Here is a 56,411-nt window from a genome sequence, read left to right as displayed (position 1 = left end):
AGGACTCCTTGCTTAACTCATTGACGTTTTTGGCACAATGGCAGGTTAAACCCTATGAAATAACGGATTATGCAGCGTTTCCTGAGTTAAGTGAAAAGGCCGTTTACCTGGTCAATGATCCGGATGCAGCACAATCCATTGTTTCTGTCATCAAGCCGTTTTTACCTTATGACGCCACCGGCGAGCACTTCAAAGCGAACCTGATGAATTTTCCTCTGGGCGGCATGTTTAACAGCCGTATCAATCTGAATCTCAGGGAAGATAAGGGTTTTACCTATGGTGCCCGCAGCGGTTTTATGGGCGGTAAAACCCTGGGACAATTCAAGGCTGGCGGTGCCATAAATAAAGCACATACAGTGGCCGCATTACAGGAACTGTTTGCTGAAATTGATGCATTCCAGCAAGATGGTATGACCCCGGAAGAGTTAACCTTTTTGCGCAAAGCCTACACCCAGGGCGATGCCCTCAAGTATGAAACACCCGGAAGCAAGGCGCGTTTTTTACGGCATCTGTCGGTTTATGAACTCGATAAATCTTTCCCAGAGCAGCAAAATAATATCATTGCAAAGATATCCCGTCAGGAACTCAATGAACTGGCTCGTGAGCATCTCAACAGCGGTAGTATGCAGGTAGTTATAGTGGCTGATGTGGCTGAACTGGGGGAAGAAATCGCGCAATGGGCCAAATCCAGGAACAGAAAAATCATTAATCTGGAAATTTAATTTCGGTTAATCATATCTAAGTGCTGGACTGGCAAGCCCTTGAAATAACCGATATGCTCCGCATATCAGGCTTGCCTTAGTAATTCCGTGATATACGCGGTGGTAATATAGGAACTGGTTTTGCAGAACACAGATAAAGCATTTTATAAAAGGTTAACCATCTTACAGCAGCCTCATGTTGCGGCGACTTTAAGGGATATTCAACACGGAATTGAGCGTGAGAGCTTGCGTATCAATAACGATGGTAGTTTGGCGGTTACAGATCATCCCAAAAAGCTAGGTTCAGCACTAACCCACCACTTTATCACCACAGATTTTTCAGAATCTTTAATGGAATTTATTACGCCACCAGAGCGTGATAGCTATAAAACACTGGAGCAACTGCAAGACATCCACAAGTTTGTGGTGCAAAACATTGGCGATGAAATGCTGTGGCCAATGAGCATGCCCTGTTTTATTAAGCATGAAGACGAGATACGTCTGGCTTATTACGGTGAGTCCAATGTCGCAAAGATGAAAACCCTGTACCGACAGGGGCTTAAAAATCGTTACGGCAGCATGATGCAGGCCATTGCTGGCGTGCACTTTAATTTCTCAATGCCATGTCATTTCTGGACTCCTTATCTGGCTGAGGCACTGGGACAAAAAGGTACTCAAGAGAATATTTCTGCGGCGTATTTAGGTTTGGTTCGCAACTATCGCCGCATTTGCTGGTTGATCCCTTATCTGTATGGCTCCTCACCGGCCTTGTGCGGTTCATTTTTGGCCGACAAAAATACCACTTTACCCTTTGAAAATATTGGCAAAGGTACCGTGTACCTCAAAGGTGCAACGTCATTGCGCATGAGTGATTTGGGTTATACCAACAATGCCCAGTCGGGATTGCAAATTTGTTATAACGAACTGGATGCTTATGTGGCCTCATTGCGCAAAGCCATTCAAACGCCATCAGCCCGATTTGAAAAGTTCAGCGGTAAGCTGAATGGTAAGTTTCAGCAACTTAACAGTAATGTATTGCAGATTGAAAATGAGTTGTACTCGCCAATCAGGCCAAAGCAACCCACACGAAGTCTGGAAAAACCCACTGATGCGCTGCATGATCGCGGTATCAGTTATATCGAAGTCAGAGCGTTGGATGTTAATCCATTCTCACCTATTGGTGTAGAGGCGCAACAATTACACTTTTTAGATGTGTTCTTGCTGCATTGTTTGCTCAGACCGAGTGCGCCTTTTGGTGACGGCGATTTTGAAGAGTCCGAAGCTAATATTAAGGTCACGGTAGAAACCGGACGCTGTCCAGAGGCTACTTTAAGCCGTGATGGCCAGTCTGTATTGTTAAGAGATTGGGCCAAGCAGTTGATTGCCGAGATGCAACCCATTGCTGAACTGCTTGATAACGTGAATCGTTGTAAAGATTACACTCAGGCGCTGGCAAGTGAGATGGAAAAAATACTGGAACCAGACCTGACATTGTCCGGGCGTATTCTGAAGTTGCTCAGAGAAGATAAGATGGATAATGGCGACTTAGCAATTCATCTTGCTCAGCAGCATAAACAAACTTTGCTAGACACGCCTTACAAAGTGCACAGTGATGAGTTTTTCCAACAACAGGCGCAGTTGTCGGATCAGGCGCGGGCGAAAATTGAAGCCAATGACAAAGTCGATTTTGATACCTTTATGCAACAACAGTTTGGTGTATAGCAAAGGTGCGGACGCAACACCGGGAATGAACACCGGGAATGAACAAAAAAAAACGCCTGACACGAGGTCAGGCGTAAGTTACTTCCAGGGAAAACACAATAACTAGAACACACATGAATTAGGACGTCGTAAGTGAGCAAAAAGTTCCTGAAAGATTCAAAAAAAATTAAAAAAAATTTTATTGTGTTCCTGGTTACACTTTTATGTGTGGCTTGTAGTACAACTCCCCCTAAAAACAAAAACGATTTGTGTAAGATCTTTGAAGAAAAAGACGACTGGTATGACGCCGCTGTGGATATGCGCGATAAGTGGGGAGTGCCAATCCATGTGCCTATGGCCATGATGTATCAGGAAAGTTCTTTTCGCGATGATGCCAGACCGCCCCGAGATTATATCTTTTTTGGTTTAATTCCATGGGGACGAGTGAGTTCGGCTTACGGTTACTCTCAGGCCAAAACACCCACCTGGGCAGATTACGTCCGTGAGACCGGCAATTCCGGTGCAGATCGGGATGATTTCGAGGATGCCCTGGATTTTATGGGGTGGTTTATCAGCAAAACCTACAAAATTAATGGCATATCAAAATGGGATGCCTACGCGCAGTACCTGAATTACCACGAGGGGTGGGGCGGATATAAGCGCAAAACTTACCTGAAAAAACCTTGGTTGATTGAAGTGTCTAAAAAAGTAAAAGCCCGTTCTTTGCGTTACGCTAAGCAACTTAAAAGTTGTGAAGATGAACTAAGCAGCGGTTGGTTTTTTGGTATTTTTTAATCGTTAAGGCGGGACTTTTATTTACTTATCTGGCCCGCCACTCACCGGACTCCTGATCCTGCACGTCCAGTAAAATCAACAATGCCCCTTTGCCACCCCACTCCAAAGGTGCCTCATGAAACCCTAAGACATCGGGGTGCTGTACTAACCAGTTAGGAATTTGCTGTTTTAAAACCCGACTGCCAATGCCGTGCACAATGCAAACGCAATAATGGTGATACTTCTTTGCTGTGTGAATAAATTCTGCAATTTCCCATTTTGCGTCTTCTTTATTGTAGCCGTGCAGATCCAGTGTTAAATCTGGTGGATATTCACCACGGCGCAACCGTTTGACTTCACCTGACAGGGTTTTGGAACGAGAGAATTTAACCGGTTGTGCTGGGTCAAACCAGGCTTCGTAGCCGTCTGAAAACTGAAAACTGGCACGTACCCGACGTTGCTCCTGATTACTGCGCTGCTGAGCTGCCTTGGTATTCTTGCGCTGCTTGGGTTTAGCCGGATGCACCACTTTATCCTGAGACAAAGGCACAATGCCCTGTACAGCTTGCTGGAATAATTGCCAGTCTTGGTCATCAGTTTTTTTGCCGGATTCGTGCATGGCTTTCTGTTTTATGGAGTCTCGTCACTAAAAGTGCCAGTAGTTTACCAAAATCCGTCGGATTTTTGCGGCTGCGGCTGTAAATAACTTCGGTATATTCCTTAAACTGCGGTAAACTTTGGGTTTTTCGAATACTGACGGGGAGTGAAAGTGGCAGGCGAATATCAATTAACAGAGCAGCACATTAATGAGGTGCAACAGGATCTGCAAACGGTTTTGGATTTTGCCCGCTGGACCATGACCCAATTCAACCTGGCCAATATTTATTTTGGGCATGGCACTGATAACGCCTGGGATGAATCCCTGAGTCTGATTGCCCAGGTGTTGCAACTACCACAGCCTATGCATCCGGATTTCTTTAGCGCCCGTTTGACTGCAACTGAAAAGTTACAGCTTGTAGAGTTGATGAAACTGCGTATCGAGCAGCGTATTCCACTGGCTTATTTAACTAATCAGGCTTGGTTTGCCGGATTGCCGTTTTATGTGGATGAGCGGGTGTTAGTTCCGCGCTCTCCGTTTGCTGAATTGCTGGCTGACGGCTTTAGCTCCTGGTTTGAAACCCCACCACAGAATATTCTGGATATGTGTACCGGCAGTGCCTGTATTGCTATCGCGGCGGCTTATACTTTCCCGGAAGCGTCAGTAGACGCGGTGGATATCAGTGAAGATGCACTGGAAGTGGCAGAGATTAATATTCAGGAACACCAGTTAAGCGACCGGGTATTTCCGATTCAATCTGATCTGTTCAGTAACTTGCAGGGCCAGCAATACGATTTGATTATCTGTAACCCGCCCTACGTGGATGCAGAGGATATGTCTGATTTACCCGATGAGTTTCAGCACGAGCCGGAGTTGGGCCTTGCTGCCGGTAATTTTGGATTGGATCTGGTGGACACCATACTTAAAACTGCTCCACAACACCTAAGTCATAACGGTTGGTTATTTGTCGAAGTGGGTAATTCTCTGGTACATATTCCCGCAGTCTATCCTGAACTGCCACTGCACTGGGTGAATCTGGAGCAGGGCGGTGATGGGATTTTTGCCATCAACAAAGCAAGTTTAGAAGCCTGGAACAACGGAGAAAAGAGCGAATAATGTCGGGAAATACCTTTGGAAAATTATTTACAGTTAGTACTTTTGGCGAAAGTCACGGCATTGCCATTGGCGGTGTGGTGGATGGCTGTCCTCCGGGCCTTGAGCTGAGCGAAGCCGACTTACAACCCGATCTGGATCGCCGCAAACCTGGCACATCTCGTTACACCACGGCGCGCCGTGAAGAAGACGAAGTGCAGATCCTGTCTGGTGTATTCGAAGGTAAAACCACAGGGACTTCCATTGGATTACTGATAAAAAATACCGATCAGCGCTCTAAAGATTATTCCAAAATTAAAGATATCTTCCGTCCCGGTCATGCTGATTACACTTATCAACACAAATACGGTGCCCGAGATTATCGCGGCGGTGGCCGTTCCTCAGCCCGAGAAACGGCAGTCAGAGTCGCGGCTGGTGGTATTGCTAAAAAATACCTTAAGCAGGTGCACAATATCGAAATTTATGGCTACCTGTCGCAACTAGGACCGGTGAAAATTGATTCTGTGGATAAAAGCATTATCAATGACAACCCCTTTTTCTGTCCCGATGCCAGTAAGCTGGAAGCGCTGGATAGCTATATGCGGGACTTGAAAAAAGAAGGGGACTCTATTGGTGCCAAGGTTTCAGTGGTGGCCAGCAATGTACCTGTGGGATTGGGTGAGCCGGTTTTCGATCGCATTGACGCTGAAATTGCTCATGCCTTAATGGGTATCAATGCCGTTAAAGGTGTGGAAATTGGCGATGGCTTTGACGTGGTAACACAAAAGGGCAGTGAACATCGCGATACTTTAACACCCAAAGGTTTTACCTCTAATCGCTCAGGCGGTGTACTTGGGGGAATTTCTACCGGACAGGATATCGTCGCTCACATGGCCCTTAAGCCTACTTCCAGCATTAGTGTACCGGGTGAGACTATTGATGTACGGGGCGATTCAGCAGAGATCATCACCAAAGGGCGCCATGATCCCTGTGTGGGCATTAGAGCCGTGCCCATTGCCGAAGCTATGTTGGCACTGGTCTTGATGGATCACTTATTGCGTCATCGCGCACAAAACGCCCACGTTCAGTGCGCCACACCGGCAATCCCAGGACAAGCATCTGAATAATCCTCTTTCTGCAAATTCTGCTTCCGGAGCCACAGGTCAAAGCTTGATCCTGTTGGCTCTGACCTATTTTTGTTATTTCGGTTATTTTGGCGTCACTGTGCCTTTCCTCGGGGTATTTCTCGATGGCCGGAATTTTAGTTCGCAACAAATTGGCGAATTGATTGCCGTTATTACCTTTGTGCGTATTCTGGGGCCAAACCTTTGGGCTATCATTGCGGATAAATCCGGTAAAACCTTGCGGGTGATGCAGGCCGGTTGCTTGATCACATTGCTCAGTTATTTATTGCTGTTTCAAGTGCATGACTTTTGGGGGATCAGCTTAGCCTTTGGTCTGGTGATGATGTTCTGGACAGCCATCGCACCGCAAATGGAAACCATTACCCTTAATGCCGTAGAAGGAGATGCAAAGCGCTACAGTAATATTCGCTTGTGGGGCAGTGTCGGCTTTATTGTGGCCTCAATTGTTGCCGGTATCTGGGTAGATGCCCAGGGCTCTGAAAGTATCTTGTTGCTTAACACCCTGATCCTGACGGGGTTGTTTGTTATGAGTCTGCTCATCAGGGATGTTAAATCCGCTGCATCAATGGAACAGGCTACGCGCTCTATCTGGCAGGCGGCGCTCCATCCAGCTTTTGTTGTTTTTATGCTGGCATCGATTTTACTGCAGTTGAGCTTTGCCCCCTATTATGGTTTTTTTGCCTTGTATATGCGGGACATGGGCTATGACGCGCAACAGATTGGCTGGCTGGTTTCTCTTGGCGTAGCCGCTGAAGTCATCATATTTTTGTTGGCCGGGAAACTGATCAATCGCATGGGGGTGAAATACACCCTGATATTTTGTTTACTGGTGACGGGCCTGCGCTGGGCGATATTAGCTGAATTTGCTCATCAGCCGTTGATATTACTGCTAAGCCAATGTATTCACGCATTTAGTTTTGGGCTGGCTCATGCTGCAGCCATGCAGTTTATTCATCATCATTTTGGCGAGAATCAAAAGAGCCGTGGGCAGGCCATTTATGTCAGTGTGTCTTTCGGGCTGGGAGGTTCACTGGGCAGCTATCTTACCGGACATCTCTGGCAACAGGGCGCTGGTGCTGAGTTGACTTTTTTGATCGCTGCAGGCGCGTCGGTAATGGGTGCAGTATTGCTGGCGTTGGTGAAATCTGCGGATATGCGCAAACTGTCGGTTTAAACAAAAAGCTGACTATCAGGAGCGGGAAAATAAGTGCAGACTATTTTCGTCCTGATCAATTAAAAAGCGAAACGAGCGCAAAAAGTTCATGCCAAGCAGTCCATCGGCTGGTAACTCTTCCAGTGGCAATACCACCATCGCAATATTGCTGACCCGATTGCCTTCGATGCTCAGGCTTTTAAAGCGATAAACCGGCGCTCGCACCCGGCCACTGGCGGTGTTGATTGTGTACCTGCCGAGGTATTCGGTATCCAGGCTGTGATTAATGGACCGAAACAGTTCGCGACTTATTACCGTTGTGGAGGCGCCGGTGTCTATCATTAACACCGCTTCGAAACGATCCTGAATAAGCGTGCGCACCAGGTAATGTTCGCCAATTTTATCCAGGGCAATACCTTGGTCTGTAGTGCTGGCCACTTCCTCTTTGGCCAGTTGCTTATCTCTGAATTGACGCAGTCGGGCAATTTCAGCATCTTCCTGTGGCAGGTATGACAGCACATTTTCCATTAAGCCAAACTGACCGGACTGGGCGTAGGCATAGGCAAGATTAACCAGAATCTCCCGATTGTTTTGATCATAGGCCATCAGCGTTTCTAATGATGTGGCCAGGATATCCCAGGCGCCAATCTCCGCAAGCTGAGTCATCATAGCATTGAGATCTTGTTTTATTTTACCGGCAATCAAACCCTGCAGATCCTCACTAATATCTCCCTGCAGCAGCGTATACAGGCTCACCAGCAAATCGGTGGGATCTTCATTGTGCTGATTATTCAAAATCTCCAGATATAAAAACTCACTGTCGTAGGGGTAAAGCTTCAAATAGTCCTGAATAAAAAGGCTGTAAGGGTGTGTAGACTGGCTGGACTGCGCTTGTCTGATAGCTGAGTGAATACGCTCAAACCATTGCTGTTTTACCTGTACTGCTTCCTCAGGGGAATCCTGAAGCAGGCTTTCGTATAAGCTCAAAACAGAGTCAAAATCGAATTCACTAAAGGCTATTTCCAAAGGGGAAGGGGCGTTTATGGTTTGCGGTACGCTGCGGGGCGTGGACAGATCCGCGCGTTGTGTTTTATGTTCACTCTGCTCCTGACTAAAATCGCCCAGCGTGAGTTGCGCAAAGAAATAGACGTTTAACGCAATGGACAAGGCCAGTAGTCCACTTAGCAGAACAACAACAAGTCTCACGATTGGGGCATTAATTTAGTCAATGATAGGCTAATGTTAGCGCTATTCTTGTCAGAATAACAATGACTTAAGCTGTTATTTTTGCCGTTGTTGTCCGGTCTGTCATTGAGACGCGAAGCAATCAAAGGAATTTAATCATGTTGAAATGCGATTTACACGACTATCTGGAAATTATCTGTATGTTTCATTATGAGGTTAAAGTTACATCTAAAAATGACGAAAACACACGGGGAGTCGCTGAAGACGTTTTGCTGTCGGATAATCGAATAGAGGTGTTGCGGCTCAGAACGGCTGAGCGGAATATAACAGAGATAGGCACCGAAGATATTAAGGAGATTCAGGTTGTCACTCCGAACGCCAGGTTTCAGACAATCCGGTTTTGAAATTAAGCCGCATCCTTGCGTTAAGCGCTCCTTCGCTTTCCTTCTTGGAATTCCTGAGAAGTTGATAAACAGTTTAGCGGAGTAGGGCTAACTCACAACCAGCAAAAATGATAGCTGGTTCACAAAATGACAAATTGCAGGTCCTGAACCAAAGTGATGCCAGCTTTGAAGGGCCGGCAAAAACTAAATACCGCTCCATTAAACTTTAAAGGAGACCGATATCAATAACTGTAACGCTTGTTTGCTTCAAAGGCTTCAACTTCTAACGGGGCATTCTCATAACCGTACTCGGCCATATCAGAGATGTGTTGGGTAATGACGTCGGTTAAATTAGACCGCTCAATCTGTGAGACATGCACTAGTTCGTGGGCCATTCTAGGTCTGTCTAATTCGTAGCCATGGCGCACGTAAATTGAGTCACCAAATACCTGAGCATTGTTGACAATGCCTTCACCGATAACACCAATAGCCTCGCCTAGCAGTTTTAATGCCAGATTCTCATAGGGATAGGGCACTAAATCTGTATAAATAACACGCACTTTTTCAGGGGATTTAATACCTATTTCTGCGGCTAAAGCCAGATTTTCGGCATTGAGGGGCTCGCCATTTTTCAGACCTTCGGCTTCAATTTGATGGGCCCAATCATGTATTGTGGCAGCAACACGCCGGAAATTATCTGTTTGTGTAGCAAAGCCAGCAGCACTACAAGAGAAATGGTTGTTAAGAGAAGGATTTTTATTATTTTCATTTTTGTCCTGAGTTTGTAGAAATAAAGCGCCGATACTTAACCTGTCTGAGCGCGGAAGTGAATTTTTAAAAAGCTAGCTCGACTGGCTTAGTTTCCAGTCATCGGTGAGCATACCTGCGTAGCCCCAATCCTGCTCTTCGATTTCCTGAATGACCACATGGGTATATTCGGGCTTTTTACCTAATACACGGTTGAGGGAGTCAGTGATATCTTTGACCAACTCTGCCTTTTGCGCCCTGGTGGCACCTTTGGTGATTTGTACGTTTACGTATGGCATAGCTTTGTGTCCTTGTTTTTAGGGTAACGGTCTGATTACCGTTATTTTGGTGGTTTTCCTGATGGCATATTGCCCGGTTTGGGCGCACCGTACTCTGCCTCGAAATCGCGAAATGCTTTTTGCAATTTAACCGGATCGGCGATGTCTTCTAGTGCTTCCAATAAAATTGTTAACAGATAGTTGTTGCCGTAACCGTATTCCGTATTGAGAGAGCGCAGTTTTGCATAGGCTGACTCTGAAAGAGCAGCGTTAAATCGTTTCGGTAGAGGGTAACGTTTTGCTCTCATCTGTCCTCCAAAAGGGCTAATTCTTTAAAGCTACCCATAAACCGCTTCCGACTAACAATGAACCTGAACCTAATCGCAAAATGGGTTTATCACCCGCTGAGCTAAGAGACGATTGTGCTTTATGGGTGGCGTAAACATAACAAAGCATAACGCCACCCACAGCAACGGTGGCGATTAAAAACAGGAAGGCTGTTTCCGCAATCGTGATATTTGCCAAATCCACAAATGCCGGGAAAAAGCTCAGATAAAACAGAATGGCCTTGGGATTGCCCAATGTAGTAAATAGACCAGCAGCGAAACTTAGCAAATACCCCGGTGATTTTACGGGCGCTACTTTTGTTGCGCAGGGCTTAGCGAAAATAAGGTTCAGCCCAAGCCAGAGAAGGTAGGCCGCTCCGAGGTATTTTACGAACACAAAAAAGCTGCCCATCACTTCTGATAAAGCCGCCAGTCCCATCAGAGCCAATAAGATAAATACAAAATCGCCAACCACTATACCGATGGAGGCGACGGCACCATGTCGATATCCTGAGGCGATCGTGCGTGCGATAACGGCAAAAACGCCCGGACCAGGTATTACCGCTAATAAGGCCAAGGCGCCAAATAGTGCCAGAGCGGAAATGAGTGTCATTTGATTTTCCTCGACGTAATGTTGGGCTGCTTATAGCGGTTGAACAAGATAATGAGCCGAACAATTACTCTTTGCAAGAGCAGGCAGTTGCGCCACTGGATTGTTGCCATTGCTCATATTTATCTGCTGGGCATTGATTCTTTATTTGTGCGCAGTGGGCGGCGTTATAACTGATTTCGCTGTCACTTAAATTTTCCAACGTTTGTTTAGCAATATAGTTGGACAAGCTTTGGTTGTTAGAAGAACAGGCTGATAGCAACAGCGTGATAATAATAATCCCGTATTTCATAGGTATTCCTTACATGACATGCTAAAAACTCGTCGAACCTTCATTTCAATTTTAAAGTTCGAATGGGTAGATTCTATCTCTAAAACTAAACATGACACCCATCATAACTGTACTTCAGTACAGTTTCCAAATCATCGAGATTGTGCAAAATAAGAAACCCAATGAGCAAACTCAGGAGGAGTTAACATGCCAAAAGCCAGGAAGGCACAAATCTGCCTTGAAGATACACCCTATTATCACTGTGTTTCCCGTTGTGTACGCCGAGCCTATTTATGCGGGAAAGACAAACAAACCGGGGTTAGCTATGAACACCGTCGTCAATGGGTTGAAGACCGTATTCACTTTCTGTCTCAAATTTTTGCTATTGATGTCTGTGCTTATGCGGTAATGAGCAACCACACTCACCTTGTATTGCATATTCATAAAGATTTATCTGACGGTTGGGATACCGAAGAAGTAATTCGCCGCTGGCACAGGCTTAGTAATGGCACCTTGCTTTCTCACCAGTATTTGAATTCAGAGCAACGAAAACAGATGCATGAGTCTCAGCTGTTCACCATTGAGGAAACCGCCGATATCTGGCGTCAGCGGTTGACGGATATCAGCTGGTTTATGCGCTATTTAAATGAATACATAGCCAGAGAGGCCAACAGGGAAGATAAGTGTACCGGCAGATTCTGGGAAGGCAGATTCAAATCGCAGGCTTTGTTAGATGAAGCCGCGCTTACAGCCTGTATGGCCTATGTGGACTTAAACCCCATCAGAGCCAAAATGGCTGAAACACCGGAAGAATCTAACCACACCAGCATTCAGTACCGCATTAATGCTGCCAAAGCAGGAAAAACACCTAAATACCTGACACCTTTTGCTGGTAATATCAAAGAGGATATGCCTCATGGGTTACCCTTTCACTTATCCGATTACCTGGAGCTGGTTGATATCACGGGCAGAGCTATCTTACCCAATAAACGTGGCTCCATTGAAGAATCAACACCTGCGATATTGGAACGCCTCAACCTCAAACCCGAGCAATGGCAGGAACTCACCACTCAATTTGAAAGCTGTTTTCATCACGCTGCTGGCAGTGAATCTTATCTTGAAGCATACAAACACCGGCACAAGTTACAACGACTAAGAGATAAAAACGCCGCGATTCGATTATTTGGCTGACAACCACTATCTTAACGCCAACTAAAAGCATAACTGCCGCAAGGTAAGGCAGGCGCTCGCCCATATCCTTTTAAAAGAGTATTTATCCAACAGGAAAACACCATTAAAACGGCTAAGTTCGCTCTCTAAAGCTTTCTTCCTAAAGATTTAAATAAAATCCAATGGCGATCACTTAGATTTGAGAAAAAATAACTCAATGAAATTAAAAGTGGATGTCTTTTTATTTTAGTTATACCGCCGATCTCGATTGCTTGATTAAATTTAAAAATAACGCTAGGAAAACGGAAAATATGTAAATTGAATAGGGCAACATAAAAACTGCTAGATTATCATTACCGCTAGAGATAGAGGTTATTGCTATCTGGATAACCACCAATGGTGCGGTAAAAGACAGGAGAGTAAAAGCCAGAAATAGCCACTTGTTGCGGGCACTAAACCATGAAATTGCATACAATCCCCCAATCACATACACAATAAAATGAAGATTTTCGTTGCCTCTATATCCTCCTGTGGCAAGAAACAAAGTAAACAAAACACCTCCACCAAACATTATCCAGCTGCCTACAAATTCAAGTGGCCGGGCACCAGTATCGTTACCAGGGAGCTTAACTTTATATCGACTAAGATTCATAAGGCGGTATAACTTCGTAAATAATTGGCAAATGCTTGCTGGCTATAATACCCGAAGAATGAGGGGTAGCCAGCGAGTATTTGTCCATGTTTGATTTGCCTTGTTATACGCACTAACACCCCAAAACTTCGATATTAGAATTTACTTTCTTTAATTCCTCAATCAGCTTGTGTAAGCCAGTAATTTGATTTGGCATCTCTATTTCAAGTGATCCAAATGAAAAAGTTAGTACAGTATTTTCAGACTCAATTTTATTCAGTTCAGCCACCTTGTGCACAGTTGATCTTAAACGATTGGCAAAGTGGATTTCGCCTTTTAACTGATCAAATTCGATAATGTTAGGTTGCTTCAGTATTTTGGAAACTACAAAGCTCCCTCCGATTGTCCAAACTCCCAAAAAAATGGTGCTGGCTATATCTGTTTCATTCACTACTTTATAGAGCGCAAATAAAACACCCAGCGCAAACCCTATACCGATGTAGTTGTTAAGTTTCTGGGCTTTTTTGTCTACTACAAATGTAATCATTGCTAGTGCGTATAACGCTTAAGCTAAGCGGCGCCGCTTGCGGCGTCCTTGCTTGAGCTTTTTGTTAAACGTATTTTGGCACGCTGCCACATGGATTTATTGAAATACAGTAATGAGTTTAAACCAAATGTAAATACACCCCAAAAGAAAACACCTAAAACAACAGTGTTAGCGCGATTTTGGTTTTCCGTTAGCTCCGATATAGCCATTGAATAAACACCGAATGAAAACGGAATAATACTAAACGTAAATACTAACAGCGATGCCAATTTTAAATTCGGAATGTCTTTACCAGTCTTTATCATATACCTGCGAACTCTATCAGTAGGAATACATAGAGCTAAAAAAAGAGGGAGAGCCACTAAAATAGAATCAAATAGCTTTAGTATATAAAAAATACCCACAAAGCCCGCAAACCATGCAAAGTATCGTGCTGATAGTTTTAAATACTCTTCAATCATTGCATTTACGTTTAACGGCCCGGTTAAACGAGCATAAAAACGTTGGCTAAACTTTGTGAGGTACGAACACAGCCAACGTTTTTGTGTCCGTTTTGAACCGATTTGTTAAGAGCCGCCTTTTAGGTTGCATTTTACGATACCAATTACTTCAGGAAAATCCACACTGACAGGGAAATATGAAACACCAGAATAAATGTTGTAGCTCTTTTCACCATCAAAGGAAAAATCATGTTTATATGGTTTGCCTTGACATAATTCACTTGCTCTTTGGTGCCAAACTTTTCGAACACCATCTACCGTGGCAAAGCCATTTCCAGCATAGTAAAGTTCGAACTCCCCATCTGATATTTCCTTTTCTTTATAGCCACCACCAAAACCAAACTCTTGATATGGAGGCACTGAACTACATCCAGTTAGCATTACTAAAGCACAAAATACACTTATTAACTTTTTCATTCTTTACTAATTTCTCAAGGCTTTTAACTATTATTAGACGAACAAAGTTCGTGTTAAAACACGAACTTAATTCGTCTAACCTGCAAAGTCAATTTCCGTCACTTCTCTGAAAGTCTTTTACTAGGCCAGTTGAATGACGAACTTGGTCATCGTGTGATGGTGAATTACGAACTTTTGTCGTCTAACAAGCAGGGTAACAGCTACATATACTTTGCGACTATAGAACGTTGATTTTTTCCTATCAAAAACTGTACTTTTTATTGGTTTATTTGAATTTTGGGAGGCCTTAAAATGAGCCAAAAGGAGGTGTGACATGGAAAAGTCATCGCTATTAAGGCAAGTGGCTGGCCAAATGTGGCAAAAGCGATATGCCAAACGAACAATTGAAGCTTACCTGTATTGGATAACAGCATATATCCGATTTCACCGCTATGCCCATCCATCTGAAATGGGCGATGAGCAAGTCGAAACGTTTTTGAACGATTTGGTATGTCACCGTAAAGTGTCAGCGTCCACTCAGGCTTTGGCATTAAATGCGTTATCTTATTTATATAAGAACATTATAGAAAAACCACTAAGTCAGGATTTACGTTTTCAGCAAAGTAGTAAACAAAGGAAGTTGCCAACAGTACTAACGCAAAGTGAAATGACCCGCTTGTTGAGTGCAGTATCAGCAAGAATGCACCTGCCTGTCTCTATGTTGTATGGAAGTGGATTAAGATTAATGGAGTGTGTGCGACTAAGAGTAGGGGATATTGATTTTGATTATAAAAGTGTTCGTATATGGAACGGCAAAGGAGGTAAAAACCGTATTGTTACATTAGCTGAAAAACTCAATGTAGCACTAAGACGGCAAATCATAGAGGTTGAAAAAATTCATGCTATCGATCTTGCTAACCCAAATTATTCAGGGGTTTGGCTGCCTGATTCGTTAGCAAGGAAATATCCCAAAGCACAAAAAGAGCTAAGTTGGCAATATTTATTTCCTTCAGGGAATCTATCAACTGATCCGCAATCTGGCCTCATCAGGCGTCATCATATTGATGAGCGAGGTGTCCAAAGAGCCGTTAAAAAAGCGGCACTTGAAGCTAACATATCCAAGCTGGTTTCTCCCCACACTCTGCGTCATTCGTTTGCTACTCACTTGTTACAAAGTGGGGCCGATATCCGCACTGTACAGGCACAATTAGGCCACAGTGATATTCGCACCACTCAAATCTACACCCATGTTATTCAACAGGGCGGAAATGGGGTGGTGAGTCCTTTAAGCCATTTGGATATTTAATGCCCGAGGCTCGTCGTGTTATTCCGTTGGACACCTTTCCAGTACATAAGGCACGTTGTCGTCTTCGTCTACTTCCAGAATGACCGGAAATCCCCATAAACGATGCAGATGTTTGAGTACCTCTTTACTGGATTTTGCCAGCGGAATATTGTTTTGCGGTATGTAGCGCAATGTCAGCGAACGGTCACCGCGAATATCCGCGTTGTACACCTGAATATTGGGTTCTAAGTTGCTCAGGTTGTATTGAGCTGAAAGCTTCTCCCGGATGTCCCGGTAACCAGATTCATTGTGAATAGCCGAAACAGTCAGGAAGTTCTCTCGTTCGTCGTCTTCAATGGCAAAAAACTTAAATTCCCGCATCATGCGTGGCGATAAAAACTGGCTGATAAAGCTTTCGTCTTTGAAGTTCTTCATGGCGAAATGCACCGTTTCCAGCCAGTCGCTGCCGGCGAATTCGGGAAACCATTCTCTGTCCTCATCCGTCGGGTCGGTGCAAATCCGCTTGATATCCATGAACATGTTAAAACCCAGGGCATAGGGGTTGATGCCGTTGTAATAAGGGCTGTTATAGTCGGGCTGCATTACAACGCTGGTATGACTGGTGAGAAATTCCATTATAAAACGGTCGGTGACTTTGCCTTCGTCGTACAGGTGGTTAAGAATGTGGTAATGCCAAAAGCAGGCCCAGCCTTCATTCATCACCTGGGTTTGTTTTTGTGGATAAAAATACTGAGAAACTTTGCGCACAATGCGCACCAGTTCTCGTTGCCATGGCTCCAGCAGTGGGGCGCTTTTTTCAATAAAATACAGGATGTTTTCCTGCGGCTCCTGCGGGAAGCGTCTTTCCTGAGGCAGCTTGTCCTGTTCCCCCTTGGGCACAGTACGCCAAAGCTCGTTAACCTGCGATTGCAGATAGTCAGCGCGCTCTTTTTGTCGTTCTTTTTCTTCCTGGATGGAAATCTTTTGCGGGCGTTTGTAGCGATCGACACCAAAGTTCATCAGCGCGTGGCAGGAATCCAAAATGTTTTCCACTTCAGTGATGCCGTAGCGCTGCTCGCATTTGGCCACATAGTTTTTGGCAAACACCAGGTAATCAATGATGGAGCTGGCGTCTGTCCAGGTCTGAAACAGGTAGTTGCCCTTAAAAAAGGAATTGTGTCCATAGCAGGCGTGAGCCATTACCAGTGCCTGCATAGTGATAGTGTTTTCTTCCATTAAATAAGAGATGCAGGGATCGGAATTGATAACAATCTCATAGGCCAGTCCCATCTGACCGCGACGATAATGTTGTTCAGTGGAAATAAACTTTTTGCCGTAGGACCAGTGGCTGTAATTGATGGGCATACCGACACTGGCATAAGCATCCATCATTTGCTCGGCGGTGATAATTTCTATCTGATTGGGGTAAATGTCCAGGCCATAGTGTTTAGCGACGCGATCGATTTCGTCTTCGTATTGTTCAAGTAACTCAAAGTTCCAGTCGGGGCCATCGCTAATCGCTTTTACCCCTCTTTTGCGTTTGGGTGGAGATACTGCCACTAAGCAACTCCTTGTGGTTTGGCCACATTTTTACGGAATAACTCTCGGAATACCGGATAAATATCTTCGACTGTTTGAATGTGTTTGATGGCGAAGTGATCTTGCAATTCGGCAATTTTTTGGTATTCCCGCCACAGACTTTGGTGCTGACGTTCGGTAATTTCGATATAGGCGTAATAGCGCACCGCGGGTAATAATCGTTGTAATAAAATCTCGGAGCACAGGGGCGAGTCATCGGCCCAGTTGTCGCCGTCGGAAGCTTGCGCGGCGTATATGTTCCACTCACTAGAGTCGTAGCGGTCGCGGACAATTTCGTCCATTAATTTAAGGGCACTGGAAACTATGGTGCCGCCGGTTTCTTGTGAGTAGAAAAACTCCTGTTCGTCCACTTCTTTGGCTTGGGTGTGATGGCGAATATAAACTACTTCGACGTTTTTATAAGTGCGGGTCAAAAACAGGTACAACAAAATATAAAAGCGTTTGGCGATATCTTTGGTGGCCTGATCCATAGAGCCAGAGACATCCATTAAGCAAAACATGACCGCTTTACTGGTGGGCTTAGGACGTTTTTCGTAATTGCGAAAACGCAAATCAAAGGTGTCGATAAAGGGCACCCGCGCAATTGCTTTTTTCAGTTCGGCAATTTCATTTTCCAGTTCGATAATGCGCAACTGATGATCGTGCTTATCGGCTTTTAGTTCCGCCAGCTCTTCTTCCAGGGCTTTCAAGCGTTTTTTCTTGCCGGAGGTCAGCGCAATACGTCTGGCTACAGAGCCTTTCAAACTGCGCACAATATCCAGGTTGGCGGGAACGCCGTCGGTTTGATATCCGGCGCGATAGGTTTCATATTGCACCAGTTTGTCTAGCTGGTTTTTTTGCAGATTGGGCAGTTCCAGCTCTTCGAATAATAAGTCCAGATATTCGTCTTTGGAAATCTCAAAAACAAACTCGTCCTGACCTTCGCCTTCGTTACTGGCATCTCCTTCACCCGCTCCGCCTTTACCGCCGCCTCCGGGAGGACGTTTAATGCGATCGCCGGTAGTAAACTGGTCGTTGCCGGGATGCACCTGTTCTCTTCGGCCGCCTTTGCCAGTGTGGAATACCGGCTCGGTGATATCACGAGTAGGGATACTGACTTCTTCGCCTGAATCGATATCGGTGACGCTGCGTTTGCTGATTGCGTCAGACACCGCCTCTTTAATTTGTTGTTTATAGCGCCGGATAAAGCGCTGTCGATTGACAGTGCTTTTACCTTTGCTGTTCAGACGTCGATCTATAAAATGCGCCATAACCGCTCCTGTAATGCTGGAAGGGGCGTTAAGAGGATTTTCTGACTCTCAAATACCACTCGCACAGTAGACGCACTTGTTTTTGCGTATAACCTTTCTCTTGCATTCGCTTGACAAAATCGTCGTGTTTTTTCTGATCTTCCGCTGAGCTTTTGGTGTTAAAAGAAATCACCGGCAACAGATCTTCTGTGTTAGAGAACATCTTTTTCTCAATTACAGTGCGCAGTTTTTCGTAGCTGGTCCAGGACGGATTTTTACCATTTTTACTGGCCTTGGCCCGCAGCACAAAGTTAACGATCTCGTTGCGGAAATCTTTTGGATTACTGATGCCCGCTGGTTTTTCTATTTTTTCCAGCTCGGCATTGAGTGCTTCGCGATCAAACAGCTGGCCGGTTTCTGGATCCCGGTATTCCTGGTCCTGAATCCAGAAGTCAGCGTAGATCACATAGCGGTCAAACAGGTTTTGACCATATTCGGAATAGGATTCCAGATAAGCGGTCTGAATTTCTTTGCCGATAAACTCAACGTATTTGGGAATCAGATATCCTTTTAAGAACTCTTTGTAGCGCTCTTCCTGGTCGGAGGGAAACTGTTCTCGCTCTATCTGACGCTCCAGCACATAGAATAAGTGTACCGGGTTAGCGGCCACTTCCTGATGATCAAAGTTAAACACCCGGGATAAAATTTTAAAGGCAAAGCGTGTAGACAGGCCCTGCATACCTTCATCGACACCGGCATAATCCCGATATTCCTGGTAGGATTTGGCTTTTGGGTCGGTGTCTTTCAGGCTTTCACCATCGTAAACCCGCATTTTGGAGTAAATGTTGGAATTTTCTGGTTCTTTCAATCGCGATAGCACACTAAACTGAGCCAATGTCTGCAAAGTACCCGGGGCACAAGGTGCTTTGGTCAGTTCGCTGCTTTGCAGCAACTTCTCGTAAATTTTTATCTCTTCAGAAACCCTCAGGCAATAGGGCACTTTGACGATATACACCCTGTCCAGAAAGGCTTCGTTGTTTTTGTTATTGCGAAAACTCTGCCATTCCGACTCATTGGAGTGAGCCAGAATCAGACCGTCAAAGGGTAGGGCAGAGAAACCTTCAGTGGGGTTGTAGTTGCCTTCCTGAGTGGCGGTCAGTAACGGGTGCAGCACCTTAATTGGAGCCTTAAACATCTCCACGAATTCCATCAATCCCTGATTAGCTTTACACAACGACCCTGAGTAGCTGTAGGCATCCGGGTCATTTTGCGCAAATTCTTCCAGGCGGCGGATGTCTACCTTGCCCACCAATGATGAGATATCCTGGTTGTTTTCATCACCCGGTTCTGTTTTGGCTATGCCCATCTGATCCAGGATGGATGGAAAAACTTTAACCACTTTAAACTTGCTGATATCGCCATTGAACTCATGCAGACGTTTACGCGCCCAGGGTGACATAATGGGTTTTAAATAACGTTGCGGAATGCCGTATTCGCGCTGTAATAACTCGCCGTCTTCATTGGAGTCGAACAAACACAAGGGACTGTCGTTAACCGGGCTGCCTTTAATGGCGTAAATAGGGACTCTTTGCATTAATTCTTTGAGTTTTTCTGCCAATGAGGATTTACCGCCGCCTACCGGACCTAACAAATACAGAATTTGTTTTTTCTCTTCCAGGCCTTGTGCGGCGTGGCGTAGATAGGAGACTATCTGCTCGATCGCTTCTTCCATACCATAGAAATCGGCAAACGCCGGGTAACGGGAAATAACCCGGTTGGAAAATATCCGACTTAAGGCCGGGTTTTGCGATGTGTCAACTAATTCGGCTTCACCAATTGCTTGCAAAAGACGCTCTGCGGCATTGGCATAGGCCGTTTTATCGGTTTTACAAAGCTCAAGGTATTCTTGAATGCTGAATTCTTCTTCTTTGTGAGCTTCGTATCTTTGTTGATAATGTTCGAAAATTCCCATGAAAAAACCCCCAACATGGCAAGCCTGGAAAGGCTAAATTTAGACAGCGCTTTGTAGAGTGCGGTGATCTTTGTGGTACAAATTTCGTTCCCCAAAGGTCAACACGCTCTCTAATCTTAGACCCTAAAAATCGTTAATGTGTTGCACCTTTAGATTAAATTTAGCTAAGAAAAGCCGTAACAAATTGTTTTAGGATATCAATATGTTGTGGCGTTCCAGTTCAATTTAAAAAAAATAATCGGGACACTTTCAGCATAGTATCAATTACTGAGATTGCCATGTTTTCAGCAAGGATTTATTCCCCTGGTAATCGGGCTGAAATGGAGGGAGGTTAAAAAATTTTACAATTTGAACAGTAACAATATGGACGCACCTGCTTGGCTGGAAGAGCGGGTGCTGTTATCTTTTGAGCCCACCGTAATGCATTATTATTAAAGGGAATTTAAGTGAAAAACTATCTTATTTCCGGATTGTTGCTCGCGCTTCTTAGCGCCAGTAACACTGCGCAATCAGCCATACCCGAAAATTCAATCACCACAGAGTCTGCCAGTATTTTGCCTTTGCAAGTGACGTTGGAGCCAGAGGGATATCGTACTGATGCGATTACTCTGGTAGATAGGGCTGTGCCTTTTGCCAATTTTGAAGAGTGGCTGGCAGATGTAAAAAAGAATGCTCGAAACGAGAAAATGGTCAGTGGTTTTCAGAGAAACATGGGCAACAGTGACACCGACAGGCTGCTTGCTAATACCGAGAGTCACTGGATTGCTTATCAGTCAGATGGCCTGAAAATCTCCGGAGTTATGGCATATCCCAAAAACTGGCAGGGCGGGAAGTTACCGGTAGTTATTTTTAATCGCGGCGGTAATTTCAAGCACAACGTAAGCCGTATTTTATTGGTGAAGAGGTTGTTACCCATAGCAGAGCAGGGTTACCTGGTGTTGGCCAGTAATTATCGGGGCTCCCGATACAGTGAGGATATACCAATCAGTAATAATATGTGATCGCTCAGCGTTAGTCTCATAGCCATGAGGTCGCGACGCGCGAGTGAAGGAATACTGGTGGTCTTTCGAGTCTCGCGCAAAGCTCAACGCATCCTGCTCTCGCCCCTTACCAACATCCTTGTTGGCAACAAAGAGATCATGGCTATGAGCAACGTCGAAGATGGGTTTGAAACGCATTTATGCTGTGTTAGATGTTTTTGATTTAGACCCACTAGACCCGCAAACATCTGCCTTGCCTAAATGCGTTTCAATTCCCACTGAGTAGATCACATATTATTACTGATTGGTATTAGGGATGAGTTCGGTGGGGAAGACGTTAATGATGTATTGCGCCTGATTGAAATCGCTAAAACTATTCCCAATGCAGATGCCAGTAAAATCGCTTTATTTGGTTGGAGTCGCGGGGCCATGATGACCTGGCAAGCACTGCGTCAAAATACCCAGGATATCAGCGCCGCCATTGTGGGAGCTGGGGTTGTAGACATGGCTCCGGAGTTGCAGCGCAGACCAGAAATGGAAAAACTGTTAACCCATATGGTACCTGACTTTAAAGAAAATCGTGAGAGCCTGTTGCAACAGCGTTCTGCGATAAACTGGATGCAGGGACTGAATGCCGAGGTACCAGTGTTATTATTGCATGGTGATAAAGACTGGCGCGTGGATGTGACGCAGTCGCAAATGGCTGCGCAGCGTTTAGAAGAGTTGCAGCATCCTCATGAATTAGTGGTTTATCCGGGAGGGGAGCACAGCCTTTCAAAACATCAGGACGACGTGCAGCGCCGGGTTTTGGGATTTTTAGAAGCGCATTTACGCTAAACGGATAATAAAAAGCCCGCTAAATCAGCGGGCTTTATATTCGGGTCTTTTACTTAGCAATTATGCAAAGTTGTTTGCTGCGAATTCCCAGTTAACCAAAGCCCAGAATGCTTCCATGTACTTAGGACGCAGGTTGCGGTAGTCGATGTAATAAGCGTGTTCCCACAAATCAACTGTCATCAGCGGAGTTACGCCTTCTTCAGTTAGCGGGGTTGCCGCGTTGCTGGTGTTTACGATGTCTAGACCACCGTCTGCAGTTTTAACTAACCAGGTCCAGCTGGAGCCGAAGTTGTTTACCGCTTTGTCGTTAAATGCCGCTTTGAACTCGTCGAAAGAGCCCCACTTAGCATTGATGGCATCTGCCAGAGCGCCTGTAGGTTCGCCACCGCCATTCGGGCTTAAGCTGTTCCAGTAGAAAGTGTGGTTCCAGATCTGAGCAGCATTGTTGAACACACCGCCAGAAGAGGTTTTAACGATCTCTTCTAAAGATTTGCCTGCCATATCTGTGCCTTCAACTAAACCGTTCAGCTTAGTGACGTAAGTGGCATGGTGCTTACCGTAGTGAAAGTCCAGGGTTTCTGCAGAGATGTGTGGTTCAAGAGCATTTTTCTCATAAGGTAATGCGGGTAATTCAAACGCCATAATGATCTCCAAGTAATCGGCTGATGAGTTTGTGAAGCACAATCCTAGTCCTTAAATCGCAGGATGAAAAGACACTGTGCCTGTTTTCTTAAAAAGAATAATTTTATCTATTTCTGTACCGCTATATAGGTACGCATTAAATTATTTAAACCGATCAGCACAAAATTCGTTATTAAAAGCCGCTTGCTTCGCGGATCAGAACTTGAAAAAATACAAATAATCGCAATTATGATTGCATCAGAAACGCAATTTACAGGACCTGAAGATGGAAACCCTAGATAAAATCAAACAGCAAATCGCTGAAAACCCAATCCTTTTGTACATGAAAGGTTCGCCAAAGTTACCTAGCTGTGGTTTTTCCTCGCAGGCAGCACAAATTATGATGAGCTGCGGTGAGCAGTTCGCTTATGTGGATATTTTGCAGAACCCTGACATTCGCGCAGAACTACCCAAATACGCTGAATGGCCAACGTTTCCGCAACTGTGGATTGAAGGTGAGTTAATTGGCGGAAGCGATATTTTGCTGGAAATGTATCAGCAGGGTGAGTTGCAGCCTATGATTAAAGCTGCTGCTGAGCGCGCTAATGCTGACGGCGACAAGGCTTAATACGGCAACTGTAAAATGGAAAAGCTGCTGATTTCTGGCAGCTTTTTTTTATACCTAAAATTTCAAGGGGTCAGAGTTCTTGAAACGTTAATCGAACTTCAAGAACTCTGACCCCTTGAATTTTTTTTGCTTAGCAAACTTCTTTGAAAAGTGATTCGTCGATGATGGTGCTGTCGATGATTTGCTGCGTTAATTGCGTACATTTACCGCATTGGTTGGCGATGGCCATGTGGGCGCGAAGATCACGGATGTTGCCAACACCTTGCTCGGTGACAGCTTGTTTTATATCTTTGTCTGTAATGGCGTTACAAAGACACACGTACATCAATGGCTTCCTGTGGTTAAATGTGAATTAATTTTAATCTTTAGGTAAGTTTGGAGTTGAAAATCATTCTCACTTACCGTTACAAATGATAATAATTGTTATTTAAAATATTGCAAGCTTTTGTTTGCGTTATTTTTCTGTTCGCCACGATAAAAATATCTGTAAACCGGGCAATTTTTCAGCGAGCGATTAGAATATTTGAATCATTCGATTGAATTTATAGATTGGTTTTTACTGAACTGTCCTTATATCCTTGCCGTATTCGAATTTTATTCTCTACTGACTCTGGTCGGTAGGGAGATTAAGTTAACTATCATTGGAGAATATAATGAGTGTACTAGTAGGTCGTCCCGCTCCTGATTTCACTGCTGCAGCAGTACTGGGTAATGGTGAAATTGTTGACGAATTCAATCTTGCTGACGCTATCAAAGGCAAAGCAGCAGTTGTTTTCTTCTATCCATTAGACTTTACCTTTGTATGTCCTTCTGAGCTGATCGCTTTCGATCACCGTTACGAAGAGTTCCAAAAGCGTGGTGTTGAAGTGATCGGTGTTTCTATCGATTCACAATTCACTCACAACGCATGGCGTAACACTGCCGAGAAAGACGGCGGTATCGGTCCGGTTAAATACACCCTGGTAGCAGACGTTAAGCACGAAATTTGTCAGGCATACGACGTTGAGCACCCAGAAGCTGGTGTGGCTTTCCGTGGTTCTTTCCTGATTGACAAAGAAGGTGTGGTTCGTCACCAGGTTGTCAACGATCTGCCTCTGGGTCGTAACATCGACGAAATGCTGCGCATGGTTGATGCATTGAACTTCCACGAAGAGCACGGCGAAGTTTGCCCTGCTGGTTGGTCTGAAGGTAAAAAAGGTATGGACGCAAGCCCAGCTGGTGTTGCTGCTTACTTGTCTGAGAACGCTGAAGGTCTATAAGGCTCCGTTTTCCCGAATAGCGAAAACCCGGCATCTGCCGGGTTTTTTAATGATTGTTTAAAAGACTATAAGGGCCAGCCCCCCAGGTGCTTAACCCGGTTTACCAGTTTGCAAAACAATTGTGCGGTTTTCTCTGCATCGTATAAAGCGGAGTGAGCCTCGTCTTGATCAAAGGCAACCCCGGCTTGTTCACACGCTTTCACTAATACGGTTTGCCCGTAAATGAGTGCTGATAAGCTGGTGGTATCAAAAGAAACAAAGGGGTGGAACGGACTGCGTTTGATATTTTGTCGTTCTGTGGCGGCGTTTAAAAAGCTCATATCAAAAGCGGCATTGTGTGCCACCATCACGCAGCGCTGACAATCCGCCTCTTTTTGATGTTTGCGGATCTCTTTAAACATTTCTTTCAGCGCGAATTCTTCGGATACCGCACCGCGCAACGCACAGTGGGGGTCAATGCCGTTAAAATCCAGTGCAGACTTTTCCAGATTGGCGCCTTCGAATGGCTCAACGTGAAAGTGAATGGTTTTATCAATCGATAAGAACCCTTCATAATTCATTTTAAGCGTGACGGCAGCTATTTCTAAAAGTGCATCGGTTCGTGCGTTAAAACCCGCCGTTTCGATATCTACAACAACTGGAAAATAACCTCTAAAACGCTCGTTAATGGCGTGTCCATCATCCTGCATATAAATCCTAACTGAAACCTCAGGCTCAAAAACGCAGATTATTGCAGGCTTGGCATGACTTATCCATGATTAATCGAAGAGCGGCTTTTATTAGCTAACTTTTTGTGCAATCCATGCCATGCACTGATAAACTGAAAAGGCTTGCTGTTGAATTTCGGATTATGGCTGGCGTTAGCAGCATAAATGTTCAACCTTTTTTAATAATGGTCGATACAGGCATTGGAGAGGGCAGAAATTAACGATTTCTGTGTATGACTGTAATAAAAAGAAGACGAAGAAAGCGTAGAGGCAATAATGAAAAAGTTATTGGCACTGTTATTAATTACGCCATTACTGGCACAGGCCAGTTTACGGCAATATAAGGCTGATGTGGAAGAGTCTGTTTGGTTCAATAGCGAACCGAATCGTCTGCATTGTACCCTCAACCATCAAATCCCCGGTTACGGTACTGCGTCCTTTACCAGCTCAGCCAGCAAAATTCTGAATATGGAATTCAATCTGGACATGTTGCGACTGCCTAAGAATTATGGTGTAGCAGCGGTGTATTCTGTGCCGCCAAAGTGGATGCCCGGACTGATGCATAAAAATATTGCGGATATGACCATCAGAAAGCAATTCGATGGTGATTTACCGGAGCAGGCTGCCTGGACTATGTTGTCGGAACTGGAAAAGGGTTTTTGGCCAACCTTGTACTATCAGGATTGGTATAGTCAATATGATAAAGTCGCTGTCGCGCTGAATGCCAGCAACTTCCACGAACCCTATGAGCAATTCGTCAATTGCGTTTCCAATCTGTTGCCCTATAGCTTTGATGATATTAAATACACGGTACTGACCTACAAGTTTGGCGGTTCGGATTTAACCAAAGCCTCTAAACGCAAACTGGACATGATTGGCGCCTATCTACAGGAAGATCCCGATTTGGAATTGGTGTTGTTGAATGGTTACACCGATAGTTACGGTGGTAAATCCAAAAACAAAGAAGTGTCTGAAATGCGGGCCAATGCCATTAAGAGCTACTTTGTTAGTATGGGAGTCGATGGTGAACGAATTGATGTTACCGGTCATGGTGAACGACGCCATGCAGCCCCAAACACCACGTCTAATGCCAGAGCTAAAAACCGCCGAGTCGTGATACGGATGCAAAAAGCGTAAACATATCTTAAGTATGAGAAAGCCGCTGAACATAGCGGCTTTTTCATTTCCAGAGCATGGTAGTTCAAGGGGTCAGAGTTCTTGAAAGTCCAATTTACTCCTATGCAGAATCCTAAGCATCTGAATATATTGATAAAAGTGGTTTCAAGAACTCTGACCCCTTGAATTAGAATAGGGTAAACAGCAGTACTGCCAGCATTAAACCTACCATGGGGATTACCACTGTTAAGGCGGCCACTGGCCAGTAGGCTTGCTGGTGAGTTTCGTGACAGATGGCGCGAATAGTGGTTACGATATAGCCGTTATGGGGCAGGGTATCGATGGCACCTGAGGAGATGGATACTATGCGATGTAGTTGTTCCGGGTTAACGCCTTGCTCCAGATAATGTGGCCCTAAAAGGGGCATGGCGATGGCCTGACCGCCGGAGGCCGAACCGGTTAAACCGGCAATTACACTGACGGCAACTGCCGCACCTAACAATTCGTTGCCGGGTAAACTGGTCATCACCGCAACGGCGGATTCAAATGCCGGTGTAACTTTAGCGACAGAGCCAAATCCCACCACCGCGGCGGTATTACCGATGGCCAGTAATGCGCCTATGGTGCCCTGGTTCACAGCCGAAGAGATATCCTTAAAGCGTTTAAAGTTCAACAGCAAAATGGTTAACACACCGCCGCCTAAAGCGACTATCAGGGCCAGTTGTTGTAATGATTCATGAAAGGTGAAAGATAACCCCAGTACCACAAACAGCGGCAATAAGCTCAACCAGAAGTTGGGCAAGTCTTGCTGTTGTGACAAGTCCGGGTCGATATCACGGGCCTCAAAATGTTCACCATTGGCCACCGCTTTGGCAATCATGCGGTTTATCCACCAAAAGCCCCATACCGCCATAAACAAGGACACCACCAGGCTCACTTCCCAGGCGGCAAAGGGCGATGTGCCCAGATATTTAATGGGGATCCAGTTTTGAATTTCCGGAGAACCGGCGCTGGTCATGGTAAAAGTGACCGAACCAAACGCCAGTGCGGCGGGAATAAAACGTCTGGGCAAATTGGCATCTTTAAACAAGCTAAGCGCCATAGGATAAACAGAAAAGGCAACGACAAAAACACTGACACCGCCGTAAGTTAACACAGCGCAGGCCAGCACCACTGCGGCTACGGCATGCTTCTTACCCAATTTGCCAATGATGGTATGGGCGATGGCATCCGCGGCTCCGGTATCTTCCATAAATTTGCCAAACAAAGCACCTAATAAAAACATGAAAAACCAGGCGGCAACAAATCCAGAAAAGCCATTCATATAACTGCTGACAAAATTATTGTCACCCAGAAACACCGGTAAGCCCGAACACAGGGCCACTAATAAGGCACACAAAGGTGCGGCAATAAATAAGTTGAAACCGCGGATGGTCAGGAATATTAACAGCGCAAGCCCACCAAACAGGCCAATAAAACTCAGCATAGGGAATATCTATTGTTTTTCTTTTAGTGTGCGAAATTCAGCGGGGCTTGTCAGCCTCTGAGGTGGATTATTTTTACAATAAATTAACAGAGTAAAGTCTGGGGAAGTTTACAGCATGCAGACTTCCCCGATTTTTATGTGGTTTTACTGAGCTGTCATCAATTCTTCGACATAACTCTTTAAGGATGTCAGCCCGGCGTCTTCCCCTATTTTGATGGCTTCTTCTACTGACTTCCCTTCATTCCAGTAAGCATCCAAAGCAAACAGGGCACCGACGCGATTACCGCTGCCGCAATGTAAAAACACATTGCCCTGATGTTCGGTTAAGGCTGCTTTGAAGCGCTCTACATTCTCTCTGGTCAGGGCGCTTTTAGAATCAATTGGGATATGCAAATAATCCATGCCCAACTGCTCTACATAATCGGCCTCGTCAAAATCTGTAAATTCCCCGTCACCGCGAAAATTAATAACAGTGGTAATGCCTTGTAGGCTGAGATTATTCAGGTTTGTCTTATCAGGTTGCCCTCCGGTAAGTACATTATCGGGCAGCGTTTTCAGATTTTTTATCTCTGCCAGTGACGTTTCAGGGGTGGCTAAGACAGTAACATTGAGCAGCAATAAAACCAGTAGTGTCGACAACTTGGTGGAAAACTTCATGATATTGACCTTTCAACATGGATACCAGTCATGAGTGTAGACGAGCATTGAACGGCTTAACAACCGAAATTTTGCTCAAGTAATTTTGTGTTTCTGCCGATAGTTAAATCAAAGCAAGAACAATTCAAATCGGTTGAGAGGCAACAATGAATATCAGTAAGAAAAGTGCGCAAGGTCCATTAGACGTTTTTCGTAAGTTTATCTTTGTAGGTTGCAATTCTATTGGCTTTGGCGCGGCTGCCTATCTTATCTTCTTGGCATTTTTGACCATGCAAACCGGCGCTACTATTTGAAGGCCAGGGCTTGAGCCCTGACTACTATTTAACAATAAATCAGATAAACAATGCGCCAGTCAGGATATAAAAACTGACTAAAAGCAAAATGGGTACGCGCATGGTCTTTAATAACCAGAAACCCAATAACACTAAAATCATATCTACCGCGCCACTAACAGCACTGATAAACACCGGCTGATACAGAGCGCTGAGCAACAGCCCGGTAACACAGGCATTCACGCCTGAAACGGCACTTTGCAAACGAGAATTGGCTGCGAGGGATTGCCAGCTGTCTAACAGGGCAATTACCAAAAGAAATCCCGGTAGAAAAATCATTAAAGTGGCAATTAGTGCCGATAATATGGGCGCTGCTGGCAACCAGTGGTAACCCAGCCAGGTTGCCAGGGTAAACATGGGGCCGGGTACCGCTTGTGCCGCCGCATATCCGGATAAAAACACATCGTTACTGATGCTGTCGGCCAACATGTTTTGCAACATCGGCAGTACAACGTGTCCCCCACCAAATACCAAACTACCTGCGCTATAAAAATAGTTAGCCAGAGCCAACTCTGGCGCCAATTTAGCTAAAAAGGGGAGCGAGACTAGTAAAGCAAAAAACACCACCAGTGGTGTTATTCTGGGTTTGTTCAAGGTTGTTGTAACCACAGCTTGTTGCGGTTTGTTTGTTAACAATGCCAATCCAAGCAAGGCGCAGCATAAAAGCACTAACATTTGTATCAGTAATGATGGTAACAGGATGCACACACAGGCGGTTAGGATACAAACAGTCTGTGTGATTTTTCCTTGGCAAAAACTGCGAAACATACCCAAAGTGGCATCGGCTACAACCACAACAGCCAATAATTTTAATCCGTGAATAATGCCCTGATATATCGGCTCTGAGCTTAGTGCTGTACCAAAGCTGGCCAACAATATCATCAGAATAACTGACGGGCTGGTAAATGCCACAAAAGCACAAATCCCTCCCAATGTACCCGCCATGCGATAGCCAATGGCAAAACCGGTTTGACTGGAGCCGGGACCGGGTAAGAATTGCGACAGGGCGACTATTTGGGCGTACTCTTCATCTGTCAGCCAGCTCAAATCGTCTACAAAGCGTTTTTTGAAATAGCCGAGGTGGGCTGCCGGCCCGCCAAAACTGACACATCCCAGCATTAAAAATTGTTTGAAAATAGTGAGTAGCATAAGTTTATTGAGCTGTGCTGTCGTTTAAGTAGTTAATGACGGTATCTGGAAAGTCTGTAAAAACACCGTCCACCTTTGCCCGGTTAAATAAGGCGTTCAACAGAGCTTCTGCAGTAACATTGTCTGCCAATGCATCTTTTCGGAAAGTGTATGGATGCACTGATAATCCGGCTTTTTGTGCACTTTCAGCATAACCTGTGCTTTGGTAAGTATTATTTTTTAGGGTTAACACTTGCGGGATCCAGGGACCAATTCCATCTGCAAAGCTGGCGATGTCCGCTAATCCCTGTTCTGTTTTAAGGTAATCGTAATTGGTATCAGATTCTTGCCAGTCGTTCTCGCCAATCAACTGAATTAGCTTGGTTTTAAGTCCCAGTTTCTGACGCAACCGTTGGCTGTGTAGAAAATCAAAACACTGAATAAAAACGTTGGCGTTGCGCTTGTTCAGATTAAACGAATTGAGTTTAGCGACTAGTATTTGGGCGATATCTCTGCTTTGCTCAAAGTGCCACTGCGGCGCTTTTATTTCCATATACCAGCCGATGTTTTTTCCTGTTTGTCGGTTTAGTTGTTGAACCAGATTGATATGTTCATCCAGAGTGGCAATGCGGAAGTCTGTGCTTCCATTAAAACGCTGCGGGTAGACAGGTTTTTGCTGCGAATTCGTGCGCTCATGCACCAGCAACGATTTCAACTCCATGAGCGTAAAGTCGATGGCATAGTATCGTCCGTCTTTTCGCATTCTCTCCGGGAATTGCTCAGCGACATTTGTGGTGCTATCTATGTGAATATCGTGCAGCACAACCAGGTGTCCATCCTTGCTTAGTACCAGATCCTGCTCAATAAAATCAGCCCCTTGCATATAGGCCATAACCAGCGCTTCATTAGTGTGCTCAGGTAAATAGCCGGACGCACCACGGTGAGCAATCACCAGTGGTTTAGCTAAGCAAAATTGTGCCAGAAGGCTTAGTAAACCTATGAAGAACAGGTGTCGCATTTTCCGCTCCGATGGTGTTGCTGTGCAAGCGCTAGTGGATAATAGTCAGGTTTTTTCCTGAATCAACTCAATGGCATAACCATCGGGATCCCTGACAAAAGCTATTACAGTGCTGCCACCTTTGACCGGACCTGGTTCGCGATACACATCGCCGCCACGGGCTTTAATGTCATCACACAGGGCATAGATATCTTCCACGCCAAAGGCGACGTGCCCATAGGCATTGCCCATGTCATAGCTGTCGGTATCCCAGTTCCACGTCAGTTCCAACACGGCTTGTTCAGACTCAGCGGCATAGCCTACAAAAGCCAGTGTGTAACGGTAGTCCTGGTTATCGCTTTGGCGCAGTAGTTTCATGCCCATCACTTGAGTATAAAACTGGATGGACTTTTCAAGGTTAGCCACGCGCAACATGGTGTGTAACATTCTCATAGAAATTCCTTTGTATGCTAGACGTTTAATGGGCTCGGAATAGGTCCCCGAAAGCATAATGAAGCAATGCTGAGAATCAAGAGTTAATTGGCACTGAAACAATTCTTTCATAAATGGTGTTTTAATAACGAACAGGAATAGTTAAAAAATATTTATAACTAATTATCTAGACAAGGGTCAGTAAAGTCTGTATTGTGGCCGGGCTTTAGATTGTAAATCTTCACTACTACTGCGCTGTACCCTCTTTAATTTTCTTTTTAATCCGAAGGCTTTTATAGATATACATGCTTTATTAGCCGGATCGTTCTATCGCTTCATCGGTGTTTTTGCACCAAATAAATAAATTTTAAAAAGGTAATTATTATGTCTAATTCAGTAACTGGCGTAGTTAAATGGTTTAACGAAGATAAAGGCTTTGGCTTTTTAACACCAAGTGACGGTGGTAAGGACGTTTTCGTACATTTCCGCTCAATTGCTTCTGAAGGGTTTAAAACTCTGCTTGAAGGTCAGCGTGTTAAGTTTAATGTTGAGCAGGGACAAAAAGGTCCTCAAGCTACCAACGTTGTAGTTGATTAAACTGTTTCGTTAGCTCTTCTTTAGGCCGAAATCTTTTCGGCCTATTATCTCTTCTTAAATTCAATTCATCTTAGATACAGAGCGATATCACCATGTCAGCTCGGTATGTTATCGATTTTTATATCAGGAATTAATTAATGTCATTTTCTTATGAAGGCATGCATTTCAATGCTTGTCCACCCATTGCATCCATTTCAATAAATAAATGCAATGTTGCATTCACAGATCAGCAAACCCGGCAAAGACTGAGGTTTGAGAACAATTTACAAACAAAAATGTTCGTCAACTGGTTGTTGAGCCTGGCTAACCCCCAAAAGTAAAAGCACTCCTGTTACGCCACACTACTTCTTCTTTTTAGCCTTTTCCTTCAGCACCTCATTGATAAAACTCTTGCGTCCATACTGACGGGTGATGATGCACTTATCCAGATCAAACCCTCTTGCCGGACAATATTCACGGCCATAGTAAATAATCTGCAAATGCAGGTCGTTCCATTTTTCTTTGGGGAACAGGCGTTTTGCATCACGCTCAGTTTGTTCCACGCTTTTACCGTTGGATAAGCCCCAGCGGTACATGAGTCGATGAATGTGGGTATCCACAGGGAAGGCGGGGACGTTGAAGGCCTGTGCCATGACAACCGATGCGGTTTTATGGCCGACGCCGGGCATAGCTTCCAGCGCCTTAAAATCCTGCGGTACTTCGCCACCGTGAAGTTTGATGATCATATCAGACAGGTGCCAGATCCCCTTTGATTTCATGGGAGACAGGCCACAAGGCCTGATGATTTGCTGAATCTCTTCAATGCTCATTTTCACCATATCAAATGGGTTATCAGCTTTGGCAAACAACAGGGGGGTAATTTGGTTTACACGTTCATCCGTACATTGTGCAGACAATAAAACCGCCACCAATAGGGTGTAGGGGTCTTTGTGATCTAACGGAATGGGGACTTCGGGATACAGCTCATCCAGGATGTTGATGATTGCCTGTACTTTTTGCTGCTTTGATATAGGTGCACTCATGCTGCTCATTTTTTTAAGGTATCTTTTCCGTATTTTTTGATGCTATTTTGCTTAGCTTTCGCTGGTGACCCGGGCGCGAGACACCACTTTTTCTTGTTGCGCACCCATCACGGCATCTTCAACTCGTTGGTTGAGCACATTCTTCAGGGCAATCAATAATCCCATGCCTAAAAAGGCGCCGGGTGGCAATATGGCTAACAAAAACGGGCTGTCGGTTTCGAAAATCACCAGTTTCATGGATTTTGCCCAGTCACCCAGCAACAAGTGCATGCCATCAAACAGAGTGCCATTGCCCAATAACTCTCTCATGGCGCCCAAAAGCACTAAAACCAGCAGAAAACCCATACCCATAATAAAACCATCGTAGGCGGATTGTTTTAATGGGTTTTTTGAAGCGTAGGCCTCAGCACGGCCGATTATTGCGCAGTTGGTGACGATAAGCGGAATGAATATCCCCAGCGCCTGGTACAAACTGAAGGTGTAGGCGTTCATTAACAGCTCAACAATGGTTACGAAGGTGGCTATAACCAGCACAAAAACTGGTATGCGGATTTCGTTAGGAACCAGGTTGCGCACCAGTGAAACTGTACAGTTTGAACCTATCAATACCAGGGTGGTGGCTATGCCTAAACCCAGTGCATTAACTACCGAACTGGTTACTGCCAGCAAAGGGCACAGGCCTAACAACTGAACTAAAGCCGCGTTGTTTTTCCACAAGCCTTGCCAGGTTAACTGCTGATATTCAGTCATTGGCTGACTCCTTATTCTGAGGCTCACACTGATTGTCCATGGCAAAGATTGCCTGGTAATTGTCTTGCGCCCAACTGATGGTGTGTTTAACACCATTCACTACCGCACGAGGTGTGATGGTGGCTCCGGTAAACTGATCAAACTTACCACCGTCTTTTTTTACGGCCCAGTCTTCTCGTTGAGTTTGGTTTGCAGGCAATTGTTCAAAATTCAGGATCCAATCGCTGATGCGCAATTCTATTTTATCGCCCAGTCCTGGTGTTTCTTTGTGTTCAAGTACTCTGACCCCACCAATGGTCGTGTTGTCTATCAAAGACACCAGGTATTTGATATTACCGCTGTAACCTTGCGGTGTTACGGCTTCCAGCACCACACCGGAAGGTTCGCCCTGCAGATATCCGCGATAAACTTTATACTGAGTGGATTGTTCAGAATGCGACATAAATACACAGTTTTGTGTAATGTCGTTGTCCCAATATTGTTGTGGCAATACTGCGCGGATGGTGCTTTGTGCTTTATTTTGTACTTGTTGCTCAATAACCGGTGAGGTTACCCAATGGGTTAAGGCGATTAAAATGGTGGTGGCAAGCGTAAAGCCTCCGAGTATAGCGCCGTTTCTGGAGATACCCTGGATCATTTTTTATCTCCTTCAGGAGTGTTGACCCTGGCTTTTTTAGTCTGGCTATAGCCATAAGTTCTGGGGCGCGTGTAATAATCAATCACTGGCACACACATATTCATCAGCAACACAGAAAAGGCAATGGCATCAGGGTAGCCACCCCAGGTACGGATGATATAAACCAATAAGCCCACACCAAAGCCAAACAGAATACGGCCTTTGTTGCTGGTTGCCGCAGTAACCGGATCTGTGATGATGAAAAACGCGCCCAACATGGTGCCACCACTAAATAAGTGCAGTAGTGGGCTGACCTGAGTATCTGGCGAAATTAAATAGAATAGCAAAGCGGGCAAACCAATACCTGCCAACATGCCAACCGGCAGGTGCCAGTTGATCAGGTTAAATTGTAACAATAAAAAGCCGCCCACTAAGAAGGCGATATTGACCCAGAACCAACCTTTGCCAAAGCCTGCGGCCAGATTTCCTGATTCAATAAACAAGGGCGTCAGGGTAATTTCTGACAGGGTAAAGCCCTTGTTCAGTTGGTTTTTCATTTCATCCAGTGGCGTGGCCATGGTAAAGCCATCAATATTGGTGCGCAGTTGTAATACGCTGTAGCCTTCGGTTGTGTATCCGGTAAAGGTGATGGACATAGCATCCATCAGGTTGTGATTAATTTGAGAAAGCTCCATAACGGGAGCCCAAGCGGTCATTTGCACTGGAAAGGATATCAATAGCACAACGTATGCTGTCATCGCAGGATTAAACAGGTTAAATCCCAGCCCGCCATAGAGTTGTTTGGCGATGGCGATGGCAAAAAAAGCACCAATCACTGTCATCCACCAGGGAGCAAATGGCGGTATCGATATGCCCAATAACAAGGCGGTTACCAGAGCACTGGAGTCTTTGATGGCTAATTCAAAGTTCTTTCTGCGCAGCTCCAAAATTATCGCTTCGGTGATCACCGCAACAAGGCAAGCGATAGCAATATTTATCAGAGTGCCGAATCCGAAAAACCAGGTCTGGACGACAATACCTGGCACGGCAAATAGCATTACCAAACGCATAATTTCACTGGTTGTGCGCTTTTGCGTGAGGTGTGGGGAACTGGATAAGCTTAATTTCATCGGGGCTTAATCATCCTGTTCATTATTATTTTGAGATTGTTGTTCACGCGCAGCTCGCTTCGCTTTGGCTCTGGCAATGGCAGCCGCAACGCGATCTTGTTTGTCATTAGTACTTTCTTGGGGAGTAACCTGTGATTCAGACGACGGCTGCTGTGGAATTGTGCTATTAGTTTCGCCTTGCAATTCAAATTCAGGAGCCTCGGATTGTTCAGCTGCTGAACTGGATTGCAGAGCGGCTTTTTTCGCCTTTGCTCTGGCGATAGCAGCGGCTACCCTGGCTTTTTGCGGATCTTCTTCGGCATTTTCGCTTACCTGTGGTTTGGCGTCATCGTCAGATGCGGAGGATTCTTCTGCTTGCTGCGCTTTTTTGGCTTTTGCTCTGGCGATAGCAGCGGCTACCCTGGCTTTTTGCGGATCTTCTTCGGTATTTTCGCTTAACTGTGGTTTGGCGTCATCGTCAGTTGCTGAGGAGCCTTCTACTTGTTGTGCTTTTTTGGCTTTCGCACGGGCGATAGCTGCTGCTACTCGGGATTCTTGTTCAGACGATTTTGCCCCACTGTTTTGGGAGGCTGTTTCCTGGCTTTCTGCCTTTGGTTCTGTTTGATACTCTGTTTCTGCCTGGAGTTCAGCTTGTTGCGCTTTTTTAGCTTTAGCACGGGCTAATGCTGCGGCCACTCTGTCATTTGCAGCAGGCGCTGCGGGTTTGTCCTGTTTCTGCGCCGCCTGTTCCTGGCGTTTGGCGCGAGCCGCGGCGCTTTGTCGGGCTTTTTCTTCCCGCTCCAGCTTTTCTTTTTCCAGTCTGGCATTGCGCGCTTCAAATCGCTCTTTGGCCTTTGCTGCCTTAATGGCTTCTTCTTCCTGAATGCGAATGTCTGCCTTGGCGGTGCGGTAGTAGTGCACCAGCGGTATGTTACTGGGGCACACAAAAGCACAGGCGCCGCATTCTATGCAATCAAACAGGTTCAGCGCTTGTGCTTTGTCGTACTCTTTTGCTTTACCATGCCAGTACAATTGCTGGGGCAATAACCCCGCCGGACAGGCATCGGCACAAGCACCACATCTAATGCAGGGATGCTCGTCACCGGGGAAGGGCATTTCAGAGTCGGCAGGCACCAATATACAGTTGCTGGTTTTAACAATGGGAACCTGGTCTGAATGCAGGGTATAACCCATCATAGGCCCGCCCATAATCATCCGCTTTGCCTTCTGTTGCTGAGCCAGATAACCGCATTGTGCAATGGCATGAGCCACAGGTGTGCCTATTGGCAGCCAAACGTTTTGCGGTTTTTGTAGCGCTTCTCCGGTAACGGTGACAACTCTTTCCAGCAGTGGTTTACCACTAAAAACGGCATCAGCAATTGCGTAACAGGTACCCACATTATGCATGATGATCCCGATATCCACCGGTAATCCTCGACTGGGCACTTCTTTGCCTGTCAGCACCTGAATCAACTGCTTCTCGCCACCTGCCGGGTATTTGGTTTCAACTGCGCACAGGCTGTAGGATGGATTATCCTGAAAGGCAATCTCCATGGCCGCAAAGGCTTCCGGTTTGTTATCTTCTATCGCAATCAACACATGCTGAGGTTTTAAGATGTGGCTGAGTACATCGATACCTTGTCGAATTTGCCAGGCGTGTTCCCGCATTAGTCGGTCATCAGAGGTAATGTAGGGTTCGCACTCTACACCGTTGATGATCAAGAATTCGATATTGCGTCCGGAAGACAGCTTTATATGAGCGGGAAATCCGGCACCGCCCATGCCCGCGATACCGGCACTGCAGATTTCTTCCACCAGGCTGGCTCGGGGTAAAGACTGATAATCCGAAACTGGCTTCAAATCTACCCATTCTTCTTTACCGTCCGGCACTAAAACAATAGTTTTTTCAGGGATACCTGAGGGATGGTTAGAAACGTGTTGCGTGATATCTTCTATGGTTCCGGATGTCGGAGCGTGAACCGGCACAGACAGCGGATTCATGCTGTGGGTCAGTTGTTGTCCTTTTAATACACGGCTGCCAATCTCAACAGAAATACGGCCCGATACACCGACGTGCTGTTTAACCGGAATAAACAGTTTTTCGGCGAGTGGTAAGCGCTCTATTTCAGACTCATTGGATAACTCTTTTTTACCTGCCGGCTTAACGCCGCCGGGAAATTGCCAGAGTTGTCCTTTTTTAATTCTCTCAAGTATCTCGTTAAACATGACCAACCCTTCAACTCACTTGTTTGACCGGGATTTGGTCCAATTGCCAGCGCCAGTTCTTTTCGGTTTCTTTGACTGGCACCATGTCAATGCAATCAACAGGGCAGGGGGCAACACAGAGATCACAACCTGTGCATTCGTCGATGATGACTGTGTGCATTTGCCGCGTGGCACCGACGATGGCATCTACCGGGCAGGCCTGAATGCATTTAGTACAACCAATGCATTCATCTTCACGTATATAAGCAACCTTTTTGACGTCTTCCTCGCCATGAGCGGCGTCGAGCGGTTTGGCTTCAACGCCCATCAGGTCAGCCAGTTTTTTAATTGTGGCTTCGCCGCCCGGCGGGCATTTATTAATATCGTCGCCATTGGCAATGGCTTCTGCGTAAGGCTTGCAGCCGGGGTAACCACACTGACCGCATTGGGTTTGCGGTAGTATTTCGTCTATTTGATCCACAAGCGGGTCGCCTTCCACGCGAAAGCGAATGGCGGCATATCCCAGCAGGGCACCGAATAATAACGCCAGACCTGTAATTGCAATAAAACTCAAATCAACTCCCTAGGAAAACCTGACTAATCCGGAAAAGCCCATAAAGGCCAGGGACATTAATCCGGCAGTAATCATGGCAATAGCAGCACCTTTAAAAGGTACGGGTACATCGGCAACGGCTAAACGCTCACGCATGGCAGAAAATAAGATCAGCACGATAGAAAACCCCACCGCAGCCCCAAAGCCGTAGAGTACTGATTCAACAAAGTTGTGCTGTTCTTTAATGTTTAACAGCGCGACGCCTAGTACGGCGCAATTGGTGGTGATTAAAGGTAAAAAGATACCTAACAGGCGATAAAGCGTGGGGCTGGTTTTATTAACCACCATTTCAGTGAACTGCACCACAACCGCGATAACTAAAATAAAGCTAAGTGTGCGTAGATAGGTTAGCCCTAGTGGGAATAAAATATATTGTTCCACCAGATAGCTACAAACAGAGGCTAGGGTAAGCACGAAAGTGGTGGCCATGGACATGCCAATAGCGGTCTCCAGCTTACCGGAAACTCCCATAAATGGGCACAATCCCAGAAACTGAACCAATACAAAATTGTTCACTAACACTGTGCTTATCAGCAACAGCACAAACTCAGTCATAAGCGTTAACTATAGAATAAATGTCTGGCGAGCAGTCGCCGATTAAAATCGCCGCCTATTATCGTGTTTTATGGCCAGATAAACAACTTAAGAATCATAGGGTTAATATCTGCAAAAAGAGCAAATAAAAAGAGGAGGGAAAATATAGGTATTTATAAGAAGTTGGCTCCCCCTCCCCGACTCGAACGGGGGACCTGCGGATTAACAGTCCGTCGCTCTAACCAACTGAGCTAAGGGGGAACAGATATGCAGATTGTATTGCAAAGTTTTAGTGGCTCCCCCTCCCCGACTCGAACGGGGGACCTGCGGATTAACAGTCCGTCGCTCTAACCAACTGAGCTAAGGGGGAACGGTACTAAACTTTACTGTTGCTTGGGACGTAGTAGTGAAGGCTTCACAACCCGCCTCGTCACAACGGACGCGAATAATAAAGAGGTGGATGGGAGGTGTCAATATTATTACAGAATTATTTTTTCAATTGCTGATTAATTAAGCTTTTTACCCTTGTTTGCTAAGGAATTTGAAAATTCAGGGAGAGACTTCTATTGGAAGGGGATGGTTAAGTCTGGATTCTGAAATGATAATGGGGCATTGAGAGAGGGAATGCTGTAAACGCTTTCATATGAAAGCCTGATAATTGGTTGTTATTGCTGAGTCGTTTAACGTATGCCACAAAATACGATTATAAAAATGACAATTTTATGAAAAAAAGATCTATTAGATTAAAGGATACATGTCTAAATATACAGTTGTTAACATTTCGTTAACGAGAATCAGCGACACTTAACGTTAGTGTTAACTTACCTTTTTTTTACCCTGGATCTCGCCAGCTCACGTCTTTATTGGGCAATCCACAGTTATCCACTAAATCTGTGGATAACTATGTGAATTAAATTGGAACACATTGCCACAGCCCTCGACTTACCGTGTCAAGTCGAAACTTTTAAATTTCCATAAAAAGATATTAAGTGTAATAAAAACAATAGCTTAAGATGTTGTTAAGAAATGTTTCTAAGGCTGTGGTTGAAAATTGACCAGTGAAAAATAGCTTGTGTGTTGTTTTCCGAGTCAATAAAAAAATTTCAAAAAAAAAGGATTTTTCACTTGATTTTAGCTTTCAAATGAAGTCTCGATTATTCACTGAGCATTTGGACTAAAATCTAATCCGGAGTGATGAAACTATCTACAACTGATATGTTGATGAGTTATGTGACAGTTCTTTGACATCACTCGAATAAATATTGACGCTATTTTAAAATATTATTTTTTAAACGAAATATTCTGATTTTGAATACAGATTGAGCATTTCGATAAAACCGTTTTTTTTCGCTCGCATCTTATGCGTTTACATTTTTCCTCTGCGTCTAACAGGTCTGATGGGGAGGTGAAAACTACGAAATTAGTTACAAACTAAACCTAACTCTTCGTAGCCTAATTTGAGTGCATAAAGTAAACTTAACGATTCAAAATTATATGGAACGCGCTTTTCCATAACTTCGGGTTTGCTCTGTCTTTTTTAATCGTCCGCGATAAGCCCGTAAATCCTAGCTTTTATCAAAATACGAGAACCATATAGTGTCTAAAGCTTCCCAGGCCCCTAACTTATTACAGGGTGATATCAAACAAACCCTTAAGTCGATGACCGTACCCGTAATCTACGGCATGATTTTATTAATGACCTTTGGCTTGGTGGATACCTTTTTTGTCAGCTTATTAGGCACAGAGCAATTAGCGGCCATCAGTTTTACCTTTCCGGTAACTTTTACTGTGATCAGTTTAAATATCGGCTTAGGAATTGGCACCTCCGCCACTATCGCAAAATTAATGGGAGCAGGGGATAAAACTACCGCTCATGGTGCCGGCACTGGTGCGCTGGTGCTGTCCTTTATTATGGCCTCGGTGTTGGCATTGTTTGGCTTATTTACTATTGAGCCTATCTTTACTTTGCTGGGGGCTTCAGAAGCTGAAATGCCCTATATCAAAGACTATATGTTGCTCTGGTACGGAGCCGGAATCTTTTTAGCTTTGCCTATGGTGGGCAATGCCGTATTGCGAGCCAACGGCGACACCAAAACTCCCAGTATGATTATGGCGCTGGGCGGAGCGATCAATGCCTTGTTAGATCCCTTATTTATATTTGGCTTCGGGCCTGTTCCTGCTATGGGAATTCAGGGCGCGGCCTTGGCTACCTTGATCGCCTGGGCTGTAGGAAGTGCACAAATCATTTATTTGTTAGTTAAGCGTGATTTAATTATTCCTCGTATGCTGACTATTAAAGAACTCAGAGAATACAGCCGCAATATTTTGAAAATTGGCGTACCTGCTGCCGGAGCCAACATGCTTACGCCGATTGCAAATGGTGTGATGACCGCTATTGTCGCTGGCTTTGGTTCCGCCGCAGTTGCCTCCTGGGGCGTGGGTGGCCGTATAGAATCCATCGCCAGTATTGTCATATTGGCCTTATCAATGACCTTACCACCCTTTATCAGTCAGAATTACGGGGCATCGCGTATTCAACGGGTTAAAGATGCCTATTTATCGTGTCTGAAGTTTGTTCTGTTTTGGCAATTTGCAGTGTTTTTGGTGATGTGGTTATTGGCACCATTTATCGCACGTATCTTTGCTCAGGAGCAGGAAGTGGTAGACCTTATCCAATTGTTTTTGATGATAGTGCCTATTGGGTATGGTTTGCAGGGGATTATTATTCTTACTAACTCTTCGTTTAATGCTATGCATAAACCCATGAGCGCATTATTACTAAGCGTGATCAGATTATTTGTGTTCTTCGTACCCATTTCCTGGCTGGGCAGTCTGTTGTATCAGTTAGAAGGCATGTTCTGGATGGGCATTGTGGCTAATCTACTGACAGCTTCTGTCGCATTTATGTGGTTTAAAAGGCTACTGGATGAAGAAATGAACGCATTGATCGTGAACGAACAAAATAATACTGAAGCAATATCATGAGCAGAGGATTCGAACTTAAATCAAAGTATCAACCGGCCGGTGACCAACCGCAAGCTATAGAAGCGCTGGTGGAGGGGCTGGGATATGGTCTGGCCCACCAAACCTTGTTAGGGGTGACGGGGTCAGGTAAAACCTTCACCATGGCCAATATCATTAACGAAGTGCAAAGACCCACCTTGATACTGGCCCACAACAAGACGCTGGCGGCACAACTCTATGGCGAAATGAAGGAGTTTTTCCCCAATAATGCCGTGGAGTACTTTGTCTCCTATTACGATTATTATCAGCCAGAGGCTTACGTTCCCACCACAGACACCTTTATAGAGAAAGACGCTTCGATTAACGATCATATCGAGCAGATGCGCTTGTCGGCCACTAAAGCGCTGATGGAGCGACGGGACGTTGTTATTGTTTCCAGTGTGTCTGCAATTTACGGTTTGGGCGATCCTGAGTCCTATATGAAAATGTTGCTGCATTTGCGACAGGGCGACATTATGGATCAACGGGATATCCTGCGCCGACTGGCTGAATTGCAATACAAACGCAACGATGTCAATTTTGAGCGGGGCACCTTCCGGGTGCGGGGTGACGTTATTGATATTTTTCCCGCGGATTCGGAAAAACAAGGGGTTCGGGTTGAATTGTTTGATGAGGAAATCGAGCGTATTCAGCTGTTTGATCCGCTAACCGGGGCGATTGAAAAGCAGGTGGCCAGAGCCACTGTATTCCCTAAAACGCACTATGTTACTCCCAGAGAAAAGATCCTCTCGGCCATTGACCGCATCAAAGAAGAACTTAAAGATCGCCAGGTGCAACTCAAAGAAGTCAATAAACTTATCGAAGAGCAGCGCATTACCCAGCGTACCCAGTTCGATATCGAAATGATGACCGAATTGGGATACTGCTCTGGTATCGAAAACTACAGCCGTTATTTATCCGGCAGAGCGCCGGGTGAGCCACCACCAACGCTGATCGATTACTTTCCGGCGGACGGTTTGATGTTTATCGATGAATCCCATGTGACTGTGTCACAGATTGGGGCCATGTACAAAGGTGACAGATCTCGAAAAGAAACCCTGGTGGAGTATGGTTTCAGATTACCCTCAGCGCTGGATAACAGACCATTAAAATTTGAAGAGTTCGAAACCCTGTCCCCGCAGACCATCTATGTTTCTGCGACACCGGGTAAATACGAACTGGAAAGATCCGCTGGTGATGTGGTTGAACAAGTGGTCAGGCCCACCGGTCTGGTGGATCCGCAATTGGAGATTCGCCCTGTAGGTACGCAGGTAGATGATTTACTGTCGGAGATTCACAAACGTGTGAAAGTGCATGAGCGGGTGCTGGTAACCACGCTTACCAAGCGTATGGCGGAAGACCTGAGTGATTATCTCAATGAGCATCAGGTGAAGGTACGCTACCTGCACTCGGATATAGATACGGTTGAGCGCATGGAGATCATTCGCGACTTGCGATTAGGTAAATTCGATGTGCTGGTGGGTATTAACCTGTTACGAGAAGGTCTGGACATGCCAGAAGTGAGTCTGGTGGCCATTCTGGATGCTGATAAGGAAGGCTTTTTACGTTCTGATCGTTCATTGATCCAAACCATCGGACGTGCAGCCAGAAATATCAATGGTAAAGCAATTTTGTACGCCGATTCCATCACTGGCTCCATGCAACGGGCGATAGACGAAACCAATCGCCGTCGGGAAAAACAAGAAGCCTATAACCGCGAACATGGCATCACACCGCAACCGCTGCACAAACCGGTTACTGATGTTATGGATATGGGCAGTGATTCCGACGGGCAAGAGCGATTGCTGGCAGCAGAGCCAGGAGCCGAGTACAAACTGGACGCTAAGTCATTGATGGCTGAAATTGCCAAATTGGAAAAACAAATGTTCGAATATGCGCAAAATCTGGAGTTTGAACAAGCTGCCTCAGTACGAGATCAGGTGGAAGCCTTGCGCGCTAAAGTGGTGGAAACCTCTTAGCGTGTAAGCTCAAATCCTGCACTTTTAGCCTAAATAATCTGCATTTTTAATGAATTTGTAGTGCTGTTTCACAATTTCCGGCTGTGAGCAGGGCGTAAACTAATTATCTGCATTAGTATTAAATTAAATACGTTAAAGTGAATGCAGTGGTGAGTTTTATGCTAAATCGTCTACAGGAATCCGATATAAAGTTGTTAAGAGTGTTTTTTGCCGTCGCTTCGTGTAACGGATTTACCGCCGCAGAGCCAGTGTTACGTATGCAAAGACCTAACATTAGTGCCGCGATTAAAAAACTGGAAGAGCGACTGGATCTGATCTTGTGTCAACGGGGCCGTGGCGGATTTCAGCTCACCAAAGAAGGTGAAGTGGTTTATCAGGAAACCAAACGCATATTTAATACCTTTGATAATTTTGTATTTAACCTGAAGAGTTTGCACGATGACTATTCAGGACATATCACTCTGGTGGTGCAGTCGTCTTTATCTGCCAGCATTATGGCTGCAGTGGCAAAAGCAGTAAAAAGCACCATGAAGAAGTTTGACGATATTCACGTCAATATTCAAACCCGTCAGTATCAGGAAATCGAGCATGTGGCATTGTCTGGTGAGTGTCACCTGGTATTGTCCTGCTACGACCTGGTTAAACCCGAATCTGTTAATTTCAGCCCGATTGATGCGGCAGTCAGTGGCAAACTTTACTGTGCTAAAAGTCATATTTTGGCAAAGGTAGAGGATCTTAAAGCGGTTAATCTGGAGGAGTTTCCCGCGGTTGGTATGTCGGGATTATCGTCCGGGAACTATGTTCGAGACGGTAAGCGACTGTCGGTAAAAACCTGGTCCGATTGTTGGGAATCTTGTCGCTCGGCCATTATGACTGGTGAGTATATCGGTTTGTTACCGGATTATCTGGTGACCGCAGAAATGGCTGAGTTTATTGTTCCCGTTGCTGGTGAACAGTTCAATTTTGAACATCAACTGTACGTGCTAAACGGCAAAAACGTCAGATTAAATCCGGTCTTAAAGCACTGTATTAAAGAATTAACCTGGTTTATTGAGCAGGCGGGTGAGGGAGTGAAACCCCATCCAAAGCCCAGTCTGGCAGCAGTGAGTTAGCTGCCAGGTAAAATGGTATAAATAAAAACTCAACGGGCTTTGGTATCAAAGCCCATACGCTTTTCTATTCTTTAATGTAGTAAGCGCTCATCAAAACTACTGATCTCACAGAAGTCTTCCAATATTTCTTCGATAATTTTTCCGTCCAGTTTGGGTAAACCAGCAAGGGCGGCCAGAATCAGATCTTGCACATCGTAGGGAAGGTGGGTTTGCTCCATAAAAAGGTGGGCTTTTATGGCATCGTTGGCAGACAGAAACTTACATAATTCAACGGCTTGTGCTGTTATCACCGGGTTCATAGACCTCTCCCATAAGCGTTAATGGTTAAATCTGGTGCAGCGCGTTATTCCGTTGAGTGATTTGTTTTTATTTATGTATTTTAAAATAACTATAACTCAGTTCTTAATTTCTCCATAATTCAAATTTTTTTCAGAAACGCGGCAAAATGCAGATTGTGGCTATAAGCTTTTTGCAACGGATACAAAAAAGCCGCTGTTGAGAGCGGCTTGCTGCTTATAACTGGTCATTGACTCAGGGCTTGTCGTCGGCTAAGACGTTTTGTTCCATAGTGTCGCAGGGTTTACTGCAACAGGGACGACCCACAACGGTAGCCGGAACACCTACCACCGTAACATGGGGCGGAACGTGATTTAATACCACACTACCGGCACCCACTTTTGAGCCGGTACCCACTTCGATATTGCCCAGAATTTTAGCGCCAGCGCCTATCATCACGCCTTCGCGAATTTTAGGGTGACGATCGCCTGCCATTTTACCGGTACCGCCTAAAGTCACGGATTGCAGTATCGACACATTATCTTCAATCACGGTAGTTTCACCGATAACAATACCGGTGGCGTGATCAAACATCACCCCTTTGCCTATTTTGGCCGCTGGATGAATGTCTACGCCGAACGCTTCACTGTTGCGGCTTTGCAGAAACAGCGCCAGGTCTTTGCGATTGCGCTGCCATAAGTGGTGCGCCAAACGGTGTACCTGGATAGCCTGATAGCCTTTAAAATGGATCAGTACCATCAAATAAGAGTGAACCGCCGGATCCCTGTCGAAGCTGGCTTTGATGTCTTCTATCCCGGAGCCGATAATATTGGCATCGGCTTCATAAGCGTCCATGAAAACATCACGGATAGCCAGGGCGGGCATCACTTCATCTGCTAATTTGTTAGACAGAATAAAGCTCAAAGCAGATTCAAAGTTTCTATGATTGAGAATACAGGCATGAGCATAGCTGGCCAGCAGTGGCTCAGAGGTAACCACGCGTAAAGCGTCTTCTTGTAGTCGTTGCCAAAAACTTTCTTTAATCATAGTGACTTTTTGTAGTGTGCTTTGCATCCTTCCATCCTGATAATGATTTTTTACTGATAGCAAATCAATATGCTTCCACATGTTATCGTATCAGGACCTGTAAGAATCGCTTTTTATTCACTCTGTATATAATTAATTGCTATTAGTCAGATGTCTGCTTTATTAAACGGACACTTCTCCAGCTTAGACTTCATAAGGCAGAGGGTCTGTGCAGCCGTTCTTTTCGAAAGCTTCCAGCCGCTCCTGACAAGCACCACATTTACCGCAGGCCTTTTCCCGACCATTGTAGCAGGTCCATGTCAGACTATAGTCCAGTCCCATTTTTAAGCCATCGGTTAAGATATCTATTTTGCTAACTTGCAAATAGGGGGAGTAGATTTCCACCGGCTGATAGTTAGCGATAGCGCTGACATCATTCATTTTTTGCACAAACTCGGGGCGGCAATCGGGGTAAATCGCGTGATCTCCGGAATGAGCGCCGTAATAGACCTTATCCGCTTCCAGTGAAACCGCGTAACCCACTGCCATAGATAACAAAATCATGTTGCGGTTTGGCACCACGGTTTGTTTCATGCTTTCTTCTTCGTAGTGGCCTTCTGGCACCTCGATATCGCTGGTGAGAGAAGAGCCGCCAATCAACTGATTGATAGCGGAGATGTCCACGATTTTATGCTTTACATTCAACTGTTTACACACATTGGCGGCGTAATCCAGCTCCTTTTTGTGACGCTGTCCGTAATCAAAGGATAGTGGAAAAACTTCATAACCATCTTTAATCGCTTTGTGCAGCACGGTAAATGAATCCATGCCGCCAGAATAAATCACCACAACTTTTTGTGTCATATGCCACTATTCTCTATAATCTTGTCAGTAATGACGGCGATTCTAGAGAATTCTTCGATAAACGCAATTGCTGTCCGGATATCTCAGCAACTAAGGCCACCAGTTTGAATTCACAAGCGACATCTTCACAGCGCATAAACATCGTCAATGACGTACCGACGGTTTATAAAATTAATGAGGTTTTTGAGTCCATTCAGGGCGAGGGCGCTTTTACCGGTGTGCCCTCGGTGTTTATCAGACTTCAGGGCTGCCCGGTGGGGTGTCCCTGGTGCGATACCAAATACACCTGGGATATTCCACCTGAAACCCAGGCCAGTGCTGAGCAGGTAATGCAGGAAACCGGCGAGTCGGATAGCTGGTTTGCGGCCACAGCGGAACAGTTGTTCGCGCTTTATCAGCAAAAAGGCTACCAGGCAAAACACATTATTTTCACCGGTGGCGAACCTTGCCTCTACAATCTGGTGCCAGTAACCCGCTTGTTTATCGAGAACGGTTTTACGGCACAAATAGAAACCAGTGGCACTTTTGCGCTGAAAGCTCACCCGGAAACCTGGGTTACTGTTTCACCGAAAATTAACATGAAAGGCGGTTATGAGGTGCGTCGTGAATTATTGGAATGCGCCAATGAAATCAAGCATCCGGTAGCGATGGAAAAACACGTTGAAGAACTGGATGAATTACTGGAAGGTAAAGCGCTGCGCCAGGATTGTCTGATTTATCTGCAACCTATCAGCCAGCAAAAGCGAGCCACTGAGCTGGCGGTAAAAACCTGCATCGAGCGCAACTGGCGTTTATCCCTGCAAACCCATAAATTTATCGGTATTGAGTAAATTGAGCGGCAGGATCCTGAATTACTATTATGCTTTATTAAGAGCTTGTTGAGTTTTGTCGATACAAATAGTAATTGAATCAGATTAGAAGGAAGAACAGTGCCAACACTTTCCCAAGAGTTTTTTGATGATTATGCCCGGGCCTACGAACAGTTTGATGCCCATGCCGTTTCCCGGATGTACTTTATCCCCGCAGTGTTAATGAGCGATGAAACCAAAAGCGTTTTCACTTCCCATGAAGCCATCGCAGAAGTGATTGATGACTTGATGGATAAACTGGAGTCTATCGGTGTTGCAGGTTGCGAAGCTGATGTCTGCCAGACTATGCGACTGTCTGAAAATATCATGTTCTCAAACGTAAAATGGACTTTCAAAGATGCCAGCCAACAAAAGCTATTTAGCTGTTTTGTTTCTTATACATTGCAATTGGATGGGGAATCTTTAAAAATTATCGTCTCTGTGATTGATGATGAAGAAAGGGAGCTGGAGAGGCTGCTTTTTCCCGTGACATGATACGACGCCTGATATTTTTGTTTTGCCTCGGAGTGGCAAGTTGTCACTCTGCCTATTCTGCTACCTGGACCCTGTATTATCCACGCCCGGATGATGAAGAAGATAAACGCACCACTTATCCGCTGGCGGTTCTGAAACTGGCACTTAAACACACAGGTGTTAACTACAATCTTTATCCCAGCCATAAAGTGCTCAATCAGGGGCGCGCCATCAAACAGCTCAAAGCCAACCGAGAAATAAGCTTGGTCTGGAGCATGACCGACAAATTGCGCGAAGAAGAGCTGTTGCCGGTGCGAATTCCGATATATAAGGGCCTGATTGGTTGGCGTTTGTTTCTGGTGACAGAAGAAAACTACGATGTGTTCAGCAGCTTTACCAGCATTCAGGAATTAAGGCAATATACGCCGGTACAAGGGCATGACTGGCCAGATACTAAGATATTACAGGCCAATGGTTTCGAGGTGGTAACCTCTAATAAATACGATGAAATGTTTGACATCGTCAGACTGGAACGGGCCGGCTTCTTTCCGCGCTCAATCGTGGAGGTTTGGGAAGAAATGGCTAACCCGGTTAAGAACCAGGGGTTGAGAATAGAGCCGCATCTGGCCATCCGTTACCCCACCGCCACCTACTTTTTCTTTAACAAAAAGAATATTGTGATGAAAAACCTGATTGAAACCGGGTTGCGTAGAGCGATCGCTTCAGGTGATTTTGACCAGTTGTTTTTCCGGGAACACCAGGAATACATAGATCAGGCTAATATCAAAAATCGCATTGTGTTCGAACTTGAGAATCCGGTGTTGTCAGAAGAAACGCCGGTAGATGAACCGCAATATTGGTACAGTGTCGAGGATGCCAAGCAGACTCGCCATTAAGCTTGGTATTCGTTTCTCATTCCGCATAGAATAAGCATTTTTAAATGATCCGAGGTGTCCATGGCATTATCTCTTCAGGAGCAACTCTTAAAGTCCGGGCTGGCCGATAAAAAAAGCGCCAAAAAAATCCAGAACGAAAAGCGCAAGAAAGACAAGATCAGGCGCAAAAACAAGGTGGTAGAAACCGATGAAGTCAAAGCATCGGTGCAGGCCCAGCTGCAGGCCAAAAAGCAAAAAGACCAGGCTTTAAATGCCGAAGCCAAAAAAGAAGCCGAGAAAAAGCAAATTGCTGCCCAGATCATTCAGATGATCGATATGAATCAGCAGCCCATGAATAACGGCGATGTTAAATTTCAGTTTACTCATGACAACGTAATCAAATCAGTACTAGTGAATGAACGCACTCGCGGCCATTTACAGGCTGGTAAGCTGGCTATTGTTACTTTTAAAGACGGTTATGCCATTATTCCTATTCAGGTAGCGGATAAAATCGCTGAACGCGACGATAGTTGCATTCTGTACCGCGCCGACCAACAGGAAGAGTCGGTAGAAATGACCGAAGAAGAAAAAGACTGGTACGCCGATTACGAGATCCCCGACGACCTGGTGTGGTAATTTTAAACTTATAACTATTCACTCATCCCGGGGCTATTCTTAGGCCCGGGAACTCCTTCTGCAATGGTGTTGTGAAAATTTGGGATGGGCATCGGAAGCCGGAATTCAAATAACTCCGGCTACCCAATTATGTTTAACGAATCCTTGAAACTCGCCAGTACCAATGGAAATGAGTGTCGCTTTCTACTTTCAACCCTGCTACTTTTCGGGGGATTACAACTCCACTTAAACTTAGCCTCACAATAACACGACTTGAGTTGTGAGCTTATTCCAACTGAATGGCTGCTTCCACACCAGAGCGGACCCTGCCTAGCTTAAATCTTTACTGCCGCGTATTGGCCATTACCCGGTCACTTATTCCGGGCTTAAACATGATTGCTAAATTTATCCGCTTCGAGACGAATTTGGCAGATGGTTCAGTATTAGCTTGAGCAATCAAATTCAAAAAGAATTAGCTGACGATAACGGTAAATACCGTTAATACTTTGATGTGCCAGTAAAATATAACCGTGATATTTCACTAGCATATTTTTCTGATGAAATAGAAGAAATCTATGGGATTGATGCAAAAACGTGGTTAGAAACTGCTCAATTACGTTGGCATTTTTTACTCCAAAATGCGGACTATATTAGCGACTTACAATGAGTCGCCTTGAATAAAGTTACATAGGGGTGTTGCGCTATATGGATGTATGCACTAATATTTCGTTACATCCCTTTGTAATCTTATGAGCTTCCCATTATGGCACCAAGAAAATCATATAGTGATAAACCAATGACATCAGCAGAGCGAGTACAAAGAGCGCGCTGGGCAAACAAAGTCGAAGATACAGCTTTTAAATTACTAGACCTGTTGATGGAATCTCCAGAACCTTTGCCCCGAAGACCTGAGATACCATCGGAGTTATTAGAGCTACTGAAACCCTATGCGGTTAAGGGTGATCTTGAAAAAGTTAAGGAGATCGAAGTGGAAGCATTATCCGATAGGATTTTATATCTTGGAAATGGCAACCAACACAGAAATAAAAAAGTGGCTATGCAATTTCTAGTCAGTTATTTCGATGCTTCTCAGGTTGATAGTAAAACCATAAAATCTTCGGAATTTGGTTCGTGCCACGTTTCAGCCTACACCCACGCCAAAGGGGCAATGATAAGTACACCTTATCGTGACGACCAAAATTATGGAGGAGCAGATTGGCATAAAAATGATCATCTTGTTCTTTTTAGAGATGTAGGAGATGGTCGCTGCATTGTCTATGTAAATGAAATTGAACCACTCTTTGGTAAAAGAACAATTGGTCATCATGGGGTGACTTGGCAAGATATAGAAGAGTTAGCAAAAGTTTACCAAGTGCTTACGTACGCCCAAGTTCGCGAATATTTGAATTAGCTAGAGTGAATTAGTGTGATTACTAAGGGTATGTGACAGTCTAACTACCGAGCGATTTTAACGTAATCACACTGGTGCATCTAAGTAGATACCTGAGATTAATTGCGTCCATTAAAGAAAGGCAGCGAACACACCGTAGCAGCCATTCAGTAAACAGCATTCTTCAGGCAGATTCAGACAATTGGCAGCCATTCGGTCTTGAGCCTGATTCACCTCAAAGTAGGGTTTTGAATCTTTTGACGAATACATCAGGCCAGTCGCCGGCTTTGTTATATGGGCCAAATAAATAAACGAACGGTATACTGAAATTCAGCCTTTAGCTGCTCCATCTTAGATACCTTTTTCAATTCCTCATACTCTATTCTCAGATTATCGATCATCTCCTCGTATCGCGACTCATCGGCAGACACCTTTTCCCTTTTTGCACAAAGCCGGAGCTTATCGTAAACATTGATTTCAACACCTAACGCAAACCACTGCTGCATGCTCTTAGCCTTATCCGGAATCTAAAGATGACACCCATTTTAATTTAGTGAAAGAATCTAAAGATGACACCCATTTTAATGTTATCTAAGTCCGCCGTGTCTGAGTTTGCGAACCGCGCAAATCACACTCATTTATAATGGTAAAATAAACTTGCTGATTCGGGGTTATTACGCAACCGCATATTCTGTATCGGTAATGGTGACAGAACTTATCTTTCAGGTGTTACCGGCTATTCTCAAGTTCCACAGAGCCTACATTTGATAAATCTGTAGGATCCGTTATTGGTTCTTTAGTTAGCCTTATGTCTTTACCCTATTTTTACCTTCCATTAATTATATTGGTGTCTTGAATCGGTCGTTCAGTACTCAACTGCAATGTCCAAAAGATATTAACCCGAAGAGAGAGAATCATTATGAAATTAGGGAAAATCGCGGCAACAGGGCTATTGGCTATGAGTTTTGGTATTCTTGGGGGATGTGGCTCCAGTAGTAATTCCACTCAACCTGAACCGCAACCGCAACCACAACCGGATCCACCGACCTTGTCTGAAAGCCTGCAGTTGCTACTGGATAATACGGTGGGTGAAGACGTTCCCGGTGTGCTATTGCATGTCGAAGGCCCGGAAATAGATTTTACCGGAGCTGCCGGGCTTTCTGATATCGAGACTCAGTCACCCATGCAGACATACCATCAAATGCCGGTAGGTAGCGCGGGCAAAAAAGCCACAGCGCTGTTAGTCGCTATGTTACACGAAGATGGTTTACTCAATATTGATGACCTGATATCAGACTACCTGCCCGACAGTATTTTAAGTAATATTCAATACAGTGACCAAATGACCATTCGCCAATTGCTCAACCATACTGCGGGCGTGCATGATTACCTTGATTCTGATACTGCCGGAGAGTGGTTTGTTTACGGCATTGAAACAGTAGGGCAGTTGAAAACTGATATCAATGCGCTGGAGTTTATTTACAATAAGCCTGCGTATTTTGAGCCTGGCACAGGGGTACAGTACTCCAATTCCGGTTATTTATTGGCAGGGTTAATATTAGATGAAATACTCGGCGAACATCACTCTGTTGAACTTCGCAATCGAGTGCTTATTCCTCTCGGCCTGAATGATACCTATTATGGTGGCATTGAAAATGAGTTGGGTACATCCATTTCGGGCTATATTCTGGAAGATGGCCAAATGGAAAACACTAAGCCGTTCTTTGAAAGTGTTGGTGTTGCAGACGCACCACTTGTCACAACCGCAAGCGACTTAAGTAAATTACTACGTGAAATCATGACGGATGATACTGTCATAACAGAAGAAATACGTGAGTTACTAATTGGCGAAGCCAGTATGGTAGAGACTAATTACGGATTTGATTTTGGGTTGGGGTTGTTTGAAGATAACATTCTGGGACAGCAGGTTTACCATCATGGTGGTGCCGAAGTCGGTTATGAAACAAGAAATCTTTATTTCGTAGACGATGATATTACAGTTACCTTGTTTTCAAACTGTCATGGATACACTGCTTGTGACGAAAAAACAGAATTACTCATTCAACAAGTTTTGGCAAAACTTTAGTTTTTGCCTGCTTCATCTTTTCAGACTCTTGTTTGTGGCAATCTGAATTATGGCAAAAAGGATTTAGGCAAAAAAGGTAAAATATGACAGGTCAAGCACTTTCCATACTATTGATTGAGGATAATTTGGCTTTAGCAAAACAAATTTGCCAACTGATAGAAAGCAAAGGATGGCAAGTGGATTACGCTGAAACAGGAGAGCAAGGAATAGCTCTCGCGCTTGCTCATCGTTTTGATGTTATTGTGCTTGATCTCAATTTACCTGATCTGGACGGCTTACAAGTTTGTGAAAAAATCAAAAGCCAGCAGACGCGGATCACTCCTGTCCTGATGCTGACAGCCCGAGACGCTTTTAGTGACAAAGCTAAAGGTTTTTTAAAAGGTACAGACGACTATTTAACCAAACCCTGTGATTTACGGGAGTTGGCAATGCGTTGTGAGGCCTTGGGGCGACGACATCAACTGCATACCAATACCCACATCATGAAGGGTAAGCTCACGCTGGACACACGGGCAGTAACGGTTAGTTGGGATAGTATTCCGCTGAACGTCACGAAAACGGGGTTTAAAATCCTGAAACAATTGGTACAAGCACATCCATATCCTGTGGCCAGAAGCGATCTCATCGCCGAAGTCTGGGGGAATGAGCCTCCTGAAAGTAATTCTTTAAAAGCACATATATACAATGTTCGAAAAGCGTTGGAACGGGGCTGTCAGGGGCAGGGGGAACAGTCACCAGAATTACAGACCATTAGCAATATTGGGTATCGATTGGTCGGTCTTGGTGAAAATGATTAAAGGCATTCGCGCTCAACTGTTTTTTGGTTTCGGCGGGTTGGTGTTGGTTATCAGTTTGTTCTATTTTCGTTTAACGTTTCTATTTGTAGAGGTGACACAGGATATTATTGGCGATATTGTAATCGCAAAAGAACTTGAAAATTATGCTTCAAAACAACCTGTTGCACAAAGTTTATCGGTCTTGACTTCTCAAGATGTGCTAGTCATAGATGACGCGTCCTTGTCTTTACTGGAGCAATTTGAACCATCAGTACACAACGAAACCTTGTATAGAGTTAACGTTGGGAATCACAAAGGGTATGCAACAAAAATACCCACTCAGGGTGGAGATTTTTGGTTATTGGTTAATATTGAAAAGAGGGTTCCTTTATTCGCGTTTTCATCGGTTTTCGGGGTTTTCCTTGGGAGTATCTCAGCGGGCGTTATTATATTATCAGTTTTAAGCACCTGGTTTATCGCATCGAAACTGTCCCTTCCTATCCGTAATTTGACTCAGGACGTAGTCCAGCAACGCCGCGATCGGGCTTGTGATATGAAGGAAGCATCCCGTAGCGATGAGATTGGTCAGCTGGCAAAAGCATTTGAAGATACCTATGGCGAACTACAACAGGCATGGCGGCGAGAGCATGATTTTGCCAGCGATGTGAGCCATGAATTGCGCACACCTGTGGCTCTTATTCGAAACACTCTGGAATTGAATTCGTCTGACAAACTGAAAACAGAAGACCGACAATTGCTCGAACAAGCGACAACTACTTTGCAGGCAACTATCGAAGTACTGTTAGCATTGGCGCGAAAAGAGAACCTCGTGTTCGATAGTATCCGTTTGTTACCTATATTAGAGCGTGTTGCACTTGCGGTTCACCTTGCTCATCCCGAGCAACCGTTTGATATAGAACTTGATATTGAAAGCGAAACTATGGTTTATGGCAATCACAATTTAATTAGTCTGCTTTGCCAAAATCTCATCAACAACGGTTTTTATCACGGTAATGGCAGAAAAATGAGAGTCTATCATTTGGATGGCAAGGTAGTTTTTGAGAACCCTTTTGGAACTGAAAAGTCAGGAACATATCAAGGTCTTGGCCATGGGCAATATCTGGTGACCCGAATGGCCCATGTCATGGGGTGGCGAATATTGGTGGAACATGACGAGACCTTTTATCGCGTGCTGGTGTCATCATTCAACTAATTGATTTTGTTTTGACAATTTAAACATCACGCTCGCGACCCAGCAAAACCAGATGATTTGAGATAGCCCGAATATAGCACCAGCTTCAGCAAGTGGCGGGAACAATGTCAAACAGCCAATAACACCCACCAAAAGCCCGAACTTATGCAAAGTGACGGGACTTTTCTGGCTTTTTAGCAAGTGCCAACTGGAAGTCGCAAGCCAAACACCTCCAACCCATTCCACACCATCGCCCATGCCTATTTGAATAGCATAAATAACATACCAGACGGGGGATTGTTGTTCTGTAGGGAGAGAAAGCAAATATTCAATCGTAAACACGGCGATTAATCCACAGCAAAAGGTATATGACACCCAGATAAAACCAAACACCATTGAGAGTTGGTAGCTCAAACTTTGATGGGGTTCCATCCAGGCTCTGAGGCCTCGAACCAGCATTAAAAGACAGCCGCTAAACAGCACAAAAATAATTAAATACCAGAATTGGAAAAATACCCCATTACTCAGAATAAAGTTAAACCTTTGGGTTGGGTTTAGGTGTATTCCAGGTTCGATCCAAAAGATCATTACGAACCCGACAATAAAACAGGCCGCACAACCAAGCGCGGAAAAACCGGCTATTTTAAAGGTCTGTGTGGGTAAGACATTAGATAATTTAGGAGAAGACAAGTAATGTATTACACTTTATTGGGCTACCAGGCCCTAAGCCTAACACTCACCTGTTGTTTTTCGAAGCTTTACTGTCGCAAATGAGAGCAGGTCTGCTTTTCCTGGCTTAAAAAGCAGACCAAATTCCGCTTAAAATTGATAGCGGGCGAAAAGACTAATTGCATCAGTGTCTGAATATTTAGTGTACTCGGCACCCAATGTAATTACTTCGAAATTATACATTGCGCCGAGGTGATATGCCTTTTGATCGGCATTTTCAGGTAAGTTTTGCCATTCAAGACCGCCG

62 protein-coding genes and 2 tRNA genes (2 of these 64 only partly in view) are annotated in these 56,411 nt (G+C 44.9%); 27 read left to right on the top strand and 37 right to left on the bottom strand.

The genetic code is table 11. The features are described from left to right. The 3 genes from ACXAD8_RS08895 to ACXAD8_RS08885 all read left to right on the top strand — a co-directional run. On the top strand, positions 1-722 hold the end of the coding sequence (locus tag ACXAD8_RS08895) for a M16 family metallopeptidase (protein ID WP_475227422.1). 2,152 nt of this gene lie to the left of the window's left edge; the window shows 722 of its 2,874 coding nt (coding positions 2,153-2,874); its start codon lies off the left edge, out of view; its stop codon occupies positions 720-722. A 120-nt stretch (positions 723-842) separates the two neighbouring features. After that, the gene (gene gshA, locus ACXAD8_RS08890; protein ID WP_475227420.1) at positions 843-2,423 is read left to right on the top strand and encodes a glutamate--cysteine ligase; all 1,581 of its coding nucleotides are present in this window, start codon (positions 843-845) and stop codon (positions 2,421-2,423) included. Positions 2,424-2,588: 165 nt separating this feature from the next. Beyond that, entirely contained in the window at positions 2,589-3,197 is a 609-nt protein-coding gene (locus tag ACXAD8_RS08885) for a transglycosylase SLT domain-containing protein (protein ID WP_475232924.1), read from the top strand. Positions 3,198-3,222: 25 nt separating this feature from the next. On the opposite strand, the gene smrB is transcribed toward ACXAD8_RS08885, so the two are convergent. Next, entirely contained in the window at positions 3,223-3,795 is a 573-nt protein-coding gene (gene smrB / locus ACXAD8_RS08880) for an endonuclease SmrB (protein ID WP_475227417.1), read from the bottom strand. A 150-nt stretch (positions 3,796-3,945) separates the two neighbouring features. Here smrB and prmB point away from each other — a divergent pair, with 150 nt between their 5' ends. The 3 genes from prmB to ACXAD8_RS08865 are packed head-to-tail and all read left to right on the top strand — an operon-like array spanning position 3,946 to position 7,185. After that, the gene (prmB, locus tag ACXAD8_RS08875) at positions 3,946-4,890 is read left to right on the top strand and encodes a 50S ribosomal protein L3 N(5)-glutamine methyltransferase (RefSeq protein WP_475227415.1); all 945 of its coding nucleotides are present in this window, start codon (positions 3,946-3,948) and stop codon (positions 4,888-4,890) included. Continuing rightward, the gene (aroC, locus tag ACXAD8_RS08870; RefSeq protein WP_475227413.1) at positions 4,890-5,993 is read left to right on the top strand and encodes a chorismate synthase; all 1,104 of its coding nucleotides are present in this window, start codon (positions 4,890-4,892) and stop codon (positions 5,991-5,993) included. Before prmB ends, aroC begins: the two co-directional genes overlap by 1 nt. 43 nt (positions 5,994-6,036) lie before the next feature. Beyond that, positions 6,037-7,185 (top strand): MFS transporter, encoded by a 1,149-nt coding sequence (locus ACXAD8_RS08865; RefSeq protein ID WP_475227410.1) that lies wholly within the window; start codon positions 6,037-6,039, stop codon positions 7,183-7,185. 15 nt (positions 7,186-7,200) lie between these two features. On the opposite strand, the gene ACXAD8_RS08860 is transcribed toward ACXAD8_RS08865, so the two are convergent. Next, positions 7,201-8,370, bottom strand: coding sequence for a retropepsin-like aspartic protease family protein (locus ACXAD8_RS08860; protein WP_475227408.1), 1,170 nt, complete (start codon positions 8,368-8,370; stop codon positions 7,201-7,203). Positions 8,371-8,507: 137 nt separating this feature from the next. Here ACXAD8_RS08860 and ACXAD8_RS08855 point away from each other — a divergent pair, with 137 nt between their 5' ends. After that, positions 8,508-8,753, top strand: coding sequence for a Rho-binding antiterminator (locus ACXAD8_RS08855; RefSeq protein WP_475227405.1), 246 nt, complete (start codon positions 8,508-8,510; stop codon positions 8,751-8,753). Between the two features lie 221 nt (positions 8,754-8,974). On the opposite strand, the gene ACXAD8_RS08850 is transcribed toward ACXAD8_RS08855, so the two are convergent. The 5 genes from ACXAD8_RS08850 to ACXAD8_RS08830 form a co-directional block, all read right to left on the bottom strand. Then, positions 8,975-9,292, bottom strand: coding sequence for a hypothetical protein (locus ACXAD8_RS08850; RefSeq protein WP_475227403.1), 318 nt, complete (start codon positions 9,290-9,292; stop codon positions 8,975-8,977). Positions 9,293-9,574: 282 nt separating this feature from the next. Continuing rightward, a complete protein-coding gene (locus ACXAD8_RS08845) occupies positions 9,575-9,778 on the bottom strand; it encodes a tautomerase family protein (RefSeq protein WP_475227402.1) in 204 nt (67 codons plus the stop codon). Between the two features lie 41 nt (positions 9,779-9,819). Next, a complete protein-coding gene (locus ACXAD8_RS08840) occupies positions 9,820-10,065 on the bottom strand; it encodes a hypothetical protein (protein WP_475227400.1) in 246 nt (81 codons plus the stop codon). 16 nt (positions 10,066-10,081) lie between these two features. Next, on the bottom strand, positions 10,082-10,696 hold the full coding sequence (locus tag ACXAD8_RS08835; RefSeq protein WP_475227397.1) for a LysE family translocator: 615 nt from the start codon (positions 10,694-10,696) through the stop codon (positions 10,082-10,084). A gap of 64 nt (positions 10,697-10,760) precedes the next feature. Then, a complete protein-coding gene (locus ACXAD8_RS08830; protein WP_475227395.1) occupies positions 10,761-10,985 on the bottom strand; it encodes a hypothetical protein in 225 nt (74 codons plus the stop codon). A gap of 186 nt (positions 10,986-11,171) precedes the next feature. On the opposite strand from ACXAD8_RS08830, the gene ACXAD8_RS08825 reads away from it, so the two are divergent. Beyond that, positions 11,172-12,155, top strand: coding sequence for a transposase (locus tag ACXAD8_RS08825; RefSeq protein ID WP_475227393.1), 984 nt, complete (start codon positions 11,172-11,174; stop codon positions 12,153-12,155). A 229-nt stretch (positions 12,156-12,384) separates the two neighbouring features. Here the strand turns inward: ACXAD8_RS08825 and ACXAD8_RS08820 are convergent, their stop codons facing one another. From ACXAD8_RS08820 to ACXAD8_RS08805, 4 genes are all read right to left on the bottom strand, one after another. Beyond that, positions 12,385-12,786: a hypothetical protein gene (locus ACXAD8_RS08820; RefSeq protein ID WP_475227390.1), complete on the bottom strand. Its 402-nt coding sequence runs from the start codon at positions 12,784-12,786 to the stop codon at positions 12,385-12,387. 112 nt (positions 12,787-12,898) lie between these two features. Next, the gene (locus tag ACXAD8_RS08815) at positions 12,899-13,312 is read right to left on the bottom strand and encodes a hypothetical protein (protein ID WP_475227388.1); all 414 of its coding nucleotides are present in this window, start codon (positions 13,310-13,312) and stop codon (positions 12,899-12,901) included. A gap of 23 nt (positions 13,313-13,335) precedes the next feature. Further along, positions 13,336-13,773 carry a hypothetical protein gene (locus tag ACXAD8_RS08810; protein ID WP_475227385.1) on the bottom strand — a complete coding sequence of 146 codons (438 nt, stop codon included), beginning with the start codon at positions 13,771-13,773 and terminating at the stop codon, positions 13,336-13,338. A gap of 105 nt (positions 13,774-13,878) precedes the next feature. After that, positions 13,879-14,229 carry a membrane lipoprotein lipid attachment site-containing protein gene (locus ACXAD8_RS08805; RefSeq protein ID WP_475227383.1) on the bottom strand — a complete coding sequence of 117 codons (351 nt, stop codon included), beginning with the start codon at positions 14,227-14,229 and terminating at the stop codon, positions 13,879-13,881. Positions 14,230-14,542: 313 nt separating this feature from the next. Between ACXAD8_RS08805 and ACXAD8_RS08800 the strand changes: the two genes are divergently transcribed. Beyond that, positions 14,543-15,514, top strand: a complete 972-nt coding sequence (locus ACXAD8_RS08800; protein ID WP_475227381.1) for an integron integrase — start codon at positions 14,543-14,545, stop codon at positions 15,512-15,514. Positions 15,515-15,532: 18 nt separating this feature from the next. On the opposite strand, the gene ACXAD8_RS08795 is transcribed toward ACXAD8_RS08800, so the two are convergent. Genes ACXAD8_RS08795 through ACXAD8_RS08785 form a run of 3 tightly spaced genes read right to left on the bottom strand, consistent with a single transcriptional unit; the run spans position 15,533 to position 20,293 of the window. Further along, on the bottom strand, positions 15,533-17,053 hold the full coding sequence (locus ACXAD8_RS08795; protein WP_475227378.1) for a SpoVR family protein: 1,521 nt from the start codon (positions 17,051-17,053) through the stop codon (positions 15,533-15,535). After that, complete coding sequence (locus ACXAD8_RS08790; RefSeq protein WP_475227376.1) at positions 17,053-18,342, bottom strand: YeaH/YhbH family protein; 1,290 nt, start codon at positions 18,340-18,342, stop codon at positions 17,053-17,055. The genes ACXAD8_RS08795 and ACXAD8_RS08790 overlap by 1 nt, the downstream gene beginning before the upstream one ends. 28 nt (positions 18,343-18,370) lie before the next feature. Next, entirely contained in the window at positions 18,371-20,293 is a 1,923-nt protein-coding gene (locus ACXAD8_RS08785) for a PrkA family serine protein kinase (protein ID WP_475227373.1), read from the bottom strand. 446 nt (positions 20,294-20,739) lie between these two features. Between ACXAD8_RS08785 and ACXAD8_RS08780 the strand changes: the two genes are divergently transcribed. Both ACXAD8_RS08780 and ACXAD8_RS08775 read left to right on the top strand, forming a co-directional pair. Beyond that, positions 20,740-21,294: an alpha/beta hydrolase family protein gene (locus tag ACXAD8_RS08780; protein WP_475227370.1), complete on the top strand. Its 555-nt coding sequence runs from the start codon at positions 20,740-20,742 to the stop codon at positions 21,292-21,294. A gap of 270 nt (positions 21,295-21,564) precedes the next feature. Then, positions 21,565-22,110, top strand: coding sequence for an alpha/beta hydrolase family protein (locus ACXAD8_RS08775; RefSeq protein ID WP_475232922.1), 546 nt, complete (start codon positions 21,565-21,567; stop codon positions 22,108-22,110). A gap of 60 nt (positions 22,111-22,170) precedes the next feature. On the opposite strand, the gene ACXAD8_RS08770 is transcribed toward ACXAD8_RS08775, so the two are convergent. Beyond that, positions 22,171-22,752 (bottom strand): Fe-Mn family superoxide dismutase, encoded by a 582-nt coding sequence (locus tag ACXAD8_RS08770; RefSeq protein WP_475227367.1) that lies wholly within the window; start codon positions 22,750-22,752, stop codon positions 22,171-22,173. Positions 22,753-23,017: 265 nt separating this feature from the next. Between ACXAD8_RS08770 and grxD the strand changes: the two genes are divergently transcribed. Then, a complete protein-coding gene (grxD, locus tag ACXAD8_RS08765; protein ID WP_475227364.1) occupies positions 23,018-23,359 on the top strand; it encodes a Grx4 family monothiol glutaredoxin in 342 nt (113 codons plus the stop codon). Positions 23,360-23,489: 130 nt separating this feature from the next. Here the strand turns inward: grxD and ACXAD8_RS08760 are convergent, their stop codons facing one another. Next, positions 23,490-23,684 (bottom strand): (2Fe-2S)-binding protein, encoded by a 195-nt coding sequence (locus ACXAD8_RS08760; RefSeq protein ID WP_229529209.1) that lies wholly within the window; start codon positions 23,682-23,684, stop codon positions 23,490-23,492. Between the two features lie 328 nt (positions 23,685-24,012). On the opposite strand from ACXAD8_RS08760, the gene ACXAD8_RS08755 reads away from it, so the two are divergent. Then, the gene (locus ACXAD8_RS08755; RefSeq protein WP_475227361.1) at positions 24,013-24,618 is read left to right on the top strand and encodes a peroxiredoxin; all 606 of its coding nucleotides are present in this window, start codon (positions 24,013-24,015) and stop codon (positions 24,616-24,618) included. Between the two features lie 65 nt (positions 24,619-24,683). Here ACXAD8_RS08755 and rnt read toward each other — a convergent pair whose 3' ends face one another. Beyond that, the gene (gene rnt, locus ACXAD8_RS08750; RefSeq protein WP_475227359.1) at positions 24,684-25,307 is read right to left on the bottom strand and encodes a ribonuclease T; all 624 of its coding nucleotides are present in this window, start codon (positions 25,305-25,307) and stop codon (positions 24,684-24,686) included. A 294-nt stretch (positions 25,308-25,601) separates the two neighbouring features. On the opposite strand from rnt, the gene ACXAD8_RS08745 reads away from it, so the two are divergent. Then, a complete protein-coding gene (locus tag ACXAD8_RS08745; RefSeq protein WP_475227356.1) occupies positions 25,602-26,462 on the top strand; it encodes a flagellar protein MotY in 861 nt (286 codons plus the stop codon). A 166-nt stretch (positions 26,463-26,628) separates the two neighbouring features. Here ACXAD8_RS08745 and ACXAD8_RS08740 read toward each other — a convergent pair whose 3' ends face one another. Next, on the bottom strand, positions 26,629-27,927 hold the full coding sequence (locus ACXAD8_RS08740) for a GntP family permease (RefSeq protein ID WP_475227354.1): 1,299 nt from the start codon (positions 27,925-27,927) through the stop codon (positions 26,629-26,631). A gap of 144 nt (positions 27,928-28,071) precedes the next feature. Then, complete coding sequence (locus ACXAD8_RS08735) at positions 28,072-28,584, bottom strand: protein tyrosine phosphatase family protein (protein WP_475227352.1); 513 nt, start codon at positions 28,582-28,584, stop codon at positions 28,072-28,074. A gap of 146 nt (positions 28,585-28,730) precedes the next feature. Between ACXAD8_RS08735 and ACXAD8_RS08730 the strand changes: the two genes are divergently transcribed. Then, on the top strand, positions 28,731-28,877 hold the full coding sequence (locus ACXAD8_RS08730; protein WP_475227349.1) for a hypothetical protein: 147 nt from the start codon (positions 28,731-28,733) through the stop codon (positions 28,875-28,877). A 39-nt stretch (positions 28,878-28,916) separates the two neighbouring features. On the opposite strand, the gene chrA is transcribed toward ACXAD8_RS08730, so the two are convergent. From chrA to gloA, 3 genes are read right to left on the bottom strand one after another with little or no spacing between them, the layout of a single operon-like run. Further along, a complete protein-coding gene (chrA, locus tag ACXAD8_RS08725) occupies positions 28,917-30,065 on the bottom strand; it encodes a chromate efflux transporter (protein WP_475227347.1) in 1,149 nt (382 codons plus the stop codon). Between the two features lie 4 nt (positions 30,066-30,069). Continuing rightward, on the bottom strand, positions 30,070-31,062 hold the full coding sequence (glpQ, locus tag ACXAD8_RS08720) for a glycerophosphodiester phosphodiesterase (RefSeq protein ID WP_475227345.1): 993 nt from the start codon (positions 31,060-31,062) through the stop codon (positions 30,070-30,072). Between the two features lie 45 nt (positions 31,063-31,107). Continuing rightward, a complete protein-coding gene (gene gloA, locus ACXAD8_RS08715; RefSeq protein ID WP_475227343.1) occupies positions 31,108-31,494 on the bottom strand; it encodes a lactoylglutathione lyase in 387 nt (128 codons plus the stop codon). A 363-nt stretch (positions 31,495-31,857) separates the two neighbouring features. Here gloA and cspE point away from each other — a divergent pair, with 363 nt between their 5' ends. Then, a complete protein-coding gene (gene cspE, locus ACXAD8_RS08710; RefSeq protein ID WP_475227341.1) occupies positions 31,858-32,070 on the top strand; it encodes a transcription antiterminator/RNA stability regulator CspE in 213 nt (70 codons plus the stop codon). Between the two features lie 341 nt (positions 32,071-32,411). On the opposite strand, the gene nth is transcribed toward cspE, so the two are convergent. The 9 genes from nth to ACXAD8_RS08665 form a co-directional block, all read right to left on the bottom strand. Next, on the bottom strand, positions 32,412-33,092 hold the full coding sequence (gene nth, locus ACXAD8_RS08705; RefSeq protein WP_475227339.1) for an endonuclease III: 681 nt from the start codon (positions 33,090-33,092) through the stop codon (positions 32,412-32,414). A 51-nt stretch (positions 33,093-33,143) separates the two neighbouring features. Next, positions 33,144-33,842, bottom strand: coding sequence for an electron transport complex subunit E (locus ACXAD8_RS08700; RefSeq protein ID WP_475227337.1), 699 nt, complete (start codon positions 33,840-33,842; stop codon positions 33,144-33,146). Further along, the gene (rsxG, locus tag ACXAD8_RS08695) at positions 33,835-34,479 is read right to left on the bottom strand and encodes an electron transport complex subunit RsxG (protein ID WP_475227335.1); all 645 of its coding nucleotides are present in this window, start codon (positions 34,477-34,479) and stop codon (positions 33,835-33,837) included. Before rsxG ends, ACXAD8_RS08700 begins: the two co-directional genes overlap by 8 nt. Beyond that, entirely contained in the window at positions 34,476-35,588 is a 1,113-nt protein-coding gene (gene rsxD, locus ACXAD8_RS08690; protein ID WP_475227333.1) for an electron transport complex subunit RsxD, read from the bottom strand. Before rsxD ends, rsxG begins: the two co-directional genes overlap by 4 nt. A 6-nt stretch (positions 35,589-35,594) precedes the next feature. Further along, positions 35,595-37,793 carry an electron transport complex subunit RsxC gene (rsxC, locus tag ACXAD8_RS08685; protein ID WP_475227331.1) on the bottom strand — a complete coding sequence of 733 codons (2,199 nt, stop codon included), beginning with the start codon at positions 37,791-37,793 and terminating at the stop codon, positions 35,595-35,597. Between the two features lie 10 nt (positions 37,794-37,803). Then, positions 37,804-38,346 (bottom strand): electron transport complex subunit RsxB, encoded by a 543-nt coding sequence (gene rsxB, locus ACXAD8_RS08680; RefSeq protein WP_475227329.1) that lies wholly within the window; start codon positions 38,344-38,346, stop codon positions 37,804-37,806. Positions 38,347-38,355: 9 nt separating this feature from the next. After that, positions 38,356-38,940, bottom strand: a complete 585-nt coding sequence (rsxA, locus tag ACXAD8_RS08675) for an electron transport complex subunit RsxA (protein WP_475227326.1) — start codon at positions 38,938-38,940, stop codon at positions 38,356-38,358. Positions 38,941-39,103: 163 nt separating this feature from the next. After that, positions 39,104-39,180, bottom strand: a tRNA-Asn gene (locus ACXAD8_RS08670). A 32-nt stretch (positions 39,181-39,212) separates the two neighbouring features. Beyond that, a tRNA-Asn gene (locus ACXAD8_RS08665) sits at positions 39,213-39,289 on the bottom strand. Between the two features lie 1,289 nt (positions 39,290-40,578). Here ACXAD8_RS08665 and ACXAD8_RS08660 point away from each other — a divergent pair. The 3 genes from ACXAD8_RS08660 to ACXAD8_RS08650 all read left to right on the top strand — a co-directional run bounded on the left by ACXAD8_RS08660 (position 40,579) and on the right by ACXAD8_RS08650 (position 45,013). Next, positions 40,579-41,904, top strand: a complete 1,326-nt coding sequence (locus ACXAD8_RS08660; RefSeq protein ID WP_475232920.1) for an MATE family efflux transporter — start codon at positions 40,579-40,581, stop codon at positions 41,902-41,904. Further along, positions 41,901-43,901: an excinuclease ABC subunit UvrB gene (uvrB, locus tag ACXAD8_RS08655; RefSeq protein WP_475227324.1), complete on the top strand. Its 2,001-nt coding sequence runs from the start codon at positions 41,901-41,903 to the stop codon at positions 43,899-43,901. The genes ACXAD8_RS08660 and uvrB overlap by 4 nt, the downstream gene beginning before the upstream one ends. A 158-nt stretch (positions 43,902-44,059) precedes the next feature. Next, positions 44,060-45,013 (top strand): LysR family transcriptional regulator, encoded by a 954-nt coding sequence (locus ACXAD8_RS08650; RefSeq protein ID WP_475227321.1) that lies wholly within the window; start codon positions 44,060-44,062, stop codon positions 45,011-45,013. A gap of 71 nt (positions 45,014-45,084) precedes the next feature. Here ACXAD8_RS08650 and ACXAD8_RS08645 read toward each other — a convergent pair whose 3' ends face one another. The 3 genes from ACXAD8_RS08645 to queC all read right to left on the bottom strand — a co-directional run bounded on the left by ACXAD8_RS08645 (position 45,085) and on the right by queC (position 47,179). Beyond that, positions 45,085-45,312, bottom strand: a complete 228-nt coding sequence (locus ACXAD8_RS08645; protein WP_475227318.1) for a hypothetical protein — start codon at positions 45,310-45,312, stop codon at positions 45,085-45,087. 232 nt (positions 45,313-45,544) lie between these two features. Then, complete coding sequence (cysE, locus tag ACXAD8_RS08640) at positions 45,545-46,336, bottom strand: serine O-acetyltransferase (RefSeq protein WP_475232919.1); 792 nt, start codon at positions 46,334-46,336, stop codon at positions 45,545-45,547. A gap of 183 nt (positions 46,337-46,519) precedes the next feature. Continuing rightward, on the bottom strand, positions 46,520-47,179 hold the full coding sequence (queC, locus tag ACXAD8_RS08635; RefSeq protein WP_475227316.1) for a 7-cyano-7-deazaguanine synthase QueC: 660 nt from the start codon (positions 47,177-47,179) through the stop codon (positions 46,520-46,522). A gap of 140 nt (positions 47,180-47,319) precedes the next feature. Between queC and queE the strand changes: the two genes are divergently transcribed. The 5 genes from queE (at position 47,320) to ACXAD8_RS08610 (ending at position 51,402) form a co-directional block, all read left to right on the top strand. Beyond that, positions 47,320-48,009: a 7-carboxy-7-deazaguanine synthase QueE gene (gene queE / locus ACXAD8_RS08630; RefSeq protein ID WP_475232917.1), complete on the top strand. Its 690-nt coding sequence runs from the start codon at positions 47,320-47,322 to the stop codon at positions 48,007-48,009. Between the two features lie 99 nt (positions 48,010-48,108). After that, on the top strand, positions 48,109-48,522 hold the full coding sequence (locus tag ACXAD8_RS08625) for a hypothetical protein (protein WP_475227314.1): 414 nt from the start codon (positions 48,109-48,111) through the stop codon (positions 48,520-48,522). Continuing rightward, positions 48,519-49,397, top strand: coding sequence for an amino acid ABC transporter substrate-binding protein (locus ACXAD8_RS08620; protein ID WP_475227313.1), 879 nt, complete (start codon positions 48,519-48,521; stop codon positions 49,395-49,397). Before ACXAD8_RS08625 ends, ACXAD8_RS08620 begins: the two co-directional genes overlap by 4 nt. A gap of 60 nt (positions 49,398-49,457) precedes the next feature. Then, positions 49,458-50,012 carry a DUF2058 domain-containing protein gene (locus ACXAD8_RS08615; protein WP_475227312.1) on the top strand — a complete coding sequence of 185 codons (555 nt, stop codon included), beginning with the start codon at positions 49,458-49,460 and terminating at the stop codon, positions 50,010-50,012. Positions 50,013-50,754: 742 nt separating this feature from the next. After that, positions 50,755-51,402, top strand: a complete 648-nt coding sequence (locus ACXAD8_RS08610; protein WP_475227310.1) for a hypothetical protein — start codon at positions 50,755-50,757, stop codon at positions 51,400-51,402. Between the two features lie 269 nt (positions 51,403-51,671). Here ACXAD8_RS08610 and ACXAD8_RS08605 read toward each other — a convergent pair whose 3' ends face one another. Continuing rightward, positions 51,672-51,887 carry a hypothetical protein gene (locus ACXAD8_RS08605; protein WP_475227308.1) on the bottom strand — a complete coding sequence of 72 codons (216 nt, stop codon included), beginning with the start codon at positions 51,885-51,887 and terminating at the stop codon, positions 51,672-51,674. 413 nt (positions 51,888-52,300) lie between these two features. Between ACXAD8_RS08605 and ACXAD8_RS08600 the strand changes: the two genes are divergently transcribed. From ACXAD8_RS08600 to ACXAD8_RS08590, 3 genes are all read left to right on the top strand, one after another. Further along, positions 52,301-53,467 (top strand): serine hydrolase domain-containing protein, encoded by a 1,167-nt coding sequence (locus ACXAD8_RS08600; RefSeq protein WP_475227306.1) that lies wholly within the window; start codon positions 52,301-52,303, stop codon positions 53,465-53,467. Positions 53,468-53,550: 83 nt separating this feature from the next. Then, positions 53,551-54,264 carry a response regulator transcription factor gene (locus ACXAD8_RS08595; RefSeq protein WP_475227304.1) on the top strand — a complete coding sequence of 238 codons (714 nt, stop codon included), beginning with the start codon at positions 53,551-53,553 and terminating at the stop codon, positions 54,262-54,264. Then, entirely contained in the window at positions 54,257-55,456 is a 1,200-nt protein-coding gene (locus tag ACXAD8_RS08590; protein WP_475227303.1) for a sensor histidine kinase, read from the top strand. The genes ACXAD8_RS08595 and ACXAD8_RS08590 overlap by 8 nt, the downstream gene beginning before the upstream one ends. On the opposite strand, the gene ACXAD8_RS08585 is transcribed toward ACXAD8_RS08590, so the two are convergent. Then, complete coding sequence (locus ACXAD8_RS08585) at positions 55,445-56,125, bottom strand: hypothetical protein (RefSeq protein ID WP_475227300.1); 681 nt, start codon at positions 56,123-56,125, stop codon at positions 55,445-55,447. The genes ACXAD8_RS08590 and ACXAD8_RS08585 overlap by 12 nt on opposite strands. Positions 56,126-56,254: 129 nt before the next feature. Continuing rightward, positions 56,255-56,411 carry the final stretch of a hypothetical protein gene (locus tag ACXAD8_RS08580; RefSeq protein ID WP_475227298.1) on the bottom strand. 452 nt of this gene lie beyond the right edge of the window, so 157 of the gene's 609 nt are visible here — the last part of the coding sequence; its start codon lies beyond the right edge, outside the window; the stop codon is at positions 56,255-56,257.

This window comes from Planctobacterium sp. AWH2_060, assembly GCF_056158425.1.
This window is presented reverse-complemented; position numbering and strand designations above follow the sequence as displayed.

Bases quoted from the DNA above. Each gene is read 5' to 3' on its own strand.
- smrB (WP_475227417.1), bottom strand. From the start codon at position 3,795: ATGCACGAATCCGGCAAAAAAACTGATGACCAAGACTGGCAATTATTC.
- aroC (WP_475227413.1), top strand. From the start codon at position 4,890: ATGTCGGGAAATACCTTTGGAAAATTATTTACAGTTAGTACTTTTGGC.
- ACXAD8_RS08855 (WP_475227405.1), top strand. From the start codon at position 8,508: ATGTTGAAATGCGATTTACACGACTATCTGGAAATTATCTGTATGTTT.
- ACXAD8_RS08845 (WP_475227402.1), bottom strand. From the start codon at position 9,778: ATGCCATACGTAAACGTACAAATCACCAAAGGTGCCACCAGGGCGCAA.
- ACXAD8_RS08840 (WP_475227400.1), bottom strand. From the start codon at position 10,065: ATGAGAGCAAAACGTTACCCTCTACCGAAACGATTTAACGCTGCTCTT.
- ACXAD8_RS08835 (WP_475227397.1), bottom strand. From the start codon at position 10,696: ATGACACTCATTTCCGCTCTGGCACTATTTGGCGCCTTGGCCTTATTA.
- ACXAD8_RS08830 (WP_475227395.1), bottom strand. From the start codon at position 10,985: ATGAAATACGGGATTATTATTATCACGCTGTTGCTATCAGCCTGTTCT.
- ACXAD8_RS08825 (WP_475227393.1), top strand. From the start codon at position 11,172: ATGCCAAAAGCCAGGAAGGCACAAATCTGCCTTGAAGATACACCCTAT.
- ACXAD8_RS08820 (WP_475227390.1), bottom strand. From the start codon at position 12,786: ATGAATCTTAGTCGATATAAAGTTAAGCTCCCTGGTAACGATACTGGT.
- ACXAD8_RS08815 (WP_475227388.1), bottom strand. From the start codon at position 13,312: ATGATTACATTTGTAGTAGACAAAAAAGCCCAGAAACTTAACAACTAC.
- ACXAD8_RS08810 (WP_475227385.1), bottom strand. From the start codon at position 13,773: ATGATTGAAGAGTATTTAAAACTATCAGCACGATACTTTGCATGGTTT.
- ACXAD8_RS08805 (WP_475227383.1), bottom strand. From the start codon at position 14,229: ATGAAAAAGTTAATAAGTGTATTTTGTGCTTTAGTAATGCTAACTGGA.
- ACXAD8_RS08800 (WP_475227381.1), top strand. From the start codon at position 14,543: ATGGAAAAGTCATCGCTATTAAGGCAAGTGGCTGGCCAAATGTGGCAA.
- ACXAD8_RS08790 (WP_475227376.1), bottom strand. From the start codon at position 18,342: ATGGCGCATTTTATAGATCGACGTCTGAACAGCAAAGGTAAAAGCACT.
- ACXAD8_RS08785 (WP_475227373.1), bottom strand. From the start codon at position 20,293: ATGGGAATTTTCGAACATTATCAACAAAGATACGAAGCTCACAAAGAA.
- ACXAD8_RS08770 (WP_475227367.1), bottom strand. From the start codon at position 22,752: ATGGCGTTTGAATTACCCGCATTACCTTATGAGAAAAATGCTCTTGAA.
- grxD (WP_475227364.1), top strand. From the start codon at position 23,018: ATGGAAACCCTAGATAAAATCAAACAGCAAATCGCTGAAAACCCAATC.
- ACXAD8_RS08760 (WP_229529209.1), bottom strand. From the start codon at position 23,684: ATGTACGTGTGTCTTTGTAACGCCATTACAGACAAAGATATAAAACAA.
- ACXAD8_RS08755 (WP_475227361.1), top strand. From the start codon at position 24,013: ATGAGTGTACTAGTAGGTCGTCCCGCTCCTGATTTCACTGCTGCAGCA.
- rnt (WP_475227359.1), bottom strand. From the start codon at position 25,307: ATGCAGGATGATGGACACGCCATTAACGAGCGTTTTAGAGGTTATTTT.
- ACXAD8_RS08745 (WP_475227356.1), top strand. From the start codon at position 25,602: ATGAAAAAGTTATTGGCACTGTTATTAATTACGCCATTACTGGCACAG.
- ACXAD8_RS08740 (WP_475227354.1), bottom strand. From the start codon at position 27,927: ATGCTGAGTTTTATTGGCCTGTTTGGTGGGCTTGCGCTGTTAATATTC.
- ACXAD8_RS08735 (WP_475227352.1), bottom strand. From the start codon at position 28,584: ATGAAGTTTTCCACCAAGTTGTCGACACTACTGGTTTTATTGCTGCTC.
- ACXAD8_RS08730 (WP_475227349.1), top strand. From the start codon at position 28,731: ATGAATATCAGTAAGAAAAGTGCGCAAGGTCCATTAGACGTTTTTCGT.
- chrA (WP_475227347.1), bottom strand. From the start codon at position 30,065: ATGCTACTCACTATTTTCAAACAATTTTTAATGCTGGGATGTGTCAGT.
- glpQ (WP_475227345.1), bottom strand. From the start codon at position 31,062: ATGCGACACCTGTTCTTCATAGGTTTACTAAGCCTTCTGGCACAATTT.
- gloA (WP_475227343.1), bottom strand. From the start codon at position 31,494: ATGAGAATGTTACACACCATGTTGCGCGTGGCTAACCTTGAAAAGTCC.
- cspE (WP_475227341.1), top strand. From the start codon at position 31,858: ATGTCTAATTCAGTAACTGGCGTAGTTAAATGGTTTAACGAAGATAAA.
- nth (WP_475227339.1), bottom strand. From the start codon at position 33,092: ATGAGTGCACCTATATCAAAGCAGCAAAAAGTACAGGCAATCATCAAC.
- ACXAD8_RS08700 (WP_475227337.1), bottom strand. From the start codon at position 33,842: ATGACTGAATATCAGCAGTTAACCTGGCAAGGCTTGTGGAAAAACAAC.
- rsxG (WP_475227335.1), bottom strand. From the start codon at position 34,479: ATGATCCAGGGTATCTCCAGAAACGGCGCTATACTCGGAGGCTTTACG.
- rsxD (WP_475227333.1), bottom strand. From the start codon at position 35,588: ATGAAATTAAGCTTATCCAGTTCCCCACACCTCACGCAAAAGCGCACA.
- rsxC (WP_475227331.1), bottom strand. From the start codon at position 37,793: ATGTTTAACGAGATACTTGAGAGAATTAAAAAAGGACAACTCTGGCAA.
- rsxA (WP_475227326.1), bottom strand. From the start codon at position 38,940: ATGACTGAGTTTGTGCTGTTGCTGATAAGCACAGTGTTAGTGAACAAT.
- ACXAD8_RS08660 (WP_475232920.1), top strand. From the start codon at position 40,579: ATGACCGTACCCGTAATCTACGGCATGATTTTATTAATGACCTTTGGC.
- uvrB (WP_475227324.1), top strand. From the start codon at position 41,901: ATGAGCAGAGGATTCGAACTTAAATCAAAGTATCAACCGGCCGGTGAC.
- ACXAD8_RS08650 (WP_475227321.1), top strand. From the start codon at position 44,060: ATGCTAAATCGTCTACAGGAATCCGATATAAAGTTGTTAAGAGTGTTT.
- ACXAD8_RS08645 (WP_475227318.1), bottom strand. From the start codon at position 45,312: ATGAACCCGGTGATAACAGCACAAGCCGTTGAATTATGTAAGTTTCTG.
- cysE (WP_475232919.1), bottom strand. From the start codon at position 46,336: ATGATTAAAGAAAGTTTTTGGCAACGACTACAAGAAGACGCTTTACGC.
- queC (WP_475227316.1), bottom strand. From the start codon at position 47,179: ATGACACAAAAAGTTGTGGTGATTTATTCTGGCGGCATGGATTCATTT.
- ACXAD8_RS08620 (WP_475227313.1), top strand. From the start codon at position 48,519: ATGATACGACGCCTGATATTTTTGTTTTGCCTCGGAGTGGCAAGTTGT.
- ACXAD8_RS08615 (WP_475227312.1), top strand. From the start codon at position 49,458: ATGGCATTATCTCTTCAGGAGCAACTCTTAAAGTCCGGGCTGGCCGAT.
- ACXAD8_RS08610 (WP_475227310.1), top strand. From the start codon at position 50,755: ATGGCACCAAGAAAATCATATAGTGATAAACCAATGACATCAGCAGAG.
- ACXAD8_RS08605 (WP_475227308.1), bottom strand. From the start codon at position 51,887: ATGCAGCAGTGGTTTGCGTTAGGTGTTGAAATCAATGTTTACGATAAG.
- ACXAD8_RS08600 (WP_475227306.1), top strand. From the start codon at position 52,301: ATGAAATTAGGGAAAATCGCGGCAACAGGGCTATTGGCTATGAGTTTT.
- ACXAD8_RS08595 (WP_475227304.1), top strand. From the start codon at position 53,551: ATGACAGGTCAAGCACTTTCCATACTATTGATTGAGGATAATTTGGCT.
- ACXAD8_RS08590 (WP_475227303.1), top strand. From the start codon at position 54,257: ATGATTAAAGGCATTCGCGCTCAACTGTTTTTTGGTTTCGGCGGGTTG.